General features: G+C 62.7%; 41 protein-coding genes. 15 read left to right on the forward strand and 26 right to left on the reverse strand.

Annotated features, from left to right (window positions below):
- From AT959_RS15410 to AT959_RS15420, 3 genes are all read right to left on the reverse strand, one after another.
- On the reverse strand, positions 1-869 hold an 869-nt coding region (locus AT959_RS15410; RefSeq protein ID WP_205629942.1), incomplete at its 3' end, for a glycosyltransferase family protein.
- Positions 870-934: 65 nt separating this feature from the next.
- The gene (locus tag AT959_RS15415) at positions 935-2,278 is read right to left on the reverse strand and encodes a DUF1302 family protein (RefSeq protein WP_088178989.1); all 1,344 of its coding nucleotides are present in this window, start codon (positions 2,276-2,278) and stop codon (positions 935-937) included.
- A gap of 31 nt (positions 2,279-2,309) precedes the next feature.
- Positions 2,310-3,065: an ABC transporter ATP-binding protein gene (locus tag AT959_RS15420; protein WP_066884838.1), complete on the reverse strand. Its 756-nt coding sequence runs from the start codon at positions 3,063-3,065 to the stop codon at positions 2,310-2,312.
- A 51-nt stretch (positions 3,066-3,116) separates the two neighbouring features.
- Between AT959_RS15420 and AT959_RS15425 the strand changes: the two genes are divergently transcribed.
- Complete coding sequence (locus AT959_RS15425; RefSeq protein ID WP_066884841.1) at positions 3,117-3,911, forward strand: outer membrane lipoprotein-sorting protein; 795 nt, start codon at positions 3,117-3,119, stop codon at positions 3,909-3,911.
- Positions 3,912-3,925: 14 nt separating this feature from the next.
- On the opposite strand, the gene AT959_RS15430 is transcribed toward AT959_RS15425, so the two are convergent.
- Complete coding sequence (locus AT959_RS15430) at positions 3,926-4,297, reverse strand: Mth938-like domain-containing protein (protein WP_066884843.1); 372 nt, start codon at positions 4,295-4,297, stop codon at positions 3,926-3,928.
- 124 nt (positions 4,298-4,421) lie between these two features.
- Here AT959_RS15430 and AT959_RS15435 point away from each other — a divergent pair, with 124 nt between their 5' ends.
- Both AT959_RS15435 and AT959_RS15440 read left to right on the forward strand, forming a co-directional pair.
- Positions 4,422-5,666, forward strand: coding sequence for a pyridoxal phosphate-dependent aminotransferase (locus AT959_RS15435; RefSeq protein ID WP_088178990.1), 1,245 nt, complete (start codon positions 4,422-4,424; stop codon positions 5,664-5,666).
- A 9-nt stretch (positions 5,667-5,675) separates the two neighbouring features.
- Positions 5,676-6,986, forward strand: coding sequence for a homoserine dehydrogenase (locus tag AT959_RS15440; RefSeq protein ID WP_066884848.1), 1,311 nt, complete (start codon positions 5,676-5,678; stop codon positions 6,984-6,986).
- A gap of 108 nt (positions 6,987-7,094) precedes the next feature.
- Here AT959_RS15440 and AT959_RS15445 read toward each other — a convergent pair whose 3' ends face one another.
- Positions 7,095-8,537: an aminotransferase-like domain-containing protein gene (locus tag AT959_RS15445; protein WP_066884851.1), complete on the reverse strand. Its 1,443-nt coding sequence runs from the start codon at positions 8,535-8,537 to the stop codon at positions 7,095-7,097.
- 186 nt (positions 8,538-8,723) lie between these two features.
- On the opposite strand from AT959_RS15445, the gene AT959_RS15450 reads away from it, so the two are divergent.
- The 4 genes from AT959_RS15450 (at position 8,724) to thrC (ending at position 12,016) form a co-directional block, all read left to right on the forward strand.
- Positions 8,724-9,044, forward strand: a complete 321-nt coding sequence (locus AT959_RS15450; protein WP_066884854.1) for a hypothetical protein — start codon at positions 8,724-8,726, stop codon at positions 9,042-9,044.
- Between the two features lie 120 nt (positions 9,045-9,164).
- Positions 9,165-9,431 carry a DUF2249 domain-containing protein gene (locus AT959_RS15455; protein WP_066884857.1) on the forward strand — a complete coding sequence of 89 codons (267 nt, stop codon included), beginning with the start codon at positions 9,165-9,167 and terminating at the stop codon, positions 9,429-9,431.
- The gene (locus AT959_RS15460; protein ID WP_066884860.1) at positions 9,432-10,556 is read left to right on the forward strand and encodes a hypothetical protein; all 1,125 of its coding nucleotides are present in this window, start codon (positions 9,432-9,434) and stop codon (positions 10,554-10,556) included.
- 32 nt (positions 10,557-10,588) lie between these two features.
- A complete protein-coding gene (gene thrC / locus AT959_RS15465; protein WP_066884863.1) occupies positions 10,589-12,016 on the forward strand; it encodes a threonine synthase in 1,428 nt (475 codons plus the stop codon).
- A gap of 48 nt (positions 12,017-12,064) precedes the next feature.
- Here thrC and AT959_RS15470 read toward each other — a convergent pair whose 3' ends face one another.
- Complete coding sequence (locus tag AT959_RS15470; RefSeq protein ID WP_066884867.1) at positions 12,065-13,003, reverse strand: GAF domain-containing protein; 939 nt, start codon at positions 13,001-13,003, stop codon at positions 12,065-12,067.
- Positions 13,004-13,090: 87 nt separating this feature from the next.
- Here AT959_RS15470 and AT959_RS15475 point away from each other — a divergent pair, with 87 nt between their 5' ends.
- Positions 13,091-13,750: an SAM-dependent methyltransferase gene (locus AT959_RS15475; protein WP_066884870.1), complete on the forward strand. Its 660-nt coding sequence runs from the start codon at positions 13,091-13,093 to the stop codon at positions 13,748-13,750.
- Here the strand turns inward: AT959_RS15475 and AT959_RS21405 are convergent.
- From AT959_RS21405 to AT959_RS15545, 15 genes are all read right to left on the reverse strand, one after another.
- Complete coding sequence (locus tag AT959_RS21405; RefSeq protein WP_169795480.1) at positions 13,747-13,884, reverse strand: hypothetical protein; 138 nt, start codon at positions 13,882-13,884, stop codon at positions 13,747-13,749. The genes AT959_RS15475 and AT959_RS21405 overlap by 4 nt on opposite strands.
- Positions 13,885-13,953: 69 nt before the next feature.
- Entirely contained in the window at positions 13,954-14,817 is an 864-nt protein-coding gene (nadC, locus tag AT959_RS15480; RefSeq protein WP_066884873.1) for a carboxylating nicotinate-nucleotide diphosphorylase, read from the reverse strand.
- Between the two features lie 103 nt (positions 14,818-14,920).
- On the reverse strand, positions 14,921-16,399 hold the full coding sequence (locus AT959_RS15485; RefSeq protein WP_066884876.1) for a bifunctional ADP-dependent NAD(P)H-hydrate dehydratase/NAD(P)H-hydrate epimerase: 1,479 nt from the start codon (positions 16,397-16,399) through the stop codon (positions 14,921-14,923).
- Positions 16,396-19,173 carry an ATP-binding protein gene (locus AT959_RS15490; protein WP_157651342.1) on the reverse strand — a complete coding sequence of 926 codons (2,778 nt, stop codon included), beginning with the start codon at positions 19,171-19,173 and terminating at the stop codon, positions 16,396-16,398. The genes AT959_RS15485 and AT959_RS15490 overlap by 4 nt, the downstream gene beginning before the upstream one ends.
- 106 nt (positions 19,174-19,279) lie before the next feature.
- On the reverse strand, positions 19,280-20,188 hold the full coding sequence (locus AT959_RS15495) for a histone deacetylase family protein (RefSeq protein WP_066884883.1): 909 nt from the start codon (positions 20,186-20,188) through the stop codon (positions 19,280-19,282).
- Between the two features lie 23 nt (positions 20,189-20,211).
- Positions 20,212-21,069 (reverse strand): tetratricopeptide repeat protein, encoded by an 858-nt coding sequence (locus AT959_RS15500; RefSeq protein ID WP_066884886.1) that lies wholly within the window; start codon positions 21,067-21,069, stop codon positions 20,212-20,214.
- Between the two features lie 19 nt (positions 21,070-21,088).
- Positions 21,089-21,763, reverse strand: coding sequence for a hypothetical protein (locus tag AT959_RS15505; protein WP_066884889.1), 675 nt, complete (start codon positions 21,761-21,763; stop codon positions 21,089-21,091).
- Positions 21,760-22,842, reverse strand: coding sequence for a beta-ketoacyl synthase N-terminal-like domain-containing protein (locus tag AT959_RS15510; RefSeq protein WP_066884893.1), 1,083 nt, complete (start codon positions 22,840-22,842; stop codon positions 21,760-21,762). The genes AT959_RS15505 and AT959_RS15510 overlap by 4 nt, the downstream gene beginning before the upstream one ends.
- Entirely contained in the window at positions 22,839-23,108 is a 270-nt protein-coding gene (locus tag AT959_RS15515) for an acyl carrier protein (RefSeq protein ID WP_066884894.1), read from the reverse strand. Before AT959_RS15515 ends, AT959_RS15510 begins: the two co-directional genes overlap by 4 nt.
- Positions 23,105-24,337: an ABC transporter permease gene (locus AT959_RS15520; RefSeq protein WP_066884897.1), complete on the reverse strand. Its 1,233-nt coding sequence runs from the start codon at positions 24,335-24,337 to the stop codon at positions 23,105-23,107. Before AT959_RS15520 ends, AT959_RS15515 begins: the two co-directional genes overlap by 4 nt.
- A gap of 2 nt (positions 24,338-24,339) precedes the next feature.
- Positions 24,340-25,251, reverse strand: coding sequence for an ABC transporter ATP-binding protein (locus AT959_RS15525; protein ID WP_066884901.1), 912 nt, complete (start codon positions 25,249-25,251; stop codon positions 24,340-24,342).
- On the reverse strand, positions 25,251-26,246 hold the full coding sequence (gene darH / locus AT959_RS15530) for a BtrH-related acyltransferase DarH (RefSeq protein WP_240481861.1): 996 nt from the start codon (positions 26,244-26,246) through the stop codon (positions 25,251-25,253). The genes AT959_RS15525 and darH overlap by 1 nt, the downstream gene beginning before the upstream one ends.
- Positions 26,243-26,638, reverse strand: coding sequence for a DarG family dialkylresorcinol biosynthesis protein (locus AT959_RS15535; RefSeq protein ID WP_083518454.1), 396 nt, complete (start codon positions 26,636-26,638; stop codon positions 26,243-26,245). The genes darH and AT959_RS15535 overlap by 4 nt, the downstream gene beginning before the upstream one ends.
- Positions 26,628-27,794 carry a beta-ketoacyl-ACP synthase III gene (locus tag AT959_RS15540; RefSeq protein ID WP_066884904.1) on the reverse strand — a complete coding sequence of 389 codons (1,167 nt, stop codon included), beginning with the start codon at positions 27,792-27,794 and terminating at the stop codon, positions 26,628-26,630. The genes AT959_RS15535 and AT959_RS15540 overlap by 11 nt, the downstream gene beginning before the upstream one ends.
- A complete protein-coding gene (locus AT959_RS15545; protein WP_066884907.1) occupies positions 27,784-28,728 on the reverse strand; it encodes a hypothetical protein in 945 nt (314 codons plus the stop codon). Before AT959_RS15545 ends, AT959_RS15540 begins: the two co-directional genes overlap by 11 nt.
- A gap of 158 nt (positions 28,729-28,886) precedes the next feature.
- Between AT959_RS15545 and AT959_RS15550 the strand changes: the two genes are divergently transcribed.
- The 7 genes from AT959_RS15550 (at position 28,887) to AT959_RS15580 (ending at position 34,343) form a co-directional block, all read left to right on the forward strand.
- Positions 28,887-30,527: a CTP synthase gene (locus AT959_RS15550; RefSeq protein ID WP_066884910.1), complete on the forward strand. Its 1,641-nt coding sequence runs from the start codon at positions 28,887-28,889 to the stop codon at positions 30,525-30,527.
- Positions 30,524-31,360, forward strand: coding sequence for a 3-deoxy-8-phosphooctulonate synthase (kdsA, locus tag AT959_RS15555; RefSeq protein WP_066884912.1), 837 nt, complete (start codon positions 30,524-30,526; stop codon positions 31,358-31,360). The genes AT959_RS15550 and kdsA overlap by 4 nt, the downstream gene beginning before the upstream one ends.
- Positions 31,357-31,665: a DUF1330 domain-containing protein gene (locus AT959_RS15560; protein ID WP_066884915.1), complete on the forward strand. Its 309-nt coding sequence runs from the start codon at positions 31,357-31,359 to the stop codon at positions 31,663-31,665. The genes kdsA and AT959_RS15560 overlap by 4 nt, the downstream gene beginning before the upstream one ends.
- Positions 31,666-31,701: 36 nt before the next feature.
- A complete protein-coding gene (gene eno, locus AT959_RS15565; protein WP_066884918.1) occupies positions 31,702-32,985 on the forward strand; it encodes a phosphopyruvate hydratase in 1,284 nt (427 codons plus the stop codon).
- A 6-nt stretch (positions 32,986-32,991) separates the two neighbouring features.
- Complete coding sequence (gene ftsB / locus AT959_RS15570) at positions 32,992-33,276, forward strand: cell division protein FtsB (protein WP_066884920.1); 285 nt, start codon at positions 32,992-32,994, stop codon at positions 33,274-33,276.
- A 96-nt stretch (positions 33,277-33,372) separates the two neighbouring features.
- Positions 33,373-33,846 carry a peroxiredoxin gene (locus tag AT959_RS15575; protein ID WP_420806644.1) on the forward strand — a complete coding sequence of 158 codons (474 nt, stop codon included), beginning with the start codon at positions 33,373-33,375 and terminating at the stop codon, positions 33,844-33,846.
- Positions 33,843-34,343: an FKBP-type peptidyl-prolyl cis-trans isomerase gene (locus tag AT959_RS15580; protein WP_205629943.1), complete on the forward strand. Its 501-nt coding sequence runs from the start codon at positions 33,843-33,845 to the stop codon at positions 34,341-34,343. The genes AT959_RS15575 and AT959_RS15580 overlap by 4 nt, the downstream gene beginning before the upstream one ends.
- 52 nt (positions 34,344-34,395) lie before the next feature.
- Here AT959_RS15580 and AT959_RS15585 read toward each other — a convergent pair whose 3' ends face one another.
- The 5 genes from AT959_RS15585 to menD form a co-directional block, all read right to left on the reverse strand.
- Entirely contained in the window at positions 34,396-35,529 is a 1,134-nt protein-coding gene (locus AT959_RS15585) for an ABC transporter substrate-binding protein (RefSeq protein ID WP_066884923.1), read from the reverse strand.
- Positions 35,530-35,546: 17 nt separating this feature from the next.
- Entirely contained in the window at positions 35,547-37,571 is a 2,025-nt protein-coding gene (locus AT959_RS15590) for a methyl-accepting chemotaxis protein (protein ID WP_066884926.1), read from the reverse strand.
- Positions 37,572-37,687: 116 nt separating this feature from the next.
- Complete coding sequence (locus AT959_RS15595) at positions 37,688-38,620, reverse strand: metallophosphoesterase family protein (protein ID WP_066884929.1); 933 nt, start codon at positions 38,618-38,620, stop codon at positions 37,688-37,690.
- Positions 38,617-41,202 (reverse strand): DNA mismatch repair protein MutS, encoded by a 2,586-nt coding sequence (gene mutS, locus AT959_RS15600; protein ID WP_066884932.1) that lies wholly within the window; start codon positions 41,200-41,202, stop codon positions 38,617-38,619. The genes AT959_RS15595 and mutS overlap by 4 nt, the downstream gene beginning before the upstream one ends.
- On the reverse strand, positions 41,199-42,830 hold the full coding sequence (gene menD, locus AT959_RS15605; RefSeq protein WP_066884935.1) for a 2-succinyl-5-enolpyruvyl-6-hydroxy-3-cyclohexene-1-carboxylic-acid synthase: 1,632 nt from the start codon (positions 42,828-42,830) through the stop codon (positions 41,199-41,201). The genes mutS and menD overlap by 4 nt, the downstream gene beginning before the upstream one ends.
- Positions 42,831-43,011 lie beyond the last annotated feature (181 nt).

The following is a 43,011-nucleotide window of genomic DNA, read 5'->3' on the forward strand; positions in this document are numbered from 1 at the left end:
TAATCGAAAACTTGTGTGGTGGGGCGGGTTGATTTCAGCGTTAGTGGTTTTCCGGCTGTCGCGATGACGACCCTGATCCCGTTGTTTTCAAGTATAGGAACAATGCCCTCGATAATTTTTGGATTGCCTGAACTGCCCATGGAGACATAGACCAACGGTCCATCGTCAGTAAGGAACTTCAAGTCACCATTGAAGTCTGGTGACCAGGCGATCGGGCCTATGAAGTCAGCTTTTCCGTGCAAGCGTGTATCCGGGAAGAGGGCGGGAAAGTTGGCAAACAGTCGCAGGTCAGCGTCGGTATAGCAGCGCCTCAGATCGTATCCCAAGCTTGGTAGGCCAAATTTTGCCCGGAGGCGCTCGAGAGGTCGGGCATGAAGGCGAAATGCAAGGGGGGCGATATGGCGAAACAGGACCTCGGTTAGTGCGATTGGTGCATAGCGAGTGAAGCCCAGGACGGGCAGGGGTGGATCAAGCGCCCGTTCCGGGCTCCAGTAGGCATCGCAGATGGCGATATAGGGAATTGAACGAAGACGTGCGCTGACCGACAGGGAAAGGCGAAAGTCGCCAACGATGATGTCTGGTTTTTCGCTGTCGATCAGTGCCACGTCCGCTTCTACGTAGCGGCATAAGGTTGGGAAGTCATAGAGCGGTGAGCCGCGGTCGAGTCTACGCGCAAAAACATCGCTCTCCTGGCATTCAAGATCAAGAACGCGGAATGGCAGACCGCTGGTGAATTTTGAGAAGCTTTTGGGGCTGCAGAGAACTATCTCAAATTGTCTTGGGTTCAGGCCCTTGGCCAGCATGAGCGGTCTGGCGACATGGGCGAGCGTTGCGCCTTCGCCAAAGAAGAGGACCTTGTGCTTTTTCATTGCCATCCTCCCTGTTCGAGTTGCAGGACAGGCTGAATTACTCCGACGAACAGCCTGGCCGGCAACTAAAAGCTGTAACGGATCTCTGAGTAGACGCGGTCCTGTTGGTCATATCGGCCAAACACTCCATTCGGCGGGCCTTTGAAAACATCGGCACCAACCAGCAAACGCCAGTTGCGCTCAAAGTTCCAGGTTACGCGGGGGCGGAAAAGCCAGTCTGGGCGGTTCGCGCTGGAAATGAAAATCGCTTGAGCTTCCCAGTTATTGAGCACTTTGGTGTTGAGCAGGAAACTGTAGCCGTTCTCTCGCTTGTCTGGGGCGATATCGGTGTCGTAATTAAAAAATTGGCGCTGGAAAATCTGCACGTTGAACCTGGTTTCAGCCGGGAGCGTGAAATCCAGCCCCGCCGCCCAGTCTATGGTGTTTTGAGCAACAACACCGTCGGTATCAAGTGCATTCAATACGTTGAAACTTCGGCCCTTGGTATAGACCGCTTCTGTCTTGAGGACCACATCGCCAAAGTCTTTGGCGAGTGTCCCGCCAAACTGACTGATGCGATCATGGCGCGCCTGGAACGTAATCGTCGGAGTCGGGGCGAGCGCTATTTCACGATAGATCGTTGCCGAGATATCCGTGCTGCGGTAGTAGAAAGCCGATGCATCCCAGCCGTTCTTGAGTGTGGACAGCCGAAGACCGTAGTTCATGTTGTCGGCGTTGCGTTCAGGGCGCAGCTCTTGCTGATAGTTTGCGGTAAAGCCGGTGGGCACCGGGTAGTATGGGTAAAACTCGGCACCGGGTTTGCCAATGTTGTCGTAGCTGGCTACCGGAATCCACAATAGTTCGGCGTGGAAGTCGTCGACGAAGTATTCGGCGCGGGCGGCCCATTGCGGGATTCGCAGTTGATCGAAGTCGGGAAGCAGGAATTCGCGCATGTCGCGGGCTGAAACAACGTCGGCGAAGAATAGCCCGACCATTTCCCCCCAGACCACATGTTGGCGGCCAAAGCGGAAGTCCCAGTTGCCGGCACTGTAGTCGAGATAGTTTTCGCGCAATTGGGCATTGAAGCGTTGATCGCGTTCTACTTCGGGATTGTAGAAGTCATTAATGCCATAAACGGCATCGTAGTCGAAGCGGGCTCCGAGCTTCCATTTCAGGCTGTCGCTCAACTTTCCCTGGCTGCTCAAGTCGGCGCGCGTGCGCATTTTTGACCAATGCTCCGGACTCGCTGTGGTTCGGGCCAGTTCAAACTGAAGAAAGCCCCTGACACCATTCCCGGTATTTGCTTTTTCGGCTGGTTTGTCCAGATCGTCGCCAAAGAGTGCGTTGCGGCCAAGAAGGTCATCATCGTCAGCTTGGGCTCCGAGTGAAATGCATAGTGCGGCAATCAGTGTCAGGCGGTGCATGGTCATTGTTTGTGTCTCGGGTTTCTCGGCTGCTGGATTATTCAGCGTCGTCCTCATCATCACCTTCAGGGAGGGGGCGAACGCGAGCCAGATTCCATGTCTTGTCGTTGCGGACCCCAAAGGCGGTGATGTACCCGTCTTCCATTTGGACAAGACGGTCGGCGTGGTCGATAACCTTCTGATCGTGGGTTGAGAAGATGAACGTGGTTTTCAGGTAGCGATTGATCTGTTTCATCAGGCGGAGGATTTCTCGGCCTGTGACCTTGTCCAGATTGGCGGTGGGCTCATCGGCCAGAACAATGCTGGGCTTGATGGCGAGTGCACGGGCAATGGCTACGCGTTGCCGCTGGCCGCCGCTGAGTTGATTCGGGCGATTGTTGGCGAATTTAGACAGGCCGACAATATCAAGGAAGTAATTGACCCGCTTTTTTCGTTCTGTCGCAGAAATTTCCGGGCAGCGCAGTAGTGGGTACTCAACGTTCTCGGCGGCCGAAAGTACGGGCAGAAGATTGAAGGTCTGAAATATGAAACCGATGGAGCGGGCACGCAGATCGGCCAACTCATTGGCAGATTTCAGGGAGATATCTTGGTCATTGACGTATATTTTCCCGCTGCTCGGCTTGTCGATGCAGCCGATTAGGTTGAGCAGGGTGGTCTTGCCACTGCCGGACGGGCCGGAGATGGCGAGGAAGACCCCGGGTTCGATCGCCAGTGTAATATCATGAAGCGCCTGGACCGTCTGTTCGCCCAGGCGATAGTCCTTGAAGACATGCTCGATTCGTACGACGCTCATGCCGGGTTGATGCTGTCAAAGTTAACGCCAAACCAATACGGGAGAATACTCATGTCGCGTAATGGCGCCGAGGGGCTGAAGTTGAGGGTCTGTGTTCTGCTTGCGGGCATGTTTTTGTCGCTCCAGACTTTCACAGCGGTGGCGGAAGAACCTGGTTCAGCCCCGGTTGATGACTCATATGCCCGGAGTATAGTGGAAAAGGCTGACAAGGTCCGCTTTCCGGCCGAGGGCTTCCAAGTCGATATCGTAATTAATACCAGCCAGCAGGATAAGCAGGCTGAAATGCGCAAATATCGCGTTCTTTCCAAAGGTAATGAAAATTCCGTTGTCATGGTAACCGAGCCGGCCGCGGAGCGGGGGCAGATCATCTTGATGAAAGGGCGTGATCTTTGGGTTTTCATGCCCGAGGTTTCGCAGCCGGTACGCATTTCGCTGGCTCAGCGACTGACGGGGCAGGTGGCGAACGGTGACTTGGCGCGGGCCAATTTTTCCGGCGACTACAATCCGAAGGTCCTGCGCACTGAAACGATCAACGGCGAAACTTACCAGGTCCTGGAGTTGATTGCCGTCGATCGCAGCGTGACTTACCAGCGCGTTGTTTATTGGGTGAATCCCAAGAATGCCTGGCCGCTGAAGGCCGAGTTTTACTCGCTTTCCAACCGTCTATTGAAAAAGTGCAGCTACGAAAATTTTCAAACCCTGGCCGGACGCTTGCGTCCGACGCGCCTGGTGATGGAAGACGCGCTGCGTGGCGGCGAGAAGTCGGTGCTCGAGTACGGCGAAATGAAGTTGCGTGATTTGCCTGACAAGATCTTCACCAAGGACTATCTGAAAAAGCTGGATTGATCCCCGGCTGGCGTTCAGTCGAACAGCAAAGCGGCCGCGACCTTGCGGCCCTCGGCGGCAAGGATGTTGAAAGTCCGGCAGGCGGCCTGCAGATCCATGACTTCCAGGCCAATGCCGGCCGGGGCAAATGGCCGGAGCAGCGCGCCGACCGGGAAGCGCAGGCGTTCGCCGGTGCCGAGCAGGATGATCTCCGTACCGAGACCCAGCAGTTTTTGCATGTCGCTTTCGGTCAGCGTGCTGACTGTTGCGGTCGACCAGTCGAGAATGATCGATTCCGGCAGCAGGATCAGGTTTTTCTGATGTTTTTCATGGTTGACCGCAACATAGCCTTCGCCATAGGCAGTGAACATGTTGAGGCCGGTGGTGTTGGATTGATGGAGTTTCACGACGATATCTGCCTATTAAGTCCGCCAAAATTGCGGTGCACCATTCGTTAAAGTAGGATTATACCTTTTGGGGCTCGGTAGTCTGGCTGATGGCGGCTGGATACCTTCCCGACGGACAGCGTTCATGAAACAAGTCAAGAAATCCGCCAAGCTCGCCAACGTCTGCTACGACATCCGCGGCCCCGTGCTGCAGAAGGCCAAGCAGATGGAGGAAGAGGGCCACAAGATCATCAAGCTGAACATCGGCAACCTGGCCGCGTTCGGCTTCGATTCGCCCGAGGAAATTCAGCAGGACATTATCCGCAACCTGCCCAATGCGGCCGGTTATACGGATTCCAAGGGGATCTTCGCGGCGCGCAAGGCGATCATGCACTACACCCAGCAAAAGGGTATCAAGGGTGTGACGCTGGAGGATATCTACGTCGGCAACGGTGTTTCCGAGTTGATCGTGATGGCGATGAACGCCTTGCTCGACGCCGGTGACGAAGTGCTCGTTCCGGCTCCGGATTATCCCCTGTGGACTGCGGGCATCAGTCTTTCCGGCGGCACTCCGAAGCATTACCTGTGCGACGAGGAGAACGGCTGGTATCCGGACCTCAACGACATTCGCAGCAAGATCACGCCGAAAACCAAGGCTATCGTCATCATCAACCCGAACAACCCGACCGGTGCGTTGTATCCAGATGAGTTGCTGAAGGAAATCATCGAGATCGCCCGTCAGCATCACCTGATCATCTATGCCGACGAGGTGTATGACAAGGTGCTCTACGACGGTGTCGAGCATACGTCGATCGCCTCGCTGTCCGATGACGTGCTGACCATTACCTTCAACGGCCTGTCGAAGAATTACCGCTCCTGCGGTTATCGTGCCGGCTGGCTGGTGGTGTCGGGCGACAAGCGGCACGCCAAGGATTACATCGAAGGTCTCGATATGCTGGCCTCGATGCGCCTGTGCGCCAATGCACCGGGCCAGCACGGCATCCAGACCGCCTTGGGTGGCTATCAGAGCATCGACGACCTGATCAAGGAAGGCGGCCGCCTGCGCCGCCAGCGCGATATCGCGCATGAACTGATTACGGCCATTCCCGGGGTGACTTGTGTCAAGCCGAAGGCGGCGCTGTACATGTTCCCGAAGCTTGACCCGAAGGTTTATCCGATCAAGAACGACCAGGCTTTCATTACCGAATTGCTGCAGGAAGAGAAAGTGCTGCTGGTTCAGGGCTCCGGCTTCAACTGGCCGCATCCGGACCATTTCCGCCTGGTTTTTCTGCCGCACGAAGATGATCTGCGGGAAGCGATCGGCCGTCTTGCCCGCTTCCTGGAAAATTACCGCAAGCGTCATTCAACCCAAGTTAACCAACCCAAGTAAAGTCAGAGCATGAAACCCATCAATGTTGGCCTTATCGGCATCGGCACCGTCGGCGGTGGCACCTGGACCGTTCTCAAGCGCAATGCGGAAGAAATTACCCGTCGCGCCGGCCGTCCGATTCGAATTACGGCCGTCGCCGACAAGAATGTCGAGCTGGCCAAGCAGGTGACGGGTGGTGCTGCGCGCGTCACCGACGACGCATTCTCGCTGGTTACCGATCCGGAAATCGACATCATCGTCGAGCTGATCGGTGGCTATGGCGTGGCCAAGGAACTGGTCATGCAGGCCATTGCCAACGGCAAGCACGTTGTGACGGCCAACAAGGCCTTGCTCGCCGTGCATGGTACCGAGATCTTCAATGCCGCCCAGGAAAATGGTGTCATGGTCGCTTTCGAAGCCGCCGTCGCCGGCGGTATTCCGGTCATCAAGGCGCTGCGCGAAGGCCTGAGTGCCAACCGCATCGAATGGGCGGCCGGCATCATCAACGGCACAACCAACTTCATCCTGTCCGAAATGCGCGACAAGGGCCTGTCCTTCGACGAAGTGCTCAAGGAAGCGCAGCGTCTGGGTTATGCCGAAGCCGATCCGACCTTCGATATTGAAGGGGTCGATGCCGCCCACAAGGCGACGCTGATCGCTTCGATCGCTTTCGGCATTCCGGTGCAGTTCGACAAGGCCTATATCGAAGGCATCACCAAGCTCGAAGCCTCCGACATCAGGTACGCCGAACAACTCGGTTACCGGATCAAGTTGCTCGGCATCGCCAAGCGTCGCGAGAAGGGGATCGAACTGCGTGTGCACCCGACCCTGATCCCGGCCAAGCGCCTGATCGCCAATGTCGAAGGCGCGATGAATGCCGTCGTCGTCAAGGGCGATGCCGTCGGCACCACGCTGTACTACGGCAAGGGCGCCGGTGCCGAGCCGACTGCCTCGGCCGTGATCGCCGACCTGGTCGACGTCACCCGCCTGGCGACGGCCGATCCGGAACATCGCGTGCCACACCTGGCCTTCCAGCCGGATGCGATGTCCAACCTGCCGATCCTGCCGATGAGCGAAGTGGAGACCGGTTACTACCTGCGTCTGCGCGTCGAGGACAAGCCGGGCGTGCTGGCCGACGTTACCCGTATCCTGGCCGACCAGGGCATTTCCATTGATGCCATGCTGCAGCGCGAACCGGAAGAAGGCGAGGGCGAGACCGACATCATCATCCTGACCCACGTTTGCAAGGAAAGCTCTGCCGATGCGGCGATTGTTAAGATCGAAGGGCTGGCGGCACAAAAGGGCAAGGTCAAGCGCATTCGCTTGGAAGAACTGCAATAAGCCTTTTCTGGCTGCATTGATCGACGGGAGCCGCGGGCTCCCGTTTTTATTTCAGCCTTGCCGTTGCACGGGGCATTCCTGCGGTCGACGCTGAAAAAAAGGCAATTTTCAACGGCTGGGCAGCTTGTTGCAGATTTCGCCGAGGCGCTGCAGCGCGCTGTCAATTTCCGGGGTGTATGGGGCGCCGCAGTTCAGGCGGACGAAACCGTCATAACGGTTGGAGTTGGAGAACATCAGCCCGGGGGCAATGAAAATGCCTTCGGCCAGCGCCGCGTCGAACAGGGCTTTCGATGACAGGCCGGGCGCCAACTCGACCCACAGCGCGAGACCGCCGGCCGGTTCACTGAGCCGGGTACTGGTTGGAAAGTAACGGGCGATCGCTTCCGCCGTCCGGGCGCGCTGGGTTTTCAGGCAACTGCGCAGACGCCGCAAGTGGCGGTCGTAGGCGCTGGAGGCGATGAAATCGGCCGCCGCCAGCTGGGCCAGTTCCTCGTTGTTGCGACTCTGCACATACTTGAGCATTTCCACCCGCGATTGCCAGCGCCCGGCATTCATCCAGCCCAGGCGCAAGCCGGGGGCCAGGACCTTGTGCAGCGAGGCACAGTGAATGACATTGCCGTCCCGGTCCCAGGCTTTCAGTGCCTTGAGCGGCGTGTCGTCGTTGCTGAGGGCGCTGTAGGTGTCGTCTTCGATCAGCGGAATCTCGTTTGCTCGACACAACTCGACCAGGTTGGCTTTCTGGGCATCCGGCATGATGCTGCCGAGGGGATTCTGCAAGTGAGGAACGACGACCAGCGCCTTGATCTTCTCGGTGGTCTGGATGGCCAGTTGCAGCGCTTCGAGCGAAATGCCGCTGTGCGGACTGGTCGGGATTTCCAGGGCGCGCAGGCCGAGTGTTTCGAGTACCTGGAGCAGTCCGAAAAAGGTCGGAGATTCGACGGCGACGATGTCGCCGGGCTGCGTAATGGCCCGCAGCGCCAGGTTGAGGGCTTCGATGCAGCCCTGAGTGACCAGGATTTCCTCCGGTGCCAGCAGCATGCCGTTGGCCATTGCCCGTTTGGCCAGGGCGTTGCGGAAAGTGGCATTGCCGTTGTTCGACGGGGGACTGACCAGCAATTCCGGATGCTGGCGAAGAGCGCGGGTGGCAGCATTTTTCAGGGCCTCGGCCGGATAAAGGGCCGGGGCGCTGCGGGCGCTGGAAAAGTTGATCTTGACCTGGGCTTGCCTGCCACGGGCGATAAATTCCGAAACTCGGGCATTGATGCCGACGTACTGGGCGGGGTCCGGTGCCTGGCCAGCAATGGGTTCGGCCAGTGGGCGTACGGCCAGCCGACGCGGTCGACGGACGAAATTGCCGGAGCGCGGCCGCGCTTCCAGCCAGCCGTCGCTCTCCAGTTGCCGGCACAGCTGGACGGCGGTGGACAGGCTGACTTCATGCCGTCCCATCAAGGCCCGGACTGACGGGAAACGATCGCCCTGGGCGAGGGCGCCGGTTTCTATCGCGGCGCGGTAATGGGCGGCCAAGCGCCGATAAAGGGGGAGCTGATCCATGCCTGATCTTCCTCTGTCGCAGGTGTTTGCGACAGATATAGATGTCCGAAAATCGCACCATAACAGATGTGAATAAACAAAACTGTTGCGGTTCAGATGCCTGTTTTCTGTGGCTGTTTCGCAAGCTGTCGGCTGGCTACGATCTCGCCATGTCCCGAGTCCGGGAGGCAATCGAGGAGTAGGAGCATGGATGATCGGCGAACCCTGAAGCTGAGCTTGTGTCGTGGCGAAACGCGGCAATTTTTGCTCGACCCCGGCAGTACGGTACTGCTGCTCGTCGGTGAGGCGGAGCTGCATGGTCCGCCGGAGTGGCTGGCCGAAGCGATGGTCCGACCACGCTGGCGGCTTGGCGCCGAGCAGATCTGGCAGGCCGAACGCGGCGGCTGGATCGAACTGGCCGCCCTGAGTGCGCTGCAAGTGTTGGTCATTCCACCGGATGGTGTGGCCTGGTGGCGCCGGGTGGGGCGCTGTCTGGAGGCGGTGTTTGGCGTTTCGCAGCCGGGCTGAACGAGTGCATATACCCTCATCAAGACTATGCCTATTCCGATTCGGATCAAGGAAATGTCTCGCGATGGCCGGCAGAATCGTTGCCAATTGCCATTCCGGCAAGCCTTTCAAGGAGCTATCATGCAACATATCCATGCCTGCAACCACACCACGCCCGAAGCCCTCTATCCGTTCGATGCGCGCGGCATTGCCAAGCGTTTCCGTCACGCCGCCATCTTTGGTGCGCTGGATGCGCTGCAGCCTGGCGAAACCATGCGTTTTTGCAATGACCACGATCCTCTGCCGCTGCTCGCCCAGTTGCAGCAGCGCTACGGTGCCCACTTGAACATCGAGTACAAGCAGCGCGAGCCGGGTGCCATCGTGATCGATTTCGCCGTTGTTGCCTGATTGCTGTATACCGCGAGCCTGACCCTTCTCGCCCTGTTGCTCAGCGCCATCCTGACGTTGAACGGGTTGGGCTCGCCGCTGGCTGTCGCCCATCTGGCGTTTGCAGTCGGCATCGTGCCGCTGATCTTTGCGGCAATGAGTCATTTTGTCCCGGTGCTGACCCGCACCGGTGATCCGGGTCGCTGGCTGGCCCGCTTGCCCATGCTGGCCCAGGGCGCCGGTCTGTGCGCCGTCGCCGCCATGCAGGGCCTGATCCCGCATTTCTTTCTGCATCTCGCCGCTGCGGTCGACCTGATTCTGGCGGCCATTTTGCTCAACTGGATCGCTGGGCGGGCACGGGCGACGCTGGGTTCGCCGCATCCGGGCTGGCGCTGGTATGGCGCAGCGCTTGGCTGCCTGATGCTGGCCCTGGTCGCCATCCTGCTGATCGCGGTCTGGCCGCAATACTGGCCGGCGTTGCGGTTGTTTCACCTGCATCTGAATACGATCGGCCTGGTCGGCCTGGCCGCTCTTGGCACCTTGCCGGTGCTGCTGCCGACGGCGCTCGGCCGCCCCGACCCGGAAGCGGCCGGCTGGCTTCGCCGCCGGCTGTGGCTGGTCGCTGGCGGGGCGCTGGTCATTGCGACCGGCGCCGCCGTGCTCTGGCCGTTTGCTGCACCGGGCGCGGCGCTGGTGCTGGTTGCCGCACTCGGCCTGGTCGGTCAGTGGGTGCGCCGTTTCGGTATTCGCAGCATGCTGGCGGACGGGGTTTCGGCGTCGCTGCTGGCCGCCGTCGCCGGCCTGTTGCTGACGCTGGCCGCTGGCGTCGCGCATGGAGCGCGCTTGTTGCCGGGAAAACCCGGCTTGCTGGCCTGGGCCGTTGGCTTTCTGCTACCGCTGGTGAGCGGCGCGCTCAGCCAGTTGCTGCCGGTCTGGCGCTGGCCGGGGCCGACCATTCCGGCGCGCAAGCTGATGCGGGAAAAACTGGCGGCCACCGGTGTCTGGCGGGCCGGGCTGTTTTTCGCCTCGGCGGTCGCCTTGCTGGCCGGCTTGATGACCCTCGGTGACGCTTTGGCGGCACTTGGCATGCTGTTGTTCATCATCGGCTTGCTGCAAGCCGTGCGCGTCTCGCGGTCGACACTGTAAAATCCCCGTTTTTCGCTTTTCAGGGCTTCGCCATGCGCTATATCTCGACCCGCGGTCACGCCGCGCCCCAGGCTTTCTGCGACATCCTTCTCGGCGGCCTGGCGCCGGATGGCGGCCTCTATCTGCCGGAAAGCTACCCGCAGATCAGCCGCGCTGAACTAGATGCCTGGCGCAAGCTGTCGTATGCCGACCTCGCCTACGAGATTCTCTCCAAGTTCATTACCGATATTCCGCCGGCCGACCTCAAGGCGCTGGTCGCCAAGACCTACACCGCGGCGGTCTATTGCCATACCCGCAACGGCGGCGATGCCGCCCAGATCACGCCGCTGACCAAGCTGGAAGACGGCCTCTACACGCAGGAACTGTCCAACGGCCCGACGCTGGCCTTCAAGGACATGGCCATGCAGTTGCTCGGCAACCTGTTCGAGTACGTGCTCGACAAGCGCGGCGAGTCGATTAACATCCTCGGCGCCACTTCCGGCGACACCGGCTCGGCGGCCGAGTACGCCATGCGCGGCAAGCACAACGTCAAGGTCTTCATGCTCTCGCCGGACGGCAAGATGAGTGCCTTCCAGCGCGCCCAGATGTATTCGCTGCAGGACGCCAACATCTTCAACATCGCCGTCACCGGCATGTTCGACGACGCGCAGGACATCGTGAAGGCAGTCTCCAACGATGCCGCGTTCAAGGCCAAGTACAAGATCGGTGCCGTCAATTCGATCAACTGGGCCCGGGTTGCCGCGCAGATCGTCTATTACTTCCAGGGTTACTTCCTGGCCACCAAGAGCAATGATGAGCAGGTCGCCTTTGCCGTGCCATCGGGCAATTTCGGCAACATCTGCGCCGGCCACATCGCCCGCCAGATGGGGCTGCCGATTGCCCGCCTGGTACTCGCCACCAACGAAAACGATGTGCTCGACGAGTTCTTCCGCACTGGCGTCTATCGCCCGCGGACGACCGCCGAAACCAATGTCACCTCCAGCCCGTCGATGGATATTTCCAAGGCCTCCAACTTCGAGCGCTTCGTTTTCGACCTAGTCGGCCGCGACCCGGCCGTGGTCAGCGAATTGTGGGCCAAGGTCGACAAGGGGCAGGCTTTCGACCTGGGTGCTACGGTGCACTGGTCGAAAATGCCTGATTTCGGCTTTGTTTCCGGCAAGAGCACGCACATCGACCGCATCAACACCATCCGCTTCGCGCAGGGGCGCTACAACGTCATGCTCGACACCCATACGGCCGACGGCCTGAAGGTTGCGCTGGAGCACCGCCTGCCGAACGTGCCGATGATCGTTCTGGAAACCGCCCAGCCGGCCAAGTTCGAGGAAACCATTCGCGAAGCGCTGGGCCAGGAGCCGGTCCGTCCGGTCGACCTGATGGGCATCGAAAAACTGCCGCAGCGCGTCGATGTGATGGCGCCGGATGTCGAGGCCGTCAAACGCTACCTGGTCGAACGTCTCTGAGCAAAACTTCAGCAGAAAAAAGCAGCTTCGGCTGCTTTTTTTACGCCCTCAGAAATACCAGCAAACGGCTGCCTTGAAGCGGCCTTCCTGAATCACCGGTAGGACGACCATCGAACTCAGGCCGACGCCGGCTGCCGAGCGGGCGGCGGCACTCGCTTCGAGTGAGAGGCTGGCACGGACCGCCGGTACGCCTTTCTGCCAGGCTTCGCCGAGCGCTCCTTCCCAAGGCGCGATCAGGGAGCCGGCATGGCATTCGGACAGATGCGGCGCCTGATCACAGTGGCCGGCCCCGAAGCGCAGGTGGTCGCCGCTGTCGTTCGGGACCCAGATCTCGAAACGGCGGGCAATCGGCGTGCCCAGCGCCGAGAGAAAGGTCATGACGACGGCTCGTTTGCCGTCAAACGAGCAGGGGATGCCGACGCCCTTGCTGATGCCGATCTTGACCGTCGAGTCGCGGCGCAAGGTCCGTTTCGAACTGAGCAGATCTTCCATGATGCAGGGCATGGCCGTTTGCCAGACGGTGCCAGGCAGGCCGAAGCCGGGGCGGAACTTGGTGTGGCGGGCCGTCCATTCGAAGGTTTCGGCCGTTCCGTAATAGCCGTCGTCGAGCCCGATTTCGGTCGATTCGGCCGGCGTGTTGCTCCACACTTCGATGGCGCCGACGTTTTCCTCGTCATCGCCGCAGAAAAAGACGATCACTGCCTGCAGATAATCGCCGGCAAAGATCGGCAGCGCGATGCCGCTGGTCAGCCCGGCCTGGCGCGCGGCTTCGGTGCGCAGAAAATAGGAGTTATCGAAATTGTGCAGGATGATCGGTCGGCGGGCCGCCCAGGCCTTGCCCGGCAAGCCCTCATCGTAGGCGAAACGTATCGCCTGGCTGGCTCCCTTGAAGTCGCTGAGCGGGCCGTAGAGGCCGTCGAAAAACTCGAGATGCGTACGTTCCTTGTTTGGAACCCATATTTCGGTCACCCGGATCAAGGTCTTCATGGTTGTGTTGTCTTTCTGACAATGGTTTCGATTTGATGCTGTCAGGTACCATGCAAGCAACTTTCAAACCTGTCCGGGAGAATCGAAATGAGCACCAACGATCACGAGGCTTTCTGGTCGGCACGTTACCGCGATGCCGGCGACAATTACCTGTTCGGCACGGCGCCGAACAAGTTCCTGGCGCAGCAGGCTGCGCGTTTCTCGGCCGGCATGACGGTCCTCTCCGTTGCCGATGGCGAGGGGCGGAATGCCGTCTGGCTGGCCGAGCAGGGCTGTCAGGTGACTGCCACCGAAATCTCGCCGGTAGCGTTGGAGAAGGCGGCCAAGCTGGCGCGTGGACGACATGTCGCGACCATAGAAGCAACGGCTGGCCCTAGGGTCGACTTCGTGCAGGCTGATATTTTGAACTGGGATTGGCCGGTCGCCGAGTTCGATGCCGTGGTCGGCATCTTCATCCAGTTTGCTTCAGCCGATGAGCGGCCGCGGCAACTGGCGGGCATGAAGCAGGCGGTCAAGGCGGGTGGTTTGCTGCTGCTGCACGGTTATACGCCGAAACAGCTGGAATATCGTACCGGCGGGCCATCGGCCGTTGAACAGTTATATACCGAGGCGCTGCTGCGCGAGGCGTTTGCCGACTGGGAAATCCTGCGGTTCGCCGAGTACGAGGATACGCTTGAGGAAGGGGCCGCCCATTCCGGTCGATCCGCCTTGATCGACCTGGTGGCACGCAAGCCCGGGGCGGTTTAGAGGTAGATGACGGCCGGGAAAACGGCGACGGCCAGCACCAGAACCAGCCATTCGAGATTGTGACGGGCAAGAAAGCCAGTGAAGTGAAGCACCAGAATCGTAATGGCGATGATGTAGAACAGCGCGAATAACATTCGGAACTCCCTGGGGTCTATCGGTCTTGGATTTCTTGGCCCGATTATGACGATAAACAGGGAGAAATCCTAGCCGACGAAGCGCATCGAAAGGTCGAGTGCCTTGACGTCCTTGGTCAGCGCGCCGACCGAAATGCGGTCTACGCCGGTCTCGGCGATGGCGCGAATGGTTTCCAGGCTGACATTGCCGGAGGCTTCGAGGACGGCCCGGCCGCCGTTGATGCGGGCGGCTTCGCGCATCATGTCGAGGCTGAAGTTGTCGAGCAGGATCATCGTCGCGCCGGCGGCCAGCGCCGTTTGCAGCTCGTCGAGCGATTCGACTTCGATCTGGATGAACTTGCAGCGATCGGCTGCCTCGGCTGCCACCTGGCGGGCGGCGGCCATTGCCTGGTCGATACCGCCGGCGGCGTGGATATGGTTTTCCTTGATCAGGATGGCATCCCACAACGCCAGGCGGTGGTTGCCGCCACCGCCGCAACGGACGGCGAATTTCTGGGCGATGCGCAGGCCGGGCAGGGTCTTGCGGGTATCGACCACCTGCGCCTTGGTGCCGGCGATTTCGTCGGCATAAATACGGGCCTTGCTGGCGACGGCGGAGAGCAGTTGCAGGAAATTGAGCGCGCTGCGCTCGGCGGTGAGCAGGGCGCGGCCATTGCCGTCGATTTCGCAAAGCAGCTGGTTGGCGGCGATGCGTTCGCCATCGGCGGCATGCCAGACAACACGGGCGGCGGGGTCGAGGCGGCGGACGCATTCGTCGAACCAGGCCGTGCCGCAGAGCACGCCCGCCTCGCGGGAAATGACGGTGGCCCTGACCTGGCGGTCGCCGGGCACCAGGCTGGCGGTCAGATCGCCGGCGCCGACATCTTCGGTCAGGGCGGCGGAGACATTGCGGGAAATTTCGGCGGCGAGCGGGTAATCGAATTCGATGGGCATATCAGCGGCGAGTCGGCAGGCGAGGTCGTGAATTGTACCGTCTGGACGAAAGCATGTCCGCGCTTGTCGGGGCTTTCCGCTCAGCGCTGGCCGGCTGGGCTGTTCAGCGCTCGATCCAGCCGTTGAAAACCTGGCGGGCGGCGTCGATGATTTCGCCGGCGGTCAGGCCGATCGGCCCGATGCCATGGGCGACCAGGTGGTCGGCGGCCGCGCCGTGCAGATGCACGCCGGCCAGCAAGGCCTGCTCGGCCGGCCAGCCCTGGGCGAGCAGGGCGGCGATCAGGCCGGTCAGCACGTCGCCGGTGCCGGCCGTGGCCAGCCCGGGGTTGCCGGTGGAATTCAGCCACCAGCGGCCGTCGACCGCAGCAATCACGGTGCCGCAGCCTTTCAGCGCGATATGGCAGGCGTAACGGCGGGCCAGTTCACGGGCGGCCGTGATCCGGTCGGCCTGCACCTCGCGCGTCGCACAGCCGAGCAGGCGGGCCGCTTCGGTCGGGTGTGGAGTCAGGATCACCGGTGCGACGCGGTTGTAGAGATTGCCTTCCAGCCGCCCATCGGTGGCCAGAATGTTCAGCGCATCGGCATCGAGCACGATCGGCAAGGGGCATTTGAGTGCCTGCTCGAGCAGCCGCACCGCCTCGCCGGAGTTGCCGAGGCCGGGGCCGCAGGCGAGCGCCTGGAGATCGGTCTGCAGCAGCGTCTCGGCGCGACGGAACATCAGTTCCGGCTGGCCGGCATCGACCGCCGGGGCATCCGGGTCGAGCAGCCCGAGATAGACACGGCCGCTACCCAGCTTGAGGGCGGCCCGTCCGGCCAGCAGCGCGGCGCCGACCATCGACTTGCTGCCGCCGAGCACGCCGACGCTGCCGAAGCTGCCCTTGTGGCTGTTGCGGGGACGGGGTTTCAGCCAAGGCGCGAAGTCGCTGTGGCAGACCAGCTCGCCGTCGGCCGCTAATTCCTTGTCCGGGCTGAGTTCGAGGTCGGCGATGCGCAGTTCGCCGCAGTGGTCGGGGCCATCCGCGGTCAACAGCCCCGGCTTGGCGGCAATGAAGCTGAGGGTGTGGCTGGCTTCGATGGCGAGGCCGAGGCGCTGGCCGGTGTTGGCATTGAGGCCGGAGGGGCAATCGAGGGCGAGCAGCGGGCAGCGGTCGCGTCTGGCCAGTTGATTGGCGGTGGCGATCCATGCCGCGTAACGGTCTTCCGGCGCCCGGGTCAGGCCGATGCCGAACAGGCCGTCGATGATCAGCGACCAGTGGCTTTCGCTCGGAATCTCGTCGTGGCAGGCGCCGCCTGCCGCGACAAAGCGCTGGTAGGCGGCGCGGGCATCTGCCGGCAAGCGGGCTGGATCGCCGGCAAAGACCAGGCGGACGTCGAAAAAACTCTCCCGCAACAGGCGGGCGGCTTCGAAAGCGTCGCCCCCGTTATTGCCGGGGCCGGTCAGGACGAGGATAGGCCGGCTGCGCTGGTCGACCAGTTCGGCCGCCCACTCGGCAGCGGCGGCGCCGGCGCGCTGCATCAGCGGCGCGTCGCGATGCCGGGCTTCGATCTGGCGCAGGCTGGGGCTGAGGTAGAGGGCGGTCATGATCGGTCGGTTGAGAGGAAGGGACGATCTTTGCTGATGACATGCTGGCGGATCAGCGCGACCAGTTTGGCCGGATCGATTGGCTTGGCAATGTGATCGACCATGCCGGCGGCGATACAGGCTGCCCGATCCTGAGCGAGGGCGTGGGCAGTCTGGCCGATGATGGGCAGGCCGGGGGCGATCTCGGCAATCTGGCGGGCGGCATCAAGGCCGTTGAGGATAGGCATCTGGATATCCATCAGGACCATGGCGAAGCCGTTCGGCGCCTGGCGCACGCAATCGACGGCTTGTTGACCATCACCGACGATGACAACGCTGGCCCCGTCTTCCGTCAGGTTGTCCCGCATGATCTCCTGATTGATTTCATTGTCCTCGGCGACCAGTATCTTCAGGCCGTTCAGCGGCTTCAGGCGCGGGAAGAGGTGCTCGGCATTGCGGGCTGGCGACGGCGACTGGCTGGCGGGCCGATAGGGCAGGCGGACTTCGAAAACGCTGCCCTGGCCGGGCATGCTGTCGACGTGGATGCTGCCGCCCATTAGCTTGACGATGCGCTCGGTGATGGCGAGGCCGAGGCCGGTGCCGCCGAATTTCCGGGTCGTCGAATTGTCGCCCTGCTCGAAGGAATTGAAGATGATGCCGATCTGGCTTTCGGTAATGCCGATGCCGGTATCCGAGACGCGAAGCAGCAACTCGTCGCCATCCAGCCCGACGTCGAGCACGACCTTGCCGCTTTCGGTGAACTTGACGGCGTTGGAGAGCAGGTTGAGCAGAATCTGGCGCAGGCGCAGCGGGTCGCTCTGGCAGGCCGGCGGCAGGTCGTGGCGCTGCAGTTCGAGGGAGATGCCCTTGCTGGTGGCCCGCTCGCGCATCAGGTCCAGCGTTTCATCGAGGATGGGCTGAAGTTCGACCATGGTGGATTCGATCTTCAGCATGCCGGCTTCCATCTTCGAGAAATCGAGAATGTCGTTGATGATGCCGAGCAACAGCTTGCCGGAGCTGGTGATCTTGGCAAAGGCTTCGTGTGCCTTGCTGTCGGCCCGCGTGGCGCGCAGCCCGAGGTGGGCCATGCCGAGCACGCCGTTGAGCGGCGTGCGGATTTCGTGGCTCATGTTGGCCAGGAACTCGCTCTTCGCCCGCGACAAGCGTTCGGCATCGGCCCGGGCGATTTCCAGCGCGGCGGTACGCTGGCTGACCAGTTGTTCGAGGTGGTCGCGATAGCGGGCGATTTCGGCATCCTTCAGCTTGTGCTCGGTCAGCGCCTGGCGCAGTTCGGCTTCCATTGCCTTGGTTTCGCTGATGTCGGCGATGAAGCCGTACCAGATGATGCTGTCGTCGGTACTGCGTTCCGGCACCGCATTGACCAGCAACCATTTGATCTGGCCGCTCGGGTGAATGATCCGGTACTCGATTCGCCACGGGCCCATCGCCAGGGACGAGGAATGCAGCGAGTCGAAGAAGCGCTGGGCATCGTCAGGGTGCACCATCTTCCGGATCGCCGCGGCGCTGCGCTGCATTTCCTCGGGAGTGACGCCGTAGATATCGCTGATCGCATCGCTGGTGAAAGGAAAGCAGCCGTTGCCATCCGGGTTCAGCCGATACTGGAAAACCACCCCGGGCACATAGGAAACGATACGGCGCAGCCGGGTGTTGGCGGCATGTTCCGCCGCGCGTGCTTCTTCGGCGACGATGGCTTCCTGCAGACCGTTGAAGGCGGCGGTCAACTGGCCGATTTCGTCCATTTGCCGGATCGGCAGCGGCTGGCGTGGAATCTGGCCATCGCGCATCTGGCTGAGCAGTTCGGAAACTTCGCCGAGCGGCTGCAACTGGCGGCGTACCCACCACCAGCCGGCGATCGAGGCGAGTATTGTCAGCAACAGCGAAAGCTGCAGCAGATGGCGCTGCATGGTGCGAATCGGGGCGAAGGCTTCTTCGGCCGGCAGCACGGACTGCATCAGCCAGCCGGTCGCGGCGATCCGTTTGCTCGACGAGAGCTCGACGACGCCGCGCGAACTGCGCGCTACGCCGGAGCCTTCGTAACCGTCGATATAGCGGTCATAGACGGCATTGACGCCGGCGGCCGGGCCGCTCTTCATGACCCGGCGCTTGTCGGAGGAGGCGACATAGACCCGGCTGCGCGGGGCGGTGACCAGGAAGTCGCCGGTATTGCCATACTTGGCGGCGCTGATTTCGTCGAAAAAATTGGGCTCGGCCAGATTGGTGACGCCGATCACCGCCCCGATCGTCTTGCCGTCCTTGTCGTGTACCGGCACATGCATGCCAAAAACCGGCTGCTGGCTGTGCGGGCTGAGCAGCGGATCGGTGATCAGGCGCTTGCCCACGCGCAAGACCTCGCCGACCCCCGGGTAATTGCCGAAATTCACCCCGTTGCGCTTGAGCGTGCTAGGGGTGCTGGCGATGGCAAGGCCCTGGCTGTCGACGATCAGGATGCCCCAGTTGAACAGGCTGGCCGGAACGTCGCGTTGTTCCAGGTAGGTCTGGGCGGCGCCATCTTCTTGCATCATTTCCGGCGTCAGCTTGGCGGCGATCGATTCGGCGATGCTCATCCGCTCGCGGATAGAGCGGTCGACTTCGCTGGCAATCAGCGAGATGGTCGAGAACTGCTGCGCCGAAATCGCCGCTTCCATGTCGCGGCGCAAACTGTGACTGAGGGTGAAAACGGTAGTCCACAGCACGCTGAGGCCGACCACCAGCACGCCAACGGTGACCCGGGTGCGTAATGAACGCCAATTGAAGATGCGAAGTGAGGTCTTCACCGAATTTTCCAAGCTTGCCTGTATTCAGCGATTTGCCCGTGGCGCAAGCATTCCACGGATTGCGGCATTGTCGCCCCGGCGGCCCGCCAGAGCAACCGCCGGAGCGTCATTCGGACTGCTGCAGCAGGGCGCGGGCCGAGCGGATGGTGGTGGCGTGAATGGTCACGGTGTCGTCGATCTGGTGGGCATAGCCGCCGGCCATGGCGATCGCCACCGGCAGTTGGCGCTGCCGGCAATGTCCGAAGAGGCGGCGGTCGCGTTCGGCCAGGCCGGCAAAGCTCAGGCCGAGGCGGCCGAGACGGTCGTCGTGATAGGGGTCGGCGCCGGCCAGATAGATGACGAGGTCGGGCCGGGCCAGATCGAAGGCGGTATGCAGGCCTTCCTCGAGGCGCAGCAGATAGGCGGCGTCGCTACAGCCGTCGGGTAGTTCGATGTCCAGATCGCTCGCTTCCTTGTCGAAGGGGTAGTTGCGGGCACCGTGGATGGAGAAGGTGAAGATGCTGTCGTCGCCGTGCAGGATGCTGGCCGTGCCGTTGCCCTGATGGACGTCGCAATCGACGACCAAGATCCGCTCGGCCCGGCCTTCCGCCTGCATGGCGCGGGCGGCGACGGCGGCGTCGTTGAAGACGCAGAAGCCTTCGCCGCGGTCGCGAAAGGCGTGATGGGTACCGCCGGCCAGATTGGCGGCGACGCCTTCGGCCAGCGCGGCGCGGCAGGCGGCAATGGTCGCCCCGGCCGAGCGGCGGGAGCGTTCGACCATGCCGGGACTCCACGGAAAGCCGATGGCTTTTTGGGCCTTTTCGGACAGTCGACCGCCGGACACGGCCTGGATGTAGTCGGGGTCGTGGGCGCGGGCCAGTTCAAGGTCGCTGGCGGCGTCCGGCAGGTAGAAATCGTCGGGCGAAAACTCGCCGCTGGCCAGCAAGGCCTCGCGCAGCCGGGAATATTTCTCCATCGGAAAACGATGCCCGGCCGGCAGGGGCAGCACGAAGACATCGGTGTAGAACAGCCGCACGGGCGATGTCTTCGGGAAGCGGGCTAGTTCAGCGCGGCCGACAGCTTGCGGCGGAACTCGCGGATCAGGTCGTCGTGCTGTTCGCTGCCGCCAAGGGCTTCGAACAATTGCAGCAGGGCCTTGCGGCCGGCGCCTTCCTCGAAGAAACGGTCGCGGACGGCGACTTCGAGCGCCGCTTCCATCGCTTCGCGGAAGCGGCTTTGCGCCGCGTAGGCGCGGGAAAGTTCGAGGCGGGCGCCATGATCGGCCGGATTGGCGGCGAGGCGGGCTTCGATCTCGGCGGTGTCGGCGGCACCGTCGGCCAGGGCCAGGCGGGCGCGCAGGGCGTTGGCGCGGTCCGGCTCGTTGGCGTAGTCGCCTGCCAGCAGTTGCTTGGCTTCGTCGTTGCGGCCGAGTTGCATCAGCACGTCGACAGCATCGAGCTGGATCGCCTGATCCTGCGGGTTGGCCTGGCTGGCTTCGACCAGCTTGGCCAATGCCTCTTCGAGCTTGCCTTCGGCGACCAGCGCCGCGGCTTCCTCGCGCAGATTGCCGCCGGGGCCGGCCGGCAGCGCGATGCGGTCGAGGAATTCGCGCAACTGGCCTTCGGGCAGCGCGCCGTTGAATTCATCGACCAACTGGCCCTGGAACAGCACCTTGACCGACGGAATGCTGCGTACGCCGAAGTGCTGCGAGAGTTCTGGGTTTTCGTCGGCGTTGACCATGGCGAGCAGGAAGCGACCCTTGTATTCCTCGGCCAGCTTTTCGAGTTGCGGCTTGAGCACCTTGCAGGGCTCGCACCACGGTGCCCAGAAGTCGACGACGATGGGCACGCTGTCGGCCTTGGTCAGTACTTTGGCTTCGAAATCTTCAATGGAAACGTCAAAGGAAAACTCGGACATGGATAGCGGCCTGTAAAAATTAAAGTCGGGCGAATTCTAACGCCAGCCGGGGGGCGGCGGGAGAATGCAGGGAGAGTGTGGGCGGGCTGGCCTGGTGCAGCCAGTCGGCTAGCCGAGCCGGAAAGTCCGGGCGGTCCGGCACGGCATCCGGTTGCGGCGAAGTGCCTATCTGGAGGCGGGCCGGTGCCTTTTCAAGGGGCGTCGCGCCGAGCAGCAGCCAGTGGCCATGCGCCGCCTCGGGCGTGCAGTCGAGATGGGCGCACAGCACCTGGGCGTAACGGCCTTCGGCCAGCCATAGCCCGGCCAGGCTGAGCAGTAGCGACCAGTTGGCCGTGCCCGCCTGCTCAAGCGGCGTCTGGGTGGCCGATTGCAAGCCGGGCAGGAAGGCCTGGAGCTGGGCGGCGGCGATCGCCGGCTGAGTGGCGAGGAAGTCGTAGGGCATCGGCTCGGCGGTGCCGTTGCAGACTTCGTCGAGCAGGGTCAGGGTTTCCTGGCGCAGGCCGCTGGTCGATTGCCAAAGCAGTGCGGTCGGCAGGTCGCGGCATTCGGCCGGCAGGCTGGCCAGGGCGCCGACCAGAGCCAGTTGGGTGAGGCCGCTGGCGCGGCGCAGCGGCTTGCCGATGGCGGCACGGACGGCGCCGGGCAGTTGCGCCGGGGCGAATTGCTGGCTGAGCGCGGCGTTGAGATAGATCATCGGCTGCGCTCGACGATCAGGCTGGCCAGGCCGCCGCCGAAGCCGATCAGGTTGAGCAGGGCGCGCTCGATATGGGCATTGCTGCGGTCGACCATCGGAAACAGCGCAATTTCAGGATCGACCCGGCTGAAGCCGGCCGTCGCCGGAATGTGCTCGGCATCGAGACAGGCGAGCAGGGCGACCAGTTCGGCGATGCCGCTGGCGCCGAGCGTGTGACCGATCGCCGATTTCAGCGAGAGCAGCGGCGGCATGCGCTGGGCAAAGACCCGGCGCAACGCATTGGCTTCGGCCAAGTCGGTGCCCGGCGAACCGGCCGCCTGCAGCTTGACCAGGTCGATGTCGGCGGCGGTGATTTTTGCCTCTTGCAGGCAGTCGACCGCAGCACTGGCGATCGGGCCGCCGGCCGGGTCGGGGCCGGTCGTCGAATAGCCGTCGAGGCCGGTGCGCAGGCCGGCGATTCGCCAGCGGGCGGGGGCGGCGCTGAGGCGGACGGCGGCCACCGCTTCGCCGAGGACCAGGCCGTCACGGCCGGCATCGAAGGGGCGGCAGGCGCTGCGCGAGAGCAGTTCCATCGCCGCGAAGCCGGCCAGCGTGCTGTGGTTGGCGAGTTCGACGCCGAGCACCACGGCTTCGTCGAGCAGGCCGCCGGCGATCAGGCTACGTGCGGCGTCGAGCGCCGAGAAGCCGGCGATGCAGGCATTGGAAAAACTGTAGCGCGGCCCGTTCAGACCCATCCAGTCGCCGAGTTGGTGGCTGAACGAGGCGCTGGCGGCGGGCAGCTCGAACGGCGCACCGCGTTGCTCGAAGTGGCCGATCTGGAACGAGGAGGAAGCGATGAACAGCGGCGTCTCGGCAGCCAGCGGCCCGAGCTGGGCGGCGGTGCAGCGGACCGCCTGTTCGGCGCGGGCCAGCCAGTCGGTTTCGGCGAGCGGCAGCGCGAAGTAGGGAAATTCACGTTCGCCGAGCCGGCGCCGGCCGGGGCTGCATGTACCGTCCCACAGCGCTGCGGCTACCGCTTCGGGCGAATCGCCGCCGGCGCAAAGCAGGCCGCGGCCGGCGATATGGACGGGGCGCCTCATCCGCGCCCGGCCCGCCAGGTTTCGAGATGCTCGGCCAGATTGCCGACGCTGGACAGGATGCGTCGCGTTTCCTTGCTGTCCGGCAGGCGCAGGCCGTATTTCTTCTTGATCGCCATCGACACCTGCAACGCGTCGAGCGAGTCGAGTTGCAAGGGTGCTTCCGGCCCGAAGAGCAGTTCGTCGTCGCCGATGCTGGCCGGGTCGCAGTCCTTGTCGCAGGCTTCGACGATCAGGGCCTTGAGTTCGAGGCGGAGGGCAGCATTCATGATTGGGCGGCGAGGGAGCGGTGGTTGAGCCAGACGGCGAGGGCCAGCGAGAGAATGGCGAAGGCGAGCAGCCGGCCGAGGCTGGGCATCAGGTCGACAAAGCTGCCGTGGCGCAGCATGACGATGTGGAAGCCTTCCAGCCCCCAGGCCATCGGCGACAGCGCCGCCAGTTTCTGCATGGCGGCCGGCATGATGAACTTGGGCACCATGATGCCGCCGATGGCGCCCATCAGGATATTGCCGACGCCGCCGACGACCGTGGCCTGTTCGGAGGTGCGGGCCAGGCTGGCGACGAGCAGCGCCCAGGCGACGGCGGCCAGGCTGACGGCGGCCGAGACGGCCCACCATTCGAGCAGCAGCGGCAGGCGTTCGGGCAGGGCGAGGGCTTCGCTGCCGAAGAGCGGGACGAGGAAGATGCCGACCAGCACCATCAGCACGGCCTGCAATTGATTGACGATGAAGAAGGGCAGCAGCTTGCCGGCCAGGATCAGCCGGAACGGCACGCCGATGGCGCGCAGCCGTTGCAGCGTACCCTGCTGGCGCTCGATGATGAAGATCGAGGAAACCGGGATGACGACGAAGAACATCGCGAAGATCAGCCAGGCCGGCACGTTCTGCTGGACCGACGACGGTAGGCGGGCATTGCGGTCGTTGCGCACCGCCTCGCTGCGGATTTCGTCCGGCCACTCCCTTTCGGCACTGGCGCCGGGGGCGACCGGCAGGCCGAACAGCTTGCCGGCCTTGCTGGTCAGTTCGTCGGCCCGCACCGCGCCGAGCGCCGCCATCACCTGATTGCGGAAGGCCAGTTGCAGGGCCGGGGTCAGGGCCGGATCGACCAACAGGGTTAGCGGCTCGGCCGGTTTGCCGTCGGTGCCGCCGGGGGTCAGCAGGCGGGCGCCGAATTCCTTGGGCAGGACCAGCACCAGGTTTTGCTCGCCGTCGAGCAGGCTGCGGCGGGCGCTATCGAGATCGGCCGCCTCGTCGCGCAGCCGGAAGGAGGCGCCTTTCTTCAGGCGCTTGATCAGGGCTTGCGACAGTGGGCTATGGTCGAGGTCGACCACCGAGTAGCTGACGTCGATGCTGACGCCAGGCGTGAAGGCGTCGCGCAGCGCCATCGTCATGACCAGGATGAAAATGGTCGGCATGATGAACAGCGCCAGCAAACCGTGCCGGTCGCGGAGCAGGGCGATCGACTCTTTCAGCCAGAGGGCGAGCAGACGGGGCGACATGCTCAATCCCGCAGCGAACGATGGGTCAGTTGCATGAAGACCTGTTCCAGGTTGTGCTGGCCGAGGTTGAGCTGGTGCGCGGTGCAGCCGGCGGCGGCCAGTTCGTCGAGCAGACCGGGCAGTGCTGCGGTCGACGGTAGCTGCAGGCAATATTTCAGGGCGCCGTCGTGGCGCGCCGCGTAGCGCTCACCCAGTTCGGCCGGCAACGGGCGGTCGAGGGTCAGTTCGAGCAGCGGTTCCGGACTGCGCAGCAGATCGGCCAGCGTACCGTCGACCAGCACCTGCCCCTGGTCGATGATGGCGATCTGCGGGCAGATCGCTTCGACCTCTTCCATGTAATGGCTGGTGTAGATCACCGAGGTGCCGGCGGCCGGCAGCGCGGCGATGGCGTCGAGCAGGAAGTGGCGCGATTGCGGATCGACGCCGACCGTCGGTTCGTCGAGCAGCAGCAGTTGCGGCCGGCCGAGCAGGCCGATGGCCAGATTCAGGCGCCGGCGCAGGCCACCGGAAAGCTGGTCGGCTCGCTTGCCGCCGACCTGTTCGAGACGGGCGAAGGCAATGGCCGCCGCGCTTTGCGTTTTCTGTTCGGCGCCGCTCAGGCCAAGCACGCCGCCGAAAAAGCGCAGGTTTTCGCTGACCGTCAGCATCGGGTAGAACGCATAGTCCTGCGGTACCAGCGCGATGGCGCGCGGGTTGGCGGCGCGGGCCGCGGCCAGCGGCTGGCCGTTGAGCGATATTTCGCCGTTGCCGGCGGTCAACAGCCCGGCGAGCAGCGAAATCAGCGTCGTCTTGCCGGCCCCGTTCGGGCCGAGCAGGCCATAGACGCCGCCAGCCGGAATGACGAGCGAGATCTCCCGCAGGGCCGGGGTGTCGGTGTTGCGGTAGCGATAGGAAACGCCATCGATGCGTAGCATCAGGCGGCGCGACGCAGGGCGTGGAAGAAGCCATGCTCGCGCTCGGCGATCAGGCGCAGCTTGTCGGCCAGTGCGGCAGGGGCCAGCGGGTCGCGGTCGCGAATTTGGCGGGCGGTGAGCAGGGCGAATTCGCGCCATTCGTCGCCGATGTCGATCAGGTTTTCGGCCAGCTCGTTGAGGGCCGGGCGAGCCAGCAGTTCAGCCGCCTCCTGCAGAAAGGAGGCGTAGATGAAGCGGAAACCGCCGCCACCGGTGCCGATTTCTTCCTGCATGCGGACGACCTGGCCGATGAACAGTTTGGTCCGCGCCGCATCGCTTTTCGCGTCCAGCCGCTCGATGGCCTTGGCCAGTCGGCGGATGCCGCGGACGCCGATGATCGGCAGCGGCGCATCGAGCATGATGCGCGTCGTCTTCTTGATGGCGGCCGGCAAGACTTTTTGCCAGTCCGGTGTTTGCGGCTGGCCGACCGGATAGTAGAGCAGGCCTTTCGGGGCCAGTATGCCCTTGGCGAAACGGGCCCGCTGCAGGTCGGCCGGGGCGCAGCTGACGGGGGTTTCGGCGACCGGGTCGGACAGCAGGTAGTCGCCGGAGGCGCGGTCGCGGCCGAAGGCCAGCACGTTGTGGGCGTTGAAGTGAAAGCGCAGGTCGGCCGGCAGGTAGGGCAGCCAGAAAACCGACGTCTGCAGGCCGACGACCTGGCCGGCATCGAGCAGTTCGTTCAGGCGGGCGACGCCGGCCGCCGGCTGGCGGAAGGTTTCAAAGCGCATTTTCAGGCCGAGCGGCTTTTGCAGGCCCTTGATGATGAATTTCGGCGGCATCCGGTAGCCGACCAGCGGCAGGCCGTTGATCTTGACGATGGGCAGGTAGGCGAAGGAGAGGGCTGAGGCGAGGCCGAAGGTCATCGGCTCCGATAGCGGCAGGCCGTGGTGGCGCAGCATCGACGCCATGACGCCGCTTTCGCAATGCGAAGCCTGGCTGTGCTGGAAGGCCATCATTCGGCCTTTTGCAACTGGTCGACCGTCAGGCCCATCGCCTCGGCGTAGCGGCCGAGCAGGGCTGGCGACAGGCGGGCGAAGACGGCCGGCCGGAAGTGGCGGCGAATGCGCCACTGCCAGATGCCGCTCGCCTGTGAGAGCAGCGGTATATCCATCCGGACCCGGTGCATGTGGTATTCGAGCGCCGAAGTCTGGCCGGCTTCAACGCGCCGGCGCGCATCCTCGGTCAGGCGCAGCAGGTCGTCCACCGCCTGGCGGGTGACGATTTCCTCAACTTCCCAGCCGGCCGATTGGACGAGGTGCATTTTGCCGTCGCCGCCGCGGGCATAGACCGCCTTCTTGTGGCCGGCCAGCGTGCTGTTGCCTTCCTGCGGAACTTCGCTATCCAGCATGGTCGACCGCCGTCAGGTGCATCAGCGAGCCGGTGAAGCGGCCGCTCTCCGGAATGAAGCAGAGCAGGCGCTGGCCAGCCTGCAAGCGGCCGTTTTTCAGCAGTTCGTCGAGCATGATGTAGATTGAGGCCGAGCCGGTATTGCCCTTGTCGTGCAGGTTGGTGAACCACTTCTCCTGAGGGAAATGGAAGTTGGCGGCGGCCATGCAGTCGGCCATCGGCTGCCGGAAGTATTCGGACGACATGTGTGGCAGGAACCAGTCGATTGCGTCGGACTGCAGATCGCGCGTCGCCATCGCCTTGGCCAGCGACTTGCCGATGGTCTGGTAGGCGACGGCCTCGTTGAGCAGACGGACATCCTGCTTGACCGCGAAGATCGAGCGGCTGTTCCGTTCTTCCGGCGAATATTGCTGCCAGCCCTTGAGCGTCCCATCGGCCAGCTTTTCGGCGCCGGCGTACATGCAGGCTTCCATCGAGTCGGCCTGCGACAGGATGTCGATCCAGTCGATACGCAGCGACAGGTGGTCGGGATGCGGGCGGCCCTGCAGCAGCATGGCGCCGGCGCCATCGGACAGCATCCAGCGCAGGAAATCCTTTTCGAAGGCGATTTCCGGATTGGCTTCCAGTTCGCTGATCCGATGGGCCGACTCCGCCTCGAAATTGCGCGCATGCAGGCTGAGCGAGGCCAGTTCGGAACCGGTGGCGACGGCATTCTTCGCCTGGCCGCAGAGTACCGCCATCCAGGCATATTTCAGCGCAGTGATGCCGGCCACGCAGATGCCGGCGGTGGACGCTACTTCGCAGGCCGGAATGCCCAGTTCGCCATGGACCATGACGCCATGATTGGGCATCAGCTGGTCGGGGCAGGAGGTGCCGGTCACCAGGCAGTCGATGTCGGCCGGCGAGAAGCGCTCGCTGGCCAGCTGGCGCACGGCTTCCGCGGTCAGCTGCGCATTGGTGTGCGTGGCGGCGCCGCTGGCCGGATCGATCGCGTAGTGCCGCGTCCGGATACCGTTGCTGCGCAGCACGATGCGCCGTGCCCGTGACGGTTTGCCGCCGATCATGCCGAGCACGCTTTCGATATCTTCGTTGGCGACCGGCGCGTTGGGCAAAAAGGTGGAAGTGCCGGTGATGTAAACCTTGCCGCTACTGTGCATATTTTTCTAGGTTGTATTCCTGCGAGCCGGAAGGTTGTTCGAGTTCGGTCTTCAGCCGTTCAAGCCGGGGCTTGAGCAGGGGGGAAAGTAACCATTGTAACAACAGGCTTATGGGAACGACCGTCAATACCAGCGTAATCAGATAGAGGGCAAAGACGAGCAATATCGGCCGCCGGCGCCATTGGCCGCGTTTTCCGAAGACGCGGATCAGTTTCGACCAGACGCGGAAGGCGCGCTGGCCGGCCCGTTCGCTGAGCGCCAGACGTGCATTGACGGTGACGGCGCGCAGTCCGGCCAGCATCGCGGCGCCCGATTTTTCCTCGTCGCGATCCAGCGCATCGGCCAGGGCGCGCCCGAAACGGCTGGCTTGACGGATTTCTTCCGCCGCCACGCCGGCGGCGGGCAGTCCAAGGAAACGGTCTCGGCGGCCGGTCAGCACCCAGCGTGGCGTCGTGATGAAGGTGGCGAGTGGGTGGCCCTGGTCGGTAAAGGCCAGGTGGTCGCGCAATTGGCCGCCGGCTTCGCCGATCAGGCGCTGCATCGTTTGTTGCGCCGACAGCCACATGTTGCGGCAGGCGACCAGCGTGACGACCGGCTTACCGTGGATCAGTTGCCGGCCGGCCGGGCTGTGCAGAAAGGCGGTCATCGGCAGCGCCGGCGACAGGTACCAAACCTGGTAAGTCAGGATGACCAGGTCAAACGGCGTATCAGGTGCGATGCTCAGCGGTTTGAGTGGCGGGGCATCGAGTTGCACGCATTCCGGGAAAGCGTCGACAAAGTCGATAATCGGCCACGGCCACGGGTACGCCGTCTCGGGAACCAGCGTCTCCAGATGCACCCGGTGCCCCGCTGAGCGCAAGGGTTCAATGAGCTGTGCGGTGATTTGTGCAAGCTGGCCGGTTTGCGAGTAATTGACGACGAGAACGTTTTTCAAGGGGCTGGCAGGTCGCTGAATAAGAACGAATTCTAACAAATGCCCGGCTTGCTACGGTGCACCGTCCGCCGGCCGGAAAAACACCTGTTTGCGTCGACGGGCTTGGGGGTTTTGCCCCTTTTCGGCTATCATTTTGCTTTCCCGCAGCCTGTCTTTCCATGACCAAATTCGTTTTCGTTACAGGCGGTGTCGTGTCCTCATTGGGCAAAGGCATCGCCGCCGCATCGCTCGGGGCCATTCTGGAATCCCGCGGCCTCAAGGTTACCCACCTCAAGCTTGACCCCTACATCAACGTCGACCCCGGCACGATGAGCCCGTTTCAACACGGCGAAGTATTCGTGACCGAAGACGGTGCCGAGACCGACCTCGATCTCGGGCATTACGAGCGCTTCACCAGCGCAAAGATGGCCAAGCGCAACAATTTCACGACAGGCCAGATTTACGACTCGGTGCTCAAGAAAGAGCGGCGTGGCGAGTATCTCGGCAAGACCGTGCAGGTCATTCCGCACATCACCGACGAGATCAAGGATCGCATCAAGGCCGGGGCTGAAGGTGCCGACGTGGCGATTGTCGAAGTCGGCGGCACGGTCGGTGACATCGAATCCCTGCCTTTTCTCGAAGCCATCCGCCAGATGGGTATTCAGGAAGGTCGCAACAACGTCTGCTTCATGCACCTGACGCTGCTGCCCTACATCCCGACCGCCGGCGAGCTGAAGACCAAGCCGACCCAGCACTCGGTCAAGGAATTGCGCGAAATCGGTATCCAGCCGGACATCCTGCTCTGTCGTGCCGACCGTTCGATTCCGGTCGAGGAACGCCGCAAGATCGCGCTGTTCTGCAACGTCATGCCGGAAGCCGTCATCGAGTGTCTCGATGCCGACTCGATCTACAAGATCCCGGGCATGTTGCACGAGCAGATGCTCGACGAGATCGTCTGCCACAAGCTGAATATCCTGGCCAAGGCGGCCGACCTGACCGTCTGGGAAAACCTGATCGTCGCGCTCGAACATCCGCAGAGCGAAGTGACGGTGGCTTTCGTCGGCAAGTATGTCGATCTGACCGAGTCCTACAAGTCGCTGATCGAAGCGATCAAGCACGCCGGCATCCATACCCGCAGCCAGGTCAATATCGTCTATCTCGATTCGGAAGATATCGAAAAGGAAGGTTGCGGCGTCCTGAAGGGCGTCGATGCCATTCTGGTGCCCGGCGGCTTCGGTCGACGCGGTACGGAAGGCAAGATTGCCGCCATTCGCTATGCCCGCGAGAACAAGGTGCCTTATCTCGGCATCTGTCTCGGTATGCAACTGGCTGTCGTCGAGTTTGCCCGTGACGTGGCCGGCATGGCCGGTGCGCACTCCACCGAGTTCGTTCAGGACACGCCGTATCCGGTGATCGGCCTGATCACCGAATGGCTGGACGCCTCCGGCAAGGTCGAAAAGCGCAGCGAGGATTCCGACATCGGCGGCACCATGCGTCTTGGTGCCCAGGTCTGCAAGCTGGGCGAGGGCACGCTGGCCCGCCAGATCTATGGCGCCCCCGAGATCACCGAGCGTCATCGTCACCGTTACGAAGTGAACAACACGTTGCTCGCCCAACTGGAAGAAAAGGGCCTGGTCGTGGCCGGCCGCGCCCCGGGTACCGACCTCTGCGAAATGGTCGAACTGCCGACCGACGTCCATCCCTGGTTCGTTGCCTGTCAGTTCCACCCGGAATTCACCTCCAACCCGCGTCAGGGTCACCCGCTGTTTACGTCCTACGTGAAGGCGGCGCTGGCCAACCAACAGGCCAAAGGTAAATGAAACTCTGCGGTTTCGAGGCTGGTCTTGACCAGCCTTTTTTCCTGATTGCCGGCCCGTGTACGGCTGAATCCGAGCAACTGTGTCTGGATGTCGCCGGCACCATGAAGGAAATCTGCGCCCGGCTCGGCATCAACTACATTTTCAAGGCCTCCTACGACAAGGCCAACCGCAGTTCCGGTACCTCGGTGCGCGGCCTGGGGCTGGACGAGGGCTTGCGCATCTTCTCGGAAGTGCAGCGCCAGATCGGCGTGCCGGTGCTGACCGATGTTCATGACATCGATCAGATCAAGCCGGTGGCGGCGGTGGTCGATGTGCTGCAGACGCCGGCCTTCCTCTGTCGGCAGACCGATTTCATCCACGCTGTCGCCTCCTGCGGCAAGCCGGTGAATATCAAGAAGGGGCAGTTCCTCGCCCCCGGCGACATGAAGAACGTCGTCGCCAAGGCCCGCGAAGTGAATGACGGCGCCGACAACATCATGGTCTGCGAGCGCGGCGCCTCCTTCGGTTACAACAACCTGGTCTCCGACATGCGCAGCCTGGCGATCATGCGCGAAACCGGTTGTCCGGTTGTCTTTGACGCGACGCACAGTGTGCAGTTGCCGGGCGGCCAGGGTACCGTTTCCGGCGGCCAGCGCGAATTCGTCCCGGTGCTGGCCCGCGCCGCCGTGGCAGTCGGTATTTCCGGCCTATTCATGGAAACCCACCCCTGTCCGGAAAAAGCCTGGTCGGATGGTCCGAACAGCTGGCCACTGGCCCGTATGGAAAGCCTGCTGGCAACGCTGCTGGCGCTCGACAAGGCGGTCAAGTCGGCTGGTTTCGAGGAACTGAAGTGAGCCAGAAAGGCTACATCGTTGCCGAAGTGAAGGTGCATGATGCCGAGGCTTTCGATCGTTACCGGGCCTTGTCGACGGCGGCTGTCGAGCAGTACGGCGGCCGTTTCATCGTCCGTGGTGGTGCCGCCGAAATCCTCGAAGGACCATGGAGCGCACCGCAGCGCCTGATCGTCGTCGAATTCGACACGGTCGAGCAGTCCAAACGTTTTTATTATTCCGACGAATACCAGAAGGCGCGCAAAGTGCGCGAAAATGCCGGCGAAATGAATATGCTGGTGGCAACTGGTGTTGATAGTTTAGTTTAAGTGGTTATTTCAATTTATTGATAACAAGGAAGAAATATGAGTTCCATCGTTGATGTTGTTGCACGAGAGATTCTGGATTCCCGTGGCAATCCCACCGTTGAAGCTGATGTGCTGCTGGAATCCGGTGTCATGGGTCGTGCGGCCGTGCCGTCCGGTGCCTCCACCGGTTCCCGTGAAGCGATCGAGCTGCGCGATGGCGATGCCTCCCGTTACCTCGGCAAGGGTGTGATGCAGGCCGTCGAGAACGTCAATACCGAAATCTCCGAAGCCATCATCGGTCTCGATGCACAGGAACAGGCCTTCATCGATCAGACGATGATCGACCTCGACGGTACCGACAATAAGTCGCGTCTCGGCGCCAACGCCATCCTCGCTGTTTCGATGGCCGTCGCCAAAGCCGCTGCCGAAGAATCCGGCCTGCCGCTCTACCGCTACTTCGGCGGCATGGGCCCGATGCAGATGCCGGTGCCGATGATGAACATCATCAACGGTGGCGAGCACGCCAACAACAGCCTGGACATCCAGGAATTCATGGTGATGCCGGTCGGCGCCGCCAACTTCCGCGAAGCCTTGCGTTGCGGCGCTGAAATCTTCCACGCGCTGAAGAAGCTGCTCGACAAGAAGGGGCACTCGACCGCCGTCGGCGACGAAGGCGGCTTTGCCCCGAATCTGGGCAGCCATGCCGAAGCCCTGCAGATCATCATGCAGGCGATCGAAACTGCTGGTTACGTGCCGGGCCAGGACGTGCTGCTGGCCCTGGACTGTGCCGCTTCCGAGTTCTACAAGGATGGCAAGTACCACCTGTCCGGCGAAGGTCTGCAACTGACCTCGGCTCAGTTCGTCGATTACCTGGCCAACCTGGCTGACCAGTTCCCGATCGTCTCGATCGAAGACGGCATGTCCGAAGCCGACTGGGAAGGCTGGAAGCTGCTCACCGACCGCCTGGGCAAGTCGGTGCAGATCGTTGGCGACGATGTCTTCGTGACCAATACCAAGATTTTCAAGGAAGGTATCAAGAAGGGCATCGGTAATTCGATCCTGATCAAGATCAACCAGATCGGTACCTTGTCCGAAACCTTCGCCGCCGTCGAAATGGCCAAGCGTGCCGGCTACACTGCGGTGATCTCGCATCGTTCCGGTGAAACCGAAGACAGCACCATCGCCGACATCGCCGTCGGCCTCAATGCCGGTCAGATCAAGACCGGTTCGCTGTCCCGCTCCGACCGTATCGCCAAGTACAACCAGCTGATCCGTATCGAGGAAGATCTCGGCGATACCGCCTCTTACCCGGGTCGCGAAACCTTCTACAACCTGCGCTAAGGTTTTATGCGCTGGCTGACGGTCGGCCTCCTTGCAGCCATCGGCCTGCTCCAGTACCCGCTGTGGGTGGGTAAGGGGGGCTGGCTGAAGGTATGGGAGTACGACCGTCAATTGCAGGCGCAGAAGGAAGTCACCAAAAAGCTGGAAATCAGGAACGCGGGCCTCGATGCCGAGGTTCGCGATCTGAAGCAGGGTTACGACGCGATCGAGGAGCGCGCCCGTTTCGAACTGGGCATGATCCGGCAGGATGAAAGCTTCGTACAGATCCCGGAAAAAGTTCCCGGAAAATAGCCGGGAAAAAGGCGTTCACCGCAGTAGTCACCAGCATTTGCCTCCGCTAGAATCGCTCTCAGCAGTCCCCCACGCAGAGCGCTCGAGGAGAACAACATGCTGCTCAAGGTTGGAGAAAGAGCTCCCGCATTTGCCTTGCCGGATGCCGATATGGAGACTGTCGATCTGGCGGCCTACCTGGGCAAAAAGCACATCGTCCTGTTCTTTTATCCGAAGGATGGCACCCCTTGCTGTACCAAGGAGGCGACCGATTTTTCCGATCATGAGGGCGACTTCGAACGGCAAGACTGCGTGCTGTTCGGTATCAGTCGCGACGACTGCCTGAAGCATGCTGAGTTTCGCGACAAGGAAGGCATTGGTCTCGAACTACTGTCGGATGCCGAAGGGACGGTTTGCAAGCAGTATGGTGTCTGGCAGGCGAAAGAGGTGGATGGTCACAAGAGATACGCTATTGTCCGCTCCACCTTCATCATCGATCGCACCGGCGTCATTCGCCATGCGCTCTACAACGTAAATTACAAAGGCCATGCACTGGAAGTGCTGCGCCTCGTCAAGGAATTGAATTCATGAACATGCAGGTTGCCAAGAATACCGTCATCACCCTCGATTACCACGTTACCGATCCGGATGGCGAGGTGGTGGACGAAGGCCGCGAGCCGCTCATTTACCTGCACGGCGGTTACGACGACATTTTCCCGAAAATCGAGGAAGCCCTGCAGGGCAAGGGCATCGGCGAATCGATCCAGGTCAAGCTGCAGCCGGACGAGGCGTTTGGCGACTACGATGCCGAGATGGTGCAGATCGAACCGCGCAAGGATTTCCCGAAGGAACTCCAGGTCGGCATGCAGTTCGAAGGCGGTGCCGAAGATGGTGATGAGGAAGATTTCATCATCTATCGCGTCACCGACATCGCCGACGACAAGGTGGTGCTCGACGGCAACCACCCGCTGGCAGGCATGGCCCTGGTTTTTACCTGCACGGTGACGGCGGTTCGCCCGGCCAGTGCCGAGGAAATCGAACACGGCCACGTCCACAATCCGGACGAAGACGGCGAAGCCTGCCACTAAGCGCTCAGGCTTTCAGTGCAATGGCGGCCCGCGAGGCCGCCATTTTTTTTGTCTAGCGCAGCAGCTTTCCCTCGCGGTTGAGGATGGTGATGTCGACGTAGTTCAGACCGCTCTGGCTTTTGCCCGAATAGTTGATGAACACACCGCCCATGTCACGGTTGTTCAGGGTCTTCAGCGCTTCCCGGAGTTGTTTGCCGGTCGGGTTTGGGCCGGCCTTGCGCAGGCCTTCGCCGATGATCTTGGCGCTCAGGTAGCCCTCGATCAGGGTGTGATTGAGGGCAGTCTCGGTATTGGGGAAACGTTTGTAGGCCGCCTGGATTTCCTTGATCAGCGGCGTGGAGACGGCATTGGGAGCGGGAACCACCTGAGTGATGCTCAGCCCCTTGGCGATTTCCGGGCCGATCTTGGCGGCGACCTGCGGGCCGTCGGTGGTCGAGATGGTTGCTAGTTGAGAGACGTTGCCTGCGGCCCGCATCTGCTTGACGAATTCGGCGCTTGCCGCCGTGTTCGAAATCATGATCACGGTTTGCGGATTTGCGGCGGCAATTGCCTTGACCGCTGCGGCGACTTCCGTCGTGTTCTTCTCGTAGCTGGCGCGGGCGATGATTTCTCCCTTGTAGTGGGCGACCAGTTTTTCGGCGCTGTTCAGGCCATCCTGGCCAAAGGCGTCGTTCTGATAGAACACCGCAAAACGCTTGTTGCCGGTGGACGCGAACTGCTCGACGATTTTTTCGATTTCGTTGGCGTAACTGGCGCGGGTCAGGAACAGCCAGGGATTGTTGCTGCCGACGATGCTGGAGGCACCCGTCCTGACCCCAACCAGCGGAATGCCTGTGTCGTCGAGCAGGCGTTCGCCGAGCAGGGCGCTGACGTTACCGGTGCCGACGATGCCGGTCAGCGCGACGGGCTGGGCTTCCTGAATCAGCTGGCGGGCGAGGCGAGCGGTTTGCTCGGTCTTGTATTCGTCATCCTTGCTGACCAGTTTGAGCTTGGCGCCGTTAATGCCGCCATTGGCGTTGGTAGCGTCGATATAGAGCTGGATACCGGCGCGCAGGCTGCTGCCGGTCGGGGCCAGCGGTCCGGAAAAGGGGGCGACCTGGCCAAGGATAATGTCGGCGGCGGCCTGGCACTCCGCCAGATTCAGCGTACTCAGGGCAAGCAGGGCAAAAAGCTGGCGGAGCGACATGGTGTTCCCCTTGGTGGTCAATCGGCGATCTTGAAATGGGCGATTTCGCTGCTCACGCTGCTGGCCAGATCTTCCAGATTGCTGGCCTCGGTGGCCGCTCGTGATACGGCGCTACTGTTGCCCGAAGCCATCTTGAGGATTTCGGCAACGTGGCCGGAGATCTGCCGGCTGGCTGAAATCTGGGCTTGTACCGCCTGCGAGATCAGTTTGACCCCGTCTGTTGTCGAATGCACCGAGGCGGTGGCGCTGGCCAGGATCTGCGACACGTTGCGGGCCTGCTCGGTACTTTCCTGCAAGGCGCTGGTGCCGCTCTGGATGGCTGATTCGACGCTGCCGATCCGGTTGCTGACGGCCTGGGTCAGGCGGTCGATTTCGTTGGCGGACTGTGCCGATTTCTCGGCCAGCTTGCGCACTTCGTCGGCCACCACGGCGAAGCCGCGACCGGCTTCACCGGCGCGTGCCGCTTCAATGGCGGCATTCAGCGCCAGCAGGTTGGTCTGATCGGCAATATCGCGCACCTGGGCAGTCATCTGGCAGATATCCAGAGTGACCTTGACGAACTCGTTCACCGTGGCTGCAATTTCGCTGACCGCCTGCTCGGCAACGCCGATGTCGCGCAGCATGACGGTCAGGCTGTTGTGGCCAAGTTCGGTTTGTTCGCGGCTCTGGCGGGCCACGGCATCGACGTCGGCAGCACTGGAGGCGACTTCCTGGATATTGCCGGAAATCGACGATACCGCTGTCGTGGCCTGTTCCGACAAGGCCTCCTGGGCGCTCGAACTGCTGGCGATCTGGCTTGTCGCCGAGGCCAGCGTATGGGCCGCGTCGCGCACATTGCCGGCGTTGTGTTGCAGGGTGCGGATGACCTGGCGGAACGAGCTGGCCATACGATTGAAGCTCTCGGCAATTTCCGAGAACTCGTCGCGCGAGTCGATGCGAATTTCGTGGCGCAGGTCGCCGTCGGCCAGTCGACGGCTGCCGCCGATGATGTCCCTGCTGCCGCGGGCCAGCGACAGGTAGAAGCCGATCGAGAAATAGGTGGCGATCAGCACGCCGAGGGCGGCGATCAGAATATTGCTGAAGCGTTTGATCTGGAGGCGGGATTCCCTTTTCTCCAGTGCCTCGCGCAAGGCATTTTCGACGACAGCGTACATTTCGCCCGCACTCTTCAGAGCCGCCTCGGTTTTAGCCAACACGTCGGTCGGCTGGACATCCATGTCGATTTTGAAAATGATTTCGTTACTGATGAATTTGCTCAGGGCTACGATGTCCTTTTCAAGATTGCCGCGTGTCAGTTCGATGGCGGCAGCGTTTTCGCCGCCGGCGGTGGCTCGGTGCAGGGTTTCGCTGGTACGCAGCAGTTGCAGGTCAAGGTCGCTGAGCAGTTTGTCGAGCCGTCCCTTATCGCTGGCATCAACCATTTGCACCTCGGCGACATGGCTGGCCTTCAGGCGGAGCTGGGTGATGATGGCGAGCAGTTGCGGCAGCTCTGAAACCAGGGTGTCGTTCAGGTAATAGGTGGCGACTTCGCCGTTCAGTGTCAGGCCGGCCCGGTCGGCGATGTTGCGTGCCTGGGAGTTCAGGTTCTGTTCCAGGCGTTCGGTGACCTTGCGAATTTCCGGGGTGGTGGCACTCGCTAATGTATCGCGGGCGCTGCTCCATTCCTTGGCGAGCTTGTCCCAGCTTTCCTGAAGCGCCCAGTCGTCCGGCGTGGTTTTGCGGCCGGCAACGATCAGTTCGTCTATCGCCTGCGCAGCCTTTTTGGCCTTTTCTTCCAGGCCGGGTAGTGACGAACCAGCGGATAGCAGCGTCATGGCTGTTACCTGGTCATGGAAAGCCTCCGTTATTTGCCGGATAGGAACGATGGCCCGGGCACCGACAATCCCATCGCGGGTGTTCGCCAACTGGCTGCCGACCGACCACAGGAACTGGAGCAGCAGGCCGGCGATCAGGGTACCCGCTGCGGCGCCGATGGCGACGAAGCGCGAGGCGAAACGCAGGCGGTTCATGAGCTGAACCGCCGGCTCGAACAAAACGATCATTTGGCTGTTTCCTTCTCTGCTGCTTTGTTTTTTTAGGAAACGGATTGTCTATAACTCACCCCGGTGCCGGGAATTGGGGAAAATACGTAGTGGTGAATCAATTTATCAATGCATAATCACGGGGCGGGTTGCGCCTCTGCGGGCGACCAGGGATGGCGGTCGAAGCGTATCCGGGTTGGCGAATCGCTGTCGATGCTGCCGCTGGTCCAGCCCATAGTCGGATAACCGAAGGTTTCCACCCGGACCAAATTGTTGACGACGCGGCCCATCTGGTCGCGCATCGGTTGATCAACCCGGCTGATGTGCGTGTCGCCATGGACGACCAGAACCTGCCCGGCAAAGGCCAGGGTTTCTTCGCGCAGGGTGTCGAGAAATTCGCGGTAGCCGCTGTGGGCAAAGCCCTGGGCGTGATGCTTGAAGCCCGGGTTGGCCTGGAAGAGCAGGGCGATGCCGGCCAGCTTTTCTTGCCGGGCCAGCGCAAAACTGTCTTTCAGCCAGGCCAGGACATAGGGATTGCGATTGCGGAATTCGCGACTCGCTTCGCCGGTCAGCCCGTAGTTGTTGTTGCCGCCGGGCAGGTTCAGCGTCACGAACAGCACGGGTCCGATCCGGAAACGGCTGTGTTCCGGGTAGGGGCCGGGTTGTCGTTCCAGGGCGAGCTTTTTTTGGCCGAGCGACTGCGGCTTGCTGAAGAACAGGCTGCGCAGTTTTTCCAGGCGCTCCAGCGGATCGTAGGCGCCGTTCGAGAGGCGCTCGCAGTCCGTCCATTCGTTATCGCCGGGAACGAAGATGAAAGGAACGCGGGCAGCCTCGAACAGCGCGCGGCGATCTTCGAAGACGGCATCGTCGCAACGATCCTTGCCATGCTTGAAGTCGCCGACATGGATGATGAAATCGACCTTGTCGTCGGCCATCGCCGCCAGCATTCGCGGCAGTTCACGTCGCTCGGTCTCGGAGTAGGGCACGTCACCGATCAGCCCGAAGCGCCAGCTGTCGGCGCTGGCCTGGCCGCCCCAGAGCAGCCACAGGGCTGCCAGCCAGGCTTTCACTTGAGCAGGCCTTTCAGGGCGTACAGCGCATCCAGCGCTTCGCGCGGCGTCAGGCTGTCCGGGTCAAGGGCGGCGAGCTGGTCGAGCGCCGGGTGCGGTTCCGCTTCGGCCGGCTCGGGGTCGCCCTGGGCGAAAAGATCCGGTTGCAGCGGGTCGACCGCAGCCCTTTGCTCGAATTCGCGCAACTGCTTGCGGGCGGCGCGGACCACGGCATTCGGGATGCCGGCCAGGGCGGCGACCTGAATCCCGTAACTCTGGTTGGCCGGGCCTTCCTCGACCGAATGCATGAAGACGATGCGGTCGTTGTGCTCGACGGCGTCGAGGTGCACATTGGCCAGTTCGCTGTACTCGTGCGAGAGGCGGGTCAGTTCGAAATAGTGGGTGGCGAACAGCGTCAGGCAGCGGTTCTTCTCGACCAGGTGACGCAGGATGGCGAAGGCCAGCGCCATGCCGTCGAAGGTCGAGGTGCCGCGGCCGATTTCGTCCATCAGGACCAGGCTGTTGGCGGTGGCGTGGTGCAGGATGGCGGCGGCTTCGGTCATTTCGACCATGAAGGTCGAGCGGCCGGAGGCGAGGTCGTCGGAGGCGCCAATGCGGGTGAAAATGCGGTCGAGCGGGCCGAGCACGACGCGGTCGGCCGGCACGTAGCAGCCGATGTGGGCAAGCAGTGCGATCAGTGCGGTCTGCCGCATGTAGGTCGATTTACCACCCATGTTGGGGCCGGTGATCAGCAGCAGGCGGCGGTTTTCGGCAAGCAGCACGTCGTTGGCGATGAAGGTCTCGGCGCTGTTGGCCATTTCGGCCTCGACCACCGGGTGGCGGCCGCCAGCTACGGTCAACCCGATTTCATCGGCAAATTCCGGCTTGCTCCAGTTGTGCTTCAGCGCCGTGTCGGCGAAGCCGGCCAGCAGGTCGAGCTGGGCGATGGCGCGGGCGATGGTCTGCAGGGTCGGGACGAGCGGTGCCAACTCATTCAGGATTGCTTCGTAAAGCAGCTTTTCGCGGGCCAGCGAACGTTCCTGGGCGGACAGGGCCTTGTCCTCGAAGGCCTTCAGTTCCGGCGTGATGTAGCGCTCGGCATTCTTCAGCGTCTGGCGCCGGCGGTAATCGTCCGGCACCTTGTCGGTATTGGCGTGGGTGACTTCGATGTAGAAGCCATGCACCTTGTTGAATTCGACCTTGAGGCTGCTGATGCCGGTGCGCTCGCGTTCGCGCACTTCCATATCGACCAGGAAGGCGCCGCAGTTGTCGTTCAGTGCGCGGAATTCATCGAGTTCGGCATCGTAGCCGGGGGCGATGATGCCGCCGTCGCGCACCTGGGCGCCGGGTTCGGCGGCAATGGCGCGGATCAGCAGCGCCAGCTCGCTGGCCGGGGTGTTGAGGTCGCCATGCAGGCTGTCGAGCAAGGGGGACGCGGTGCCGGCAAACGGCTGGCGCAGCCCTTCAAGGCGAGCCAGCGAATCGCGCAGGCTGGCCAGGTCGCGCGGACGGGCGTTGCGCAGTGCGATGCGGCCGGCGATGCGCTCGATATCGGCAATGCCTTTCAGTTCACGGCGGACTTCGCCGGCCAGCCGGCCGTAATCATCGAGCAGCGCCTCGACGGCACCGTGGCGGGCGGCCGGAATGGCGCGCTCGCGCCAGGGGTGGTGCAGCGTGTGGCGCAGCAGGCGCGAGCCCATACTGGTGACGCAGTTGTCGAGCAGCGAAAAGAGGGTCGGCGCCGGTTGGCCGCGCAGGGTTTCGGTTAGTTCGAGGTTGCGCCGGGTGGCGAGATCCAGACCGAGGTAGGCGCCTTCGACTTCGACGGTCAACGCCCGCAAATGCGGCAAATTGCCGGCCTGCGTCGTTTGCGCGTATTGCAGCAGGGCGCCGGCCGCGGCTACGGCCGGGCGCAGCCCCTCGGCACCGAAGCCGGCCAGCGAGGCGACCTTGAAATGCTCGCAGAGCAGGCGCTTGGCGGAGTCGTGTTCGAAATACCAGTCCGGCTGCCGGGTGCGCGCGGCATCGACCGCAAAGTCGGGCTGCCAGCTTTCCGGATAGAGGATTTCAGCCGGCCGGATGCGCTCCAGCGCGCTGGCGATCTGGTCGGCCGGCGTTTCGGTCAGCACGAATTCACCGCTGGCCAGGTTGAGGCGGGCCAGGCCGGCCGTGTTGCGCGTGGTGGTGACGGCGAGCAGCCAGGTGTCGCGCTTGTCGTCGAGCAGCGCGGCATCGGTTAGCGTGCCGGGGGTGACGATGCGGGCGACGGCCCGCTCGACCGGTCCCTTGCTGGTCGCCGGGTCGCCGACCTGCTCGCAGATGACGGCCGATTCGCCGAGCTTGACCAGTTTGGCGAGGTAGGGCTCGAGCGAGTGGAAGGGCACGCCGGCCATCTTGATCGGCACACCGGCCGACTGGCCGCGCGTCGTCAGCGTGATGTCGAGCAGGCGGGCAGCTTTTTCGGCGTCTTCGAAAAACAGCTCGTAGAAATCGCCCATCCGGTAAAAAAGAAGGATGTTCGGGGCATGGGCAGCTTTCAGTCCGAGATACTGCTTCATCATCGGCGAGTGCTGGTCTTTTGCGGGGGGGGGCGTTTTGCTCATTTTTCCAGGGTCACTTCAATCAAATGGGGGCCGCCGCTGGCGATGGCGGCTTGCACCAGGTCGGTCAGGGCGGGGCCGACCGCCGACTGGGCGTAGCTCAGCCCGAAGGCACGGGCGGCATGGTGAAAATCAATATTTTGCGGCGTCAGCCAGCCGCGCTCGAATTCCGGCAAGGCCGCTTGCGGCAGCATTTCGAAAATGCCGCCACCACCGTTGTTGACCGCAAGGATCACCGCATTGCGGCCGCGGGCCGCGGCCAGTCCGCCGATGTCGTGCTGGCAGGTGAGGTCGCCGAGCAGCGCGACAACGCGGCCGCGCTCGGCAGCAATGCCGAGGGCGCTGGAGATATTGCCGTCGATGCCGCTGGCGCCGCGATTGGCGAAAAATTCGAGTGGCTTGTCACTGCTGCCTGAGTGGCTGTCCAGCATCCGGACGGCCAGCGAATTGCCGACAAAAACCGGGCAACCGGCGGGCAGAGCGGCCATCAGGTGGGGAATCAAGCGGGCGTAGGCACTGCTCTGGCTTGCCTCGTGACCCTGGTCGGCGGCCAGCCAGCTGGCCAGCCAACCACAGGGTGCCGCACTGGGTGCGGCGGCGAGCAGCGCCTGGCAGACGGCGAGCGGACTGGCATGCAGCAGGTGGCTGAGGCGATGGGCGGGGTCACTCCAGCGCGGCCAGGGGTCAACCAGGGCCATTACGTCGTGGTGTTCGCCGAGCAGGCCTTGCAGACTGCGCGTCACCGGGAAGGCGCCGAAGCGAAGAATCCAGGCCGGCTTGCCCACAGCTGCCGCCTGCTGGCTCAGCCATTGGTTGTAATGGACGATGAGATGAGAGCGGTCGTGCCGGCCAAAGCGCAAATTGGACAGCGGCTCGGCCAGAATCGGGCAAGCCAGATGCTCGGCCAAGGAGGCGACTGCCTCGGCAAAACCGTGCTCCGGCGGCAGTTCACCGCAGACAATGAGGCCTGGGCGCCCGGCCATGGCCTTCGCCAGTTCGGCGATGGCTGCGGGGTCCGGTTGCGAGCAGGGTCGGGAGGTACGAACGGAGGTCGCAGCCGGGGTTGGCGGTGTTGCAGTGGCCGGGATCAACGGCTCGCGAAATGGCTGATTGATGTGCACCGGGCCAGGATGCGGCCAGCTTGCCTGTTCGACCGCGCGTGCCGCCAGGGTGCTCAGCGCCTTGCTATCGAAACCCTGTTTCGGCGTCCCCATGGCATGGCAGGCCCGGACCTGCTCGCCGAACAAACCGGGCTGGGCCATGGTCTGGTTGGCGCCGATGCCTTGCAGTTCCGGCGGGCGGTCCGCCGAGATCAGAATCAACGGCACACCGGCCAGATTGGCCTCGACAACCGCCGGCAGCCAGTTGGCGACCGCCGTTCCCGAGGTGGCGAGGACGATGGCCGGGCGCCGGCTGGCGCGGGCGGCGCCGAGCGCAAAGAAGGCGGCGCTGCGTTCATCGATAATGACCTCGCAGTCCAGTCCCGGCTGGCGGAGCATGGCCAGCGCCAGCGGCGTCGAACGGGAGCCGGGGGAAATCACGGCGCGCTCGACACCGGCCGCCACCAGACCGCCGATCAGCGCCTGCGACCAGCTGAAGTTGAGTGTTCCGGTATCGAGGGAGGTGGGCACGTCGCGTCAGCCGGTGAAATGTCGAAAAGGGCGGCTATTGTATTCGTTGCGCGAAAAGCGGGACAGCGCGAAGTCCTGTGCTACTATGCGCCCCGTTGTTCGGCCACGGCCGGGCAAGCCAACGCGGAGTGGTAGTTCAGTTGGTTAGAATACCGGCCTGTCACGCCGGGGGTCGCGGGTT

The sequence above is a fragment of the Dechloromonas denitrificans genome (assembly GCF_001551835.1).
Classification (GTDB): domain Bacteria; phylum Pseudomonadota; class Gammaproteobacteria; order Burkholderiales; family Rhodocyclaceae; genus Azonexus; species Azonexus denitrificans.

What these genes read in the sequence shown, in the direction of transcription:
- AT959_RS15520 (WP_066884897.1), bottom strand. Translation starts at nt 24,337, where the DNA reads ATGTCGCCCCGTCTGCTCGCCCTCTGGCTGAAAGAGTCGATCGCCCTG.
- AT959_RS15510 (WP_066884893.1), bottom strand. Translation starts at nt 22,842, where the DNA reads ATGAGGCGCCCCGTCCATATCGCCGGCCGCGGCCTGCTTTGCGCCGGC.
- AT959_RS15505 (WP_066884889.1), bottom strand. Translation starts at nt 21,763, where the DNA reads ATGATCTATCTCAACGCCGCGCTCAGCCAGCAATTCGCCCCGGCGCAA.
- AT959_RS15445 (WP_066884851.1), bottom strand. Translation starts at nt 8,537, where the DNA reads ATGGATCAGCTCCCCCTTTATCGGCGCTTGGCCGCCCATTACCGCGCC.
- AT959_RS15575 (WP_420806644.1), top strand. Translation starts at nt 33,373, where the DNA reads ATGCTGCTCAAGGTTGGAGAAAGAGCTCCCGCATTTGCCTTGCCGGAT.
- AT959_RS15470 (WP_066884867.1), bottom strand. Translation starts at nt 13,003, where the DNA reads ATGAAGACCTTGATCCGGGTGACCGAAATATGGGTTCCAAACAAGGAA.
- AT959_RS15525 (WP_066884901.1), bottom strand. Translation starts at nt 25,251, where the DNA reads ATGCTACGCATCGATGGCGTTTCCTATCGCTACCGCAACACCGACACC.
- eno (WP_066884918.1), top strand. Translation starts at nt 31,702, where the DNA reads ATGAGTTCCATCGTTGATGTTGTTGCACGAGAGATTCTGGATTCCCGT.
- AT959_RS15540 (WP_066884904.1), bottom strand. Translation starts at nt 27,794, where the DNA reads ATGCACAGTAGCGGCAAGGTTTACATCACCGGCACTTCCACCTTTTTG.
- AT959_RS15590 (WP_066884926.1), bottom strand. Translation starts at nt 37,571, where the DNA reads ATGATCGTTTTGTTCGAGCCGGCGGTTCAGCTCATGAACCGCCTGCGT.
- AT959_RS15585 (WP_066884923.1), bottom strand. Translation starts at nt 35,529, where the DNA reads ATGTCGCTCCGCCAGCTTTTTGCCCTGCTTGCCCTGAGTACGCTGAAT.
- AT959_RS15425 (WP_066884841.1), top strand. Translation starts at nt 3,117, where the DNA reads ATGTCGCGTAATGGCGCCGAGGGGCTGAAGTTGAGGGTCTGTGTTCTG.
- nadC (WP_066884873.1), bottom strand. Translation starts at nt 14,817, where the DNA reads ATGCCCATCGAATTCGATTACCCGCTCGCCGCCGAAATTTCCCGCAAT.
- AT959_RS15455 (WP_066884857.1), top strand. Translation starts at nt 9,165, where the DNA reads ATGCAACATATCCATGCCTGCAACCACACCACGCCCGAAGCCCTCTAT.
- AT959_RS15475 (WP_066884870.1), top strand. Translation starts at nt 13,091, where the DNA reads ATGAGCACCAACGATCACGAGGCTTTCTGGTCGGCACGTTACCGCGAT.
- AT959_RS15485 (WP_066884876.1), bottom strand. Translation starts at nt 16,399, where the DNA reads ATGACCGCCCTCTACCTCAGCCCCAGCCTGCGCCAGATCGAAGCCCGG.
- AT959_RS15515 (WP_066884894.1), bottom strand. Translation starts at nt 23,108, where the DNA reads ATGAATGCTGCCCTCCGCCTCGAACTCAAGGCCCTGATCGTCGAAGCC.
- kdsA (WP_066884912.1), top strand. Translation starts at nt 30,524, where the DNA reads ATGAAACTCTGCGGTTTCGAGGCTGGTCTTGACCAGCCTTTTTTCCTG.
- AT959_RS15535 (WP_083518454.1), bottom strand. Translation starts at nt 26,638, where the DNA reads ATGCTGGATAGCGAAGTTCCGCAGGAAGGCAACAGCACGCTGGCCGGC.
- AT959_RS15550 (WP_066884910.1), top strand. Translation starts at nt 28,887, where the DNA reads ATGACCAAATTCGTTTTCGTTACAGGCGGTGTCGTGTCCTCATTGGGC.
- darH (WP_240481861.1), bottom strand. Translation starts at nt 26,246, where the DNA reads ATGATGGCCTTCCAGCACAGCCAGGCTTCGCATTGCGAAAGCGGCGTC.
- AT959_RS15500 (WP_066884886.1), bottom strand. Translation starts at nt 21,069, where the DNA reads ATGTCCGAGTTTTCCTTTGACGTTTCCATTGAAGATTTCGAAGCCAAA.
- AT959_RS15415 (WP_088178989.1), bottom strand. Translation starts at nt 2,278, where the DNA reads ATGACCATGCACCGCCTGACACTGATTGCCGCACTATGCATTTCACTC.
- ftsB (WP_066884920.1), top strand. Translation starts at nt 32,992, where the DNA reads ATGCGCTGGCTGACGGTCGGCCTCCTTGCAGCCATCGGCCTGCTCCAG.
- AT959_RS15420 (WP_066884838.1), bottom strand. Translation starts at nt 3,065, where the DNA reads ATGAGCGTCGTACGAATCGAGCATGTCTTCAAGGACTATCGCCTGGGC.
- AT959_RS15440 (WP_066884848.1), top strand. Translation starts at nt 5,676, where the DNA reads ATGAAACCCATCAATGTTGGCCTTATCGGCATCGGCACCGTCGGCGGT.
- AT959_RS15580 (WP_205629943.1), top strand. Translation starts at nt 33,843, where the DNA reads ATGAACATGCAGGTTGCCAAGAATACCGTCATCACCCTCGATTACCAC.
- thrC (WP_066884863.1), top strand. Translation starts at nt 10,589, where the DNA reads ATGCGCTATATCTCGACCCGCGGTCACGCCGCGCCCCAGGCTTTCTGC.
- AT959_RS15450 (WP_066884854.1), top strand. Translation starts at nt 8,724, where the DNA reads ATGGATGATCGGCGAACCCTGAAGCTGAGCTTGTGTCGTGGCGAAACG.
- mutS (WP_066884932.1), bottom strand. Translation starts at nt 41,202, where the DNA reads ATGAGCAAAACGCCCCCCCCCGCAAAAGACCAGCACTCGCCGATGATG.
- AT959_RS15435 (WP_088178990.1), top strand. Translation starts at nt 4,422, where the DNA reads ATGAAACAAGTCAAGAAATCCGCCAAGCTCGCCAACGTCTGCTACGAC.
- AT959_RS21405 (WP_169795480.1), bottom strand. Translation starts at nt 13,884, where the DNA reads ATGTTATTCGCGCTGTTCTACATCATCGCCATTACGATTCTGGTGCTT.